Origin of the sequence: Anaerocolumna sp. AGMB13025, assembly GCF_029689925.1 — a bacterium.
GTDB lineage: Bacteria > Bacillota > Clostridia > Lachnospirales > Lachnospiraceae > Anaerocolumna.
The window spans coordinates 3368530-3426200 of sequence record NZ_CP121445.1 but is presented as its reverse complement, the minus strand read 5'-3'; the positions used below and the strand labels follow the sequence as shown (position 1 = coordinate 3426200).

General features: G+C 36.7%; 47 protein-coding genes and 2 pseudogenes (2 of these 49 only partly in view). 15 read left to right on the top strand and 34 right to left on the bottom strand.

What is annotated here, in order from left to right; genetic code table 11:
* The 4 genes from QA584_RS13955 to arsA form a co-directional block, all read left to right on the top strand.
* Positions 1–592, top strand: the 3' end of a protein-coding gene (locus QA584_RS13955; protein ID WP_278269629.1) for an FAD-dependent oxidoreductase. Its footprint begins 1061 nt before the window's first position; the window shows 592 of its 1653 coding nt (coding positions 1062–1653); the start codon falls outside the window, past its left edge; it ends in the stop codon at positions 590–592.
* A gap of 327 nt (positions 593–919) precedes the next feature.
* On the top strand, positions 920–1993 hold the full coding sequence (arsB, locus tag QA584_RS13950) for an ACR3 family arsenite efflux transporter (protein WP_278269628.1): 1074 nt from the start codon (positions 920–922) through the stop codon (positions 1991–1993).
* Positions 1994–2108: 115 nt separating this feature from the next.
* On the top strand, positions 2109–2555 hold the full coding sequence (gene arsD, locus QA584_RS13945) for an arsenite efflux transporter metallochaperone ArsD (protein WP_278269627.1): 447 nt from the start codon (positions 2109–2111) through the stop codon (positions 2553–2555).
* Positions 2556–2576: 21 nt separating this feature from the next.
* Entirely contained in the window at positions 2577–4316 is a 1740-nt protein-coding gene (gene arsA, locus QA584_RS13940) for an arsenical pump-driving ATPase (protein WP_278269626.1), read from the top strand.
* A 180-nt stretch (positions 4317–4496) separates the two neighbouring features.
* Here the strand turns inward: arsA and QA584_RS13935 are convergent, their stop codons facing one another.
* From QA584_RS13935 to QA584_RS13915, 5 genes are all read right to left on the bottom strand, one after another.
* Positions 4497–5231 (bottom strand): hypothetical protein, encoded by a 735-nt coding sequence (locus tag QA584_RS13935; protein WP_278269625.1) that lies wholly within the window; start codon positions 5229–5231, stop codon positions 4497–4499.
* The gene (locus tag QA584_RS13930; RefSeq protein WP_278269624.1) at positions 5224–7395 is read right to left on the bottom strand and encodes a M1 family aminopeptidase; all 2172 of its coding nucleotides are present in this window, start codon (positions 7393–7395) and stop codon (positions 5224–5226) included. Before QA584_RS13930 ends, QA584_RS13935 begins: the two co-directional genes overlap by 8 nt.
* The gene (locus QA584_RS13925) at positions 7392–8255 is read right to left on the bottom strand and encodes an ATP-binding cassette domain-containing protein (RefSeq protein WP_278269623.1); all 864 of its coding nucleotides are present in this window, start codon (positions 8253–8255) and stop codon (positions 7392–7394) included. Before QA584_RS13925 ends, QA584_RS13930 begins: the two co-directional genes overlap by 4 nt.
* 128 nt (positions 8256–8383) lie before the next feature.
* Positions 8384–9895, bottom strand: coding sequence for a HAMP domain-containing sensor histidine kinase (locus QA584_RS13920; protein ID WP_278269622.1), 1512 nt, complete (start codon positions 9893–9895; stop codon positions 8384–8386).
* Complete coding sequence (locus tag QA584_RS13915) at positions 9837–10502, bottom strand: response regulator transcription factor (protein WP_278269621.1); 666 nt, start codon at positions 10500–10502, stop codon at positions 9837–9839. Before QA584_RS13915 ends, QA584_RS13920 begins: the two co-directional genes overlap by 59 nt.
* A 282-nt stretch (positions 10503–10784) precedes the next feature.
* Between QA584_RS13915 and QA584_RS13910 the strand changes: the two genes are divergently transcribed.
* From QA584_RS13910 to QA584_RS13890, 5 genes are all read left to right on the top strand, one after another.
* The gene (locus QA584_RS13910; RefSeq protein WP_278269620.1) at positions 10785–11270 is read left to right on the top strand and encodes a GNAT family N-acetyltransferase; all 486 of its coding nucleotides are present in this window, start codon (positions 10785–10787) and stop codon (positions 11268–11270) included.
* Positions 11271–11406: 136 nt separating this feature from the next.
* Positions 11407–12729, top strand: coding sequence for an esterase/lipase family protein (locus QA584_RS13905; RefSeq protein ID WP_278269619.1), 1323 nt, complete (start codon positions 11407–11409; stop codon positions 12727–12729).
* Between the two features lie 95 nt (positions 12730–12824).
* Entirely contained in the window at positions 12825–13859 is a 1035-nt protein-coding gene (locus QA584_RS13900) for a serine hydrolase domain-containing protein (RefSeq protein ID WP_278269618.1), read from the top strand.
* Positions 13860–14045: 186 nt separating this feature from the next.
* Positions 14046–14963, top strand: coding sequence for a glycoside hydrolase family 43 protein (locus QA584_RS13895; RefSeq protein ID WP_278269617.1), 918 nt, complete (start codon positions 14046–14048; stop codon positions 14961–14963).
* A 177-nt stretch (positions 14964–15140) separates the two neighbouring features.
* Positions 15141–15461 (top strand): low molecular weight protein tyrosine phosphatase family protein, encoded by a 321-nt coding sequence (locus QA584_RS13890; protein WP_278269616.1) that lies wholly within the window; start codon positions 15141–15143, stop codon positions 15459–15461.
* Between the two features lie 353 nt (positions 15462–15814).
* Here the strand turns inward: QA584_RS13890 and QA584_RS13885 are convergent, their stop codons facing one another.
* From QA584_RS13885 to hydF, 4 genes are read right to left on the bottom strand one after another with little or no spacing between them, the layout of a single operon-like run.
* Positions 15815–16372 carry a permease gene (locus QA584_RS13885; RefSeq protein ID WP_278269615.1) on the bottom strand — a complete coding sequence of 186 codons (558 nt, stop codon included), beginning with the start codon at positions 16370–16372 and terminating at the stop codon, positions 15815–15817.
* On the bottom strand, positions 16369–16857 hold the full coding sequence (locus QA584_RS13880) for a permease (RefSeq protein WP_278269614.1): 489 nt from the start codon (positions 16855–16857) through the stop codon (positions 16369–16371). The genes QA584_RS13885 and QA584_RS13880 overlap by 4 nt, the downstream gene beginning before the upstream one ends.
* Positions 16858–16869: 12 nt before the next feature.
* Entirely contained in the window at positions 16870–17406 is a 537-nt protein-coding gene (locus tag QA584_RS13875; RefSeq protein WP_278275086.1) for an ECF transporter S component, read from the bottom strand.
* Between the two features lie 26 nt (positions 17407–17432).
* Entirely contained in the window at positions 17433–18662 is a 1230-nt protein-coding gene (hydF, locus tag QA584_RS13870) for a [FeFe] hydrogenase H-cluster maturation GTPase HydF (protein ID WP_278275085.1), read from the bottom strand.
* Between the two features lie 1604 nt (positions 18663–20266).
* On the opposite strand from hydF, the gene QA584_RS13860 reads away from it, so the two are divergent.
* Both QA584_RS13860 and QA584_RS13855 read left to right on the top strand, forming a co-directional pair.
* Positions 20267–20587, top strand: a complete 321-nt coding sequence (locus tag QA584_RS13860; RefSeq protein ID WP_278275084.1) for a hypothetical protein — start codon at positions 20267–20269, stop codon at positions 20585–20587.
* 274 nt (positions 20588–20861) lie between these two features.
* Positions 20862–21047 carry a hypothetical protein gene (locus QA584_RS13855; RefSeq protein ID WP_278275083.1) on the top strand — a complete coding sequence of 62 codons (186 nt, stop codon included), beginning with the start codon at positions 20862–20864 and terminating at the stop codon, positions 21045–21047.
* Positions 21048–21162: 115 nt separating this feature from the next.
* On the opposite strand, the pseudogene QA584_RS13850 reads toward QA584_RS13855, so the two are convergent.
* The 9 genes and pseudogenes from QA584_RS13850 to QA584_RS13810 all read right to left on the bottom strand — a co-directional run.
* A pseudogene (locus QA584_RS13850) lies at positions 21163–21879 on the bottom strand (IS256 family transposase); the annotation flags it as partial.
* A gap of 163 nt (positions 21880–22042) precedes the next feature.
* Positions 22043–25072 (bottom strand): carbohydrate-binding protein, encoded by a 3030-nt coding sequence (locus QA584_RS13845; protein WP_278275082.1) that lies wholly within the window; start codon positions 25070–25072, stop codon positions 22043–22045.
* Between the two features lie 162 nt (positions 25073–25234).
* Positions 25235–28111 carry a carbohydrate-binding protein gene (locus QA584_RS13840; RefSeq protein ID WP_278275081.1) on the bottom strand — a complete coding sequence of 959 codons (2877 nt, stop codon included), beginning with the start codon at positions 28109–28111 and terminating at the stop codon, positions 25235–25237.
* Entirely contained in the window at positions 28105–28278 is a 174-nt protein-coding gene (locus tag QA584_RS13835; RefSeq protein ID WP_278275080.1) for a hypothetical protein, read from the bottom strand. The genes QA584_RS13840 and QA584_RS13835 overlap by 7 nt, the downstream gene beginning before the upstream one ends.
* A gap of 778 nt (positions 28279–29056) precedes the next feature.
* A complete protein-coding gene (locus tag QA584_RS13830) occupies positions 29057–30394 on the bottom strand; it encodes an MATE family efflux transporter (protein WP_278275079.1) in 1338 nt (445 codons plus the stop codon).
* Between the two features lie 82 nt (positions 30395–30476).
* Positions 30477–31319, bottom strand: a complete 843-nt coding sequence (locus QA584_RS13825; RefSeq protein ID WP_278275078.1) for a formylglycine-generating enzyme family protein — start codon at positions 31317–31319, stop codon at positions 30477–30479.
* 263 nt (positions 31320–31582) lie between these two features.
* Positions 31583–32221 (bottom strand): glycoside hydrolase family 11 protein, encoded by a 639-nt coding sequence (locus QA584_RS13820; protein WP_278275077.1) that lies wholly within the window; start codon positions 32219–32221, stop codon positions 31583–31585.
* A gap of 1581 nt (positions 32222–33802) precedes the next feature.
* Positions 33803–36178, bottom strand: a complete 2376-nt coding sequence (locus QA584_RS13815; RefSeq protein ID WP_278275076.1) for a glycoside hydrolase family 10 protein — start codon at positions 36176–36178, stop codon at positions 33803–33805.
* Between the two features lie 259 nt (positions 36179–36437).
* Positions 36438–39047, bottom strand: a complete 2610-nt coding sequence (locus tag QA584_RS13810) for an N-acetylmuramoyl-L-alanine amidase (RefSeq protein WP_278275075.1) — start codon at positions 39045–39047, stop codon at positions 36438–36440.
* Positions 39048–39564: 517 nt separating this feature from the next.
* Between QA584_RS13810 and QA584_RS13805 the strand changes: the two genes are divergently transcribed.
* Both QA584_RS13805 and QA584_RS13800 read left to right on the top strand, forming a co-directional pair.
* Positions 39565–40614 (top strand): tyrosine-type recombinase/integrase, encoded by a 1050-nt coding sequence (locus tag QA584_RS13805; RefSeq protein ID WP_278275074.1) that lies wholly within the window; start codon positions 39565–39567, stop codon positions 40612–40614.
* A gap of 216 nt (positions 40615–40830) precedes the next feature.
* Positions 40831–41187 carry a hypothetical protein gene (locus QA584_RS13800; RefSeq protein ID WP_278275073.1) on the top strand — a complete coding sequence of 119 codons (357 nt, stop codon included), beginning with the start codon at positions 40831–40833 and terminating at the stop codon, positions 41185–41187.
* Positions 41188–41627: 440 nt separating this feature from the next.
* Here the strand turns inward: QA584_RS13800 and QA584_RS13795 are convergent, their stop codons facing one another.
* On the bottom strand, positions 41628–42506 hold the full coding sequence (locus QA584_RS13795) for an aminoglycoside 6-adenylyltransferase (protein WP_278275072.1): 879 nt from the start codon (positions 42504–42506) through the stop codon (positions 41628–41630).
* A 483-nt stretch (positions 42507–42989) separates the two neighbouring features.
* On the opposite strand from QA584_RS13795, the gene QA584_RS13790 reads away from it, so the two are divergent.
* Positions 42990–43934 carry a S8 family peptidase gene (locus QA584_RS13790; protein ID WP_278275071.1) on the top strand — a complete coding sequence of 315 codons (945 nt, stop codon included), beginning with the start codon at positions 42990–42992 and terminating at the stop codon, positions 43932–43934.
* Positions 43935–44203: 269 nt separating this feature from the next.
* On the opposite strand, the gene QA584_RS13785 is transcribed toward QA584_RS13790, so the two are convergent.
* The 4 genes from QA584_RS13785 to QA584_RS13770 all read right to left on the bottom strand — a co-directional run bounded on the left by QA584_RS13785 (position 44204) and on the right by QA584_RS13770 (position 48488).
* Positions 44204–45637 carry a hypothetical protein gene (locus QA584_RS13785; RefSeq protein WP_278275070.1) on the bottom strand — a complete coding sequence of 478 codons (1434 nt, stop codon included), beginning with the start codon at positions 45635–45637 and terminating at the stop codon, positions 44204–44206.
* Positions 45638–45752: 115 nt separating this feature from the next.
* Positions 45753–46451: a PIG-L deacetylase family protein gene (locus QA584_RS13780; protein ID WP_278275069.1), complete on the bottom strand. Its 699-nt coding sequence runs from the start codon at positions 46449–46451 to the stop codon at positions 45753–45755.
* A gap of 257 nt (positions 46452–46708) precedes the next feature.
* Positions 46709–47497: a GNAT family N-acetyltransferase gene (locus QA584_RS13775; RefSeq protein ID WP_278275068.1), complete on the bottom strand. Its 789-nt coding sequence runs from the start codon at positions 47495–47497 to the stop codon at positions 46709–46711.
* 622 nt (positions 47498–48119) lie between these two features.
* Positions 48120–48488, bottom strand: a complete 369-nt coding sequence (locus tag QA584_RS13770) for a LysM peptidoglycan-binding domain-containing protein (RefSeq protein WP_278275067.1) — start codon at positions 48486–48488, stop codon at positions 48120–48122.
* A 304-nt stretch (positions 48489–48792) separates the two neighbouring features.
* Between QA584_RS13770 and lexA the strand changes: the two genes are divergently transcribed.
* Positions 48793–49410 (top strand): transcriptional repressor LexA, encoded by a 618-nt coding sequence (gene lexA / locus QA584_RS13765; protein WP_278275066.1) that lies wholly within the window; start codon positions 48793–48795, stop codon positions 49408–49410.
* 366 nt (positions 49411–49776) lie between these two features.
* On the opposite strand, the gene rsfS is transcribed toward lexA, so the two are convergent.
* From rsfS to QA584_RS13710, 11 genes and pseudogenes are all read right to left on the bottom strand, one after another.
* Positions 49777–50136 carry a ribosome silencing factor gene (gene rsfS, locus QA584_RS13760; RefSeq protein ID WP_278275065.1) on the bottom strand — a complete coding sequence of 120 codons (360 nt, stop codon included), beginning with the start codon at positions 50134–50136 and terminating at the stop codon, positions 49777–49779.
* Between the two features lie 51 nt (positions 50137–50187).
* A complete protein-coding gene (yqeK, locus tag QA584_RS13755) occupies positions 50188–50763 on the bottom strand; it encodes a bis(5'-nucleosyl)-tetraphosphatase (symmetrical) YqeK (protein ID WP_278275064.1) in 576 nt (191 codons plus the stop codon).
* A gap of 78 nt (positions 50764–50841) precedes the next feature.
* A complete protein-coding gene (gene nadD / locus QA584_RS13750; RefSeq protein WP_278275063.1) occupies positions 50842–51477 on the bottom strand; it encodes a nicotinate-nucleotide adenylyltransferase in 636 nt (211 codons plus the stop codon).
* Positions 51478–51805: 328 nt separating this feature from the next.
* Positions 51806–52090 (bottom strand): annotated as a pseudogene (gene yhbY, locus QA584_RS28715) (ribosome assembly RNA-binding protein YhbY); the annotation flags it as partial.
* A 20-nt stretch (positions 52091–52110) separates the two neighbouring features.
* Positions 52111–53397, bottom strand: a complete 1287-nt coding sequence (gene obgE, locus QA584_RS13740; RefSeq protein ID WP_278275062.1) for a GTPase ObgE — start codon at positions 53395–53397, stop codon at positions 52111–52113.
* 191 nt (positions 53398–53588) lie between these two features.
* A complete protein-coding gene (gene rpmA, locus QA584_RS13735) occupies positions 53589–53876 on the bottom strand; it encodes a 50S ribosomal protein L27 (RefSeq protein ID WP_161839164.1) in 288 nt (95 codons plus the stop codon).
* Between the two features lie 48 nt (positions 53877–53924).
* Positions 53925–54242: a ribosomal-processing cysteine protease Prp gene (locus tag QA584_RS13730; protein ID WP_278275061.1), complete on the bottom strand. Its 318-nt coding sequence runs from the start codon at positions 54240–54242 to the stop codon at positions 53925–53927.
* Positions 54243–54265: 23 nt separating this feature from the next.
* The gene (rplU, locus tag QA584_RS13725; RefSeq protein WP_161839166.1) at positions 54266–54574 is read right to left on the bottom strand and encodes a 50S ribosomal protein L21; all 309 of its coding nucleotides are present in this window, start codon (positions 54572–54574) and stop codon (positions 54266–54268) included.
* A gap of 207 nt (positions 54575–54781) precedes the next feature.
* Positions 54782–55312: a GNAT family N-acetyltransferase gene (locus QA584_RS13720; RefSeq protein ID WP_278275060.1), complete on the bottom strand. Its 531-nt coding sequence runs from the start codon at positions 55310–55312 to the stop codon at positions 54782–54784.
* Positions 55313–55565: 253 nt separating this feature from the next.
* Complete coding sequence (locus QA584_RS13715) at positions 55566–57035, bottom strand: sensor histidine kinase (protein WP_278275059.1); 1470 nt, start codon at positions 57033–57035, stop codon at positions 55566–55568.
* On the bottom strand, positions 57026–57671 hold the 3' portion of the coding sequence (locus QA584_RS13710; protein WP_278275058.1) for a response regulator transcription factor. 14 nt of this gene lie beyond the right edge of the window; 646 of the gene's 660 nt are visible here — the last part of the coding sequence; the start codon falls outside the window, past its right edge — the gene reads right to left on this strand; it ends in the stop codon at positions 57026–57028. The genes QA584_RS13715 and QA584_RS13710 overlap by 10 nt, the downstream gene beginning before the upstream one ends.

The following is a 57671-nucleotide window of genomic DNA, read 5'->3' as shown; positions in this document are numbered from 1 at the left end:
TCATAATATAAAGCCTAATAAGCCTGAGTATATGGGCGGAAAAGAAATGATAATAAAAGGTGTTGCTGATAATGTAACTGGCAGGCTTTTGGGAGTACAGATTATTGGTGATGAAGGAGTCGACAAACGAATTGATGTTTTTGCCACAGCAATTACGTTTAAAGCAGGGGTAGATGATTTATTTCATCTCGATTTGGCTTATGCTCCTCCTTTTTCTACCACTAAGGACCCGGTTATGTATACCGGTATGATTTTAGACAATGCAATTCATGGAGACAGAAAACTTGTTACGGCAGAAGAACTGAAGGATTTAATGGAATCCGGAAAGGATTATAATATGATTGATGCAAGGGTTTTAGCACAATATGAAAAAGATCACATCGAAACGGCAAGTAATTTTCCCCATGAAACCTTAAGGCAATCCCTTAAAAGTTTTGATAAGAATACTATCACTGTGACCTACTGTAATAAAGGAGTAACCGGTAACGCAGCACAGAATATACTTTTAAATCATGGTTTTAAGGAAGTTTACAATTTATCCGGAGGTCATAAACACTTTCGGAAGATTTTCAAAAGAATAAACACTGATTAAGGAATGGAAACAATAAAGATTGAGGGATAAAGAATACAGATTAAAGATTAAAGAACACAGATTAAAGATTTAAAGAATACAGACTAAAGATTTAAGAATACAAAATAAAGATTTAAAGAATACAGACTAAAGACTAAAGGATACAGATTAAAGATTTAAGAACACAGATTAAAGATTTAAAGAATACAGACTAAAGATTAAAGAATACAGACTAAAGATTAAAGAATACAGATTAAAGATTAAAGAATACAGATTAAAGATAAATGTATACAACTTAAAGATTTAAGAATATAGCTTAAGAATTAACAAGGATATATGGAGGAATAGATGGAAACTGAAAGAAAAAGAAGATTGTCGTTTTTGGACCGATTTTTAACAATCTGGATTTTTATTGCAATGGCAGCTGGAATACTCTTAGGTTTTGTGTTTCCGGGGCTTGGTAAAACACTGGAAGGGATGAGCACGGGTACCATATCCTGGCCTATCGCAATTGGTCTGATCGTTATGATGTATCCGCCTCTGGCAAAAATTAAATATGAAAAGATTAACCGTGTGCTGGAGAATAAGAAAGTACTTGTTCTTTCCCTGATACAGAACTGGATTGTGGGACCGGTATTAATGTTTATACTAGCGGTTTTATTCTTACCTGATATGCCAAACTATGGGGTTGGGTTAATTATTATAGGTCTTGCCCGCTGTATAGCAATGGTTATTGTCTGGAATACCCTGGCTAAGGGGGATAATGAATACTGTGCCGCACTGGTTGCCCTGAATTCGATATTCCAGATATTCTTATATTCAGTATATATATACCTGTTTGTAACCGTATTACCAAAATGGCTGGGTTTATCCTGGGGCGGTCAGGTAATTAATATTTCAATTCTGGATGTGGCAAAAAGTGTCCTTATCTATCTTGGTGTTCCATTTGCTGCCGGATTTTTAACCAGATTTATTTTGTTACGTATAAAGAACCGGGAGTGGTATGAAACGGTATTTATCCCTAAACTATCGCCCCTTGCACTGATTGCCCTGCTTTATACAATTGTAGTCATGTTTGTTTTAAAAGGTCAGTTTATTGTAGAATTACCCGTGCATGTTGTACGGATTGCCATACCTTTGCTGATTTATTTTGCAATTATGTTCCTGGTGAGTTTTTATATGTCTTATAAGCAGGGAGTTAATTATGAGCAAACCGTTACGCTATCCTTTACCGCTGCCAGTAATAATTTTGAATTAGCTATAGCTGTTGCCGTTGCAGTATTTGGAATTGCTTCGGATCAGGCTTTTGCGGCGGTAATCGGTCCATTGATTGAAGTACCGGTTATGATTAGTCTTGTAAACCTGGCACTTTATTTTAAAAAGAAATATTATGACGGTAAAACAGCAGTAAGCAGTCATTAAAGCAGCAGAATAGAGGAAGGTTGAAATAAAAAGCGTTTTTCAACCGGCAAAAGCACAAAGGGTGCTTTTCGTTTAAAATGAGATAGCTGCTTTAAGCAGCAAATTGGAGGTTGCTATGAAAAAAATGGAGATTTTTGAACCTGCTATGTGTTGTCCGACAGGTCTTTGTGGTGTTGGAGTCGATAAGGAGCTTTTAAGAATATCAACGGTACTGAATTCCCTTAAGAAATATGGAATTGAAATTGAAAGATATAATTTAACAAGTGCTCCCCAGGAATTTATTAATAATAAAGGAGTAAATGATTACATTATGGAGAAAGGGGGCGATGATTTACCAATAATCCTGCATAATGATGAAATCATTATTACCGGTAGATACCCAACCAACGAAGAATTTATTAAGCTGTTAGAAATACCGGAAACTTATCTTACTTCGAAACAAAATAGAATTAATGTTAAAATTAATACCTCAGGAAGGAAGAGAAGTTTAAACGCAAAAATAACCAAATCACAGGGCTGCGGATGTTCCGGAGGAGATTGTTGTAATACAAGTACGGATTAAGACCGGAAAGGAATGAAAGCAATGGAACAATTAGAGTTAAATAAATTAGAATTAACAAAATATCTCTTCTTTACCGGAAAAGGCGGGGTTGGCAAGACCTCTGTTGCCTGTGGGGCAGCAGTATCCCTGGCTGATCTGGGTTATCAAGTTCTATTAATCAGTACCGATCCGGCATCTAATTTGCAGGATGTATTTGAAACAGAACTTACGAATAAAGGAGTTGTAATAGATGCGGTTAAAAACCTTACGGTAGCAAACCTGGACCCAGTAAAAGCGGCAGCAGAATACAGAGAAAGCGTGACAGCTCCGTACCGGGGAAAACTTCCGGATAGTGTAATAAAAAACATGGAGGAACAGCTTTCCGGATCCTGTACGGTTGAAATCGCAGCTTTTAATGAATTTTCCAGGTTTATTACCGATGAAAAGCTTCAAAGGGAGTATCACTATATTATTTTTGATACTGCCCCTACCGGGCATACCCTGAGATTACTGAAACTACCTTCTGCCTGGAGTGATTTTATCAGTGAGAATACCCATGGAGCCTCCTGCCTCGGACAATTATCCGGTCTGGAAGATCAAAAAGATATCTATAAAAAAGCAGTAGCGACCTTAGCCGACAAAAATCAGACCACATTGATTTTGGTAGCCAGACCGGAGCGAACTCCGCTGGCAGAAGCAGCAAGGGCAGCTAATGAACTTGCAGACATAGGTGTAACTAACCAGATTATGGTAATCAACGGAATCTTGCCTTATTGGGATGATAAGGTGTCTGAAAGTATTTATATAAAGCAGCAAAAGGCATTAGCCAATATACCTGACGGTATCAGAAATTTAAAAACATATACCATTCCCTTAAGAGCTTATAACATTACCGGTATTGAGAAGGTAAGAGCTTTTTTAACCAGGGATGATATTAATACAGTGAACACGAAAATAAATACCCCTATAATTCCGAAATTAAAAGATATTATAGATGATTTATATAATTCCGATAAAAAAGTGATATTTACCATGGGAAAAGGCGGTGTCGGAAAAACCTCAATTGCTGCTTCTATTGCATTAGGGCTGGCAGGGAAAGGCAAGAAAGTTCATCTGACCACAACTGACCCGGCTGCTCATTTAAAATTTGTACTTGAGGAAACTGATGGGATTACCATGAGTCATATTGACGAAAAAGAAGTATTGAGAAAGTACCAGGAAGAGGTCTTAAGGAAAGCCAGAGAAACTATGTCAGAGGAAGATATGGCTTATGTAGAAGAAGATTTAAGATCACCTTGCACCCAGGAAATAGCTGTATTTCGGGCATTTGCAGACATAGTAGAAAAAGCGGAGGATCAGATTGTAGTAATTGATACCGCCCCTACCGGTCATACTTTATTATTGCTGGATTCCACTCAAAACTACAATCAGGAGATAAAACGTTCTCAAGGTGATATACCAGAGTCTGCTAAGAAATTACTGCCGAGACTTAGAAATTCAAAAGAAACAGAAGTTATCATAATTACCCTTGCGGAAACGACACCGGTATATGAGGCAATGCGCCTGGAAGAAGATTTAAAACGGGCTGAAATTGCAGCAAAATGGTGGGTAATAAATGCCTCCCTTTATAAAAGCGGAACTACGAATAACTTGTTATCCGCCAAAGCCGGTAATGAAGTAACATGGATTAATACAGTGGCGGAACACTCAAATGGGAAATTCGTCGTGATTGGCTGGAATACAGAGGAAGTAAGAGGAGATAAATTATTATCTGCAGTTTAATTCATCTCTCTTGTACTGGGATAATTATGTTATTGGTAATACTCACGAAAAGATTTATCTATCGCTTTATCACTGAGTGAAAAGTGAAAGCTCTTTCGTCTAAAAAGCAGTTCTTACCATGCGGGTAACTTTTATCACATTGGAAGAACTGCTTTTATCTTGAGTTATTCAGTAGATAAGCTATGCCTTTTTCGCTTTTTTTTGCTGCGAACATATCCCTATTGTCAGCAATAAGCTTCCAGTTACAAGGTATATTAAACGTGCCAGTAAAAACCCGAAACTTACCATAAAGGCGGGTTCGCCATCTCCTCCAACAGGCAATGATATGGGATAACTGCTAAAATACCAGTGACCAAAAAAATCAAAATTCCCACCTAAACCAGCAAATCCAACAACCAACACAATAGCCATAAGTCCGTACAAAAGCCATTGATGTACCCTTCCGGCAAGAAATCCTATGCCCATGGAAAATACGAAGCAGGGCAGCACTATCATTCCAGAAGGAAGAAAGAAGGATAGAATTTCCTGGTATCCAAAGACCGATCTATAAAAATAGATGCCAAGACCAAATATCACAGCGCAGATAATCAAAAAGCAGACAGTCACTGCGGCACTTTTTACCAAGGCATAATGTACTTTATTCACAGGCGTTGCTGTTGTCAGGATCTCTACCTGTTTTTCCTTTTTGGAAGAGTATACCGAAAGCAAAAATAACACGGTCATTATGGAAAGAGGCAGACTCAAAGAAAAATAAGCGCCAAAACTCCAAAGTGAAAAGGGTGCTGTATAGGCTACACCTGCAATAGTCTCTGAGGTAAGGACATACCAGGCATAAATACTATTAATAATCAGCAGTCCGATAAAAAATTTGTTCCAAATAAGCCTTCTAAGCTCATACATAAATATTTTATTCAAGGTCTAAATCCCTCTCTTTCAAACCACAGGCAAATAAAAAGTCACGATAAGTGATTGGTTGGGCGTGTGCGTATTTTTTCTGGATAGATTGCAAAATTTCGTCCATCTTTTCCTCACCTCCAACTAACTGTTCCGCCTTTAGAATCATTAAGGGCATACGGCAGTATTTATTGGTTGTCTGTTCCTGGCTTTTTAAATCTGCTTGATATTTTAAGGGCAGCTTACTTAACATCTCAGGATGTCGGTAATAGTAGCCGCGGTTTTGGGCATCTACGTTAGAGTGCCAGATGTCAATATAATTTTTCTTCGCATAAAGTTCTCCGTATTTTTCTTTCATCATACGATATGTGGTATAGACATCCAGACCTTCATCCGACCAGAGACCGTCATCTTCACTATAAACTCCAAGTCCGCCCCACCATTCATGGATAATTTCATGGGCAAACACTTCTGCGGCACCGGCTCCTTTCAGAGGATCACTTAAGTTTTTCTCCGTGAATAAAAATTCGCCCCATTCTACCCAGCCATTCCCTGCATTGCCACCATCACCACTGATGGAAGAAGCGCGTTGTACCATCATCAGCGAATCATTCTCAACAAAGGACAGGGGTCCTAGGTGTTTTGTACAATACTCCATCACTTCTGCAATTGATTTTGGAATGTCGTATTTTTTTATATTCTTATCATATTTTTTACTGTATAAAAGGTTTATTTTAGTTCCGGCAGCCTGAAATTCTATATTTTTATAATCGCAGGCCGTAATCCATCCTAAATGACCCGGTGCGTCTGTTGTCTTCCATGTTCTTGAGCCATCCTTGTTATTGGTATAGTCAGAGAGTATTTGATGCTCAACAATAGGTGTAAGTTTTTTGGGAACCGTCAGCTCCAGATCATATTTTCCTGGCAGAGAAAAACTGGTAAAGTCAGGCACCGTAGCAGCATTACTAAGGGAGACATAATCAGCCGAGCTGCTGTTATCCCAGGAGAAAGGTAAAAAACTACGCAGTAGCTTAGGAAATCCTTGATAATGAATCGTTAACTTCTTATTGATGCCTTTTGGAATTGTAAAAGTAGTTCCCCGATATTCATTAATATCAATATTATTAGTATGAAAGTCTATATTTTTACCATCGTAACGGATAGTAGTGATTTTAAATCCTGGATCCAGCCAGATCAGGGCTTCTGAATTGTCCGATTTATCAAGTACATACTCAGCAGTACCGATTATGGTTCCTGACTTTTTAGCAGTCAGCTTGTAAGCCGCATGTGTGGCTCTGGGGGGATAATTATCCGAGCGGGAATATATATTGTTGTTCCACTCATAGGGTGCATGGTTTATTAAAGGCTGCCATACCCATAGCATAACCCCTGTGAAAAGCAGTGCTAAAGAGATAAATGGAAGATATATCTTCCTAAGACCGCATACAAAGGAGCCCAGCAACCTTTTCTGATATCTGCGGATGCAAAGCAGGGAGAAGACCCAGGTGCCAGCTGTTAGTAACAGCCAGAGAACTCTGGTATAAAGGGTTATCCGCAGAATAAGCGCATTAGAAAAACCGTCCGAAAAACTGACAATAATAGGGTTAATCCAATGAGCAAAGTAATTATTCCACATATAATGGCTAAAACTGAAATAGACGCCGCCTATGTATAACAGTACAGCAAACTCGATCCGACGGGTAATCTGATACAGTGTTAAAGCTAATAGGATGGAAATCCACCATGTTGGCAGTAACAATATGAGGAAGCTGTTGGCATATAATTTGAAATTAAAAAGATAATTAATCTTAACCATGGTAATTGGTAAATAGGCAATACCGCAGATTAGTGCTGTTACCGTCGAAAGAGTTATAAGAGTAAACATCCGTGAGAGTATGATACGTATCGGAGAAATCATAGAGTCTATCAGCACATCTGTTTTTGCACGGTAGAAGCGGTCAGATTCCAGTATAGCAAGTAACGCCCAGAGTATTGCACCAATTACAGTACCGGCCATAATTGGATTAGCAATATATTGGTTTGTCATAGTGCTATTACTAAGAGTCTGTAAAAAAATAGAATAGCCAAACAAGGGTGATAATAGACTGAGGGCAGCAATCACCCATACAAATTTCGATAGGGCAAGCCGTCTTAGTTCTACACGATAGAGAGAAAAGAACTTCATGGATTGACCGCCCCTTTCTCAATGCGATAAAGATAAGCATCCTCCAGTGTGGGTTCGACACTTTCTGCAAAAACCGGAAGACTTTCAGAAACAATCCTGCACAAGATACCACTGGCAATATTAATTTTGGAAACCACTTGACAACCTTCCGGGGCAGTATCACCTAATTTTGATAAATAAACCCCCACATGACCTTTTGTATTCTCAATTAATTCAGAAGGGTCTCCGTCAAATAAGATCAGTCCGTCGTTAATTACAAGAACTCGGTTACAGATAGACTGTACATCCTCTACGATATGTGTGGATAGTAAAACAATTTTATCCTGTGCCATATCAGAGAAGATATTGCGGAATTTCACACGTTCCTCCGGATCAAGCCCTACGGTAGGTTCATCCAGAATCATGAATCGGGGATCCCCTAAAAGAGCCTGGGCGATACCCAACCGTTGCCGTTGACCGCCGGAGAGATTCCGAATACGGACTTTTCTGCTTTCCGTTAAACTGGTGCGGTTTATTACATTGTCAATTTCTTCTCGGTTTTTAATGCCTTTAAGCGCTGCCATGTAGTCTAAAAACTGCCATACGGTCAGTTCCTCGAATAGTCCAAAACTTTGGGGCAGATAACCCAGCATTGCTTTTAAGCGTGTTTCCTGTGAAAGAAGATCTTTCCCGTCCAGAAGAATTTCACCTTTTGTTGGAATTAAACCTGCAATCAAGAGTTTCATAAGAGTGGTTTTTCCCGAACCATTTGGCCCTAGTATCCCTATCAGGTTGGGGCTGTCCATATGTACCGTTATATTCTGCAAAGCCTTTTTCCCGGAAGGGTAAATCATCGTTATGTTGTTAACATCAATTTGCATCGTTATACCTATTGCATATCGCAAGTTCCTGGCGATATGGCCACAGAATAAAATGTAATCGTATTGTGGCATCCTTTCTATACTTATATTTTCTTTAAACTTAGATAGAATCGCATTTAGCGTCCGAGCTAATGGAGAAAGGACGCCGAATCAGGGTTCCTACCATCTATTTTATCAGATACTTTCTGGAGACAGGATGAAGTATTGTGTTTTTTGTGTGGAGTTTTCGCTGCTTGGAATAGTGCAGTGAACTGTACACCATCATCCTGATTCTTAATACTATGAATTACCTGATGGCTTTCTAATATTATACGGGTTATATAAAGCCCAAGTCCGCTTCCTTGCGGATATCCGCCGGTATGTCTGTCTCCCCGGTAAAAAGCATCAAACAGATGGGGAAGGTGTTCTTTTGCGATATGGGCACCACCATTGGCTATTGTCAGTTCTGCTTTATCCTCTTTACTCATAAGCCAAACGGAAACCGGACTTCCCATTGGAGAATGGAGCACTGCGTTATCAATTACATTCTTAAGTGCTTTTTTTAGTAAAACTGCATCGCCCAGGATAATAATTGCCGGTTCAATTTCAATATGCAATTGGATGGTGCGGGCATCCATGAGAGTGTTGCTATCACCAAGAACAGTTTCTAATAAGTCGGATAAGTCAACCGGTGTTTGTACCTTTTTTTCTGAAATATCAATATAAGAAACCGAAATAATCTCCTTTATAAATCCATCCAGAGATCTGAGTATATCCGCTGATCGGGCAATATATTTAGATCTGTCTTTGTATACACCAATCCCTGCCTGCATACCTTCAAGCTGGCCAATTACAATTGCGATTGGTGTTTTGAGTTCATGGGACACTGCGGAAAAGAAGAGCATCCGCTTGCGCTCCCGTTCCTTTTCCAGGGCTATTTCATTCTCAAGAGAGGAGTTTTGGCGGCGCAGGGACGAAAGTGCGGTGTTTAACTTATCAGATAGTTCATTAATGCTTTTAGCCAACACGCCAATTTCATCTTCGCGCAAATCAGGGCAATACCAGCTAAAATCCAGATCAGCAATATTTGCGGCGGTCTTACTCATACGGACAATTGGACGGGTTGCATATCGGGAAATAAAAAATGCACCAAACAATGATATCAAAAGTATCAAGCCTCCAATCCAGGGTAAACTTCTCCGTAAAGCATGATTGATTTCCTCGGAACGTGCTGTACTTAAGTGTACGACCAGTATATATTCCTTTTCCGAACCGATAAAGCGAAACGGGTATTCAAGCCCCGGTTCAATTGTTTTATGTGTTATTGTGAAGGTGAATAGATCTACGGGTTTATATTTCTCGTCCAGTAAATATAAATCAGCACCCGTAACCTGCATAAAACCGGCAAACAATTTCCCGCTTTCATAAGTGTGGCAGCGTCTAAGCTGTTCTACCAAAGCCTTTGACTGTGTATTAAGTTCACTTCGGGACTGACCTTCATTCATAAATGGCAAAAACAGGCTGATTAACATATATGTGATTGAGCAGATAACAAGGAGCAGTGCCAGAAGAACCAGGTATGTTTTTATAGTTAAGCTACCGTTAAGTTTCTTTTTGTAATTTGTAACCCAAGCCGCGAATCGTTTCAATGCAGTCTTCATCCCCTAACTTTCTGCGTATATTTTTTATATGGGTATCAATGATACGCTCATCACCATAAAAATCATAACTCCATATAGTTGCAAGAAGCTTTTTGCGGGTAACTACTTCTCCGGGGGAACGAAGCAGTTCCTGCAGGATTTCGAATTCACGAAGGGTAAAATCGATAAGGTTTCCTGAAATACTGACCGTATGGCTGTTAATATCCAGGCTGATAGTTCGGTAAACAAGCATCTTAGCATCCATAGGCGATGACCTGCGCAGCACTGCGGCTACTTTATGCAGTAGGATTGTCATGGATACTGGCTTTGTAATATAATCATCAATGCTTAAATCAAATCCCCGGACCTGATGAGCCTCATCTTCCAGTGCGGTCAGCATGATAATAGGGATATTGGATTCTTTACGGATTACTTCACATACACCATAACCATCAATTTTGGGCAGCATGATATCTAAGAGTACTAAATCAAAGGGTTGTTTCTTTGCTTCAACCAGTGCCTCAACACCATCTTGGGCAGTAGTAACTGTATACCCTGCATTTTCTAAAAAGTTTTGAAGGAGCTCCAGATAATCCGGATTATCCTCTACAACAAGAATCTGTGCCATATTTCCTCCAAGTTTAATTTAAAGATAGTAAATCACTCATTATTTTACATTATTTACTATTTTACGATATCACTTTACATAAGTTTAATCAATATTAATTTTATATAAAAAAAGCATTCTGATTTATGTATGAGGAAATTGTTTGAGAAATCATTTATATATACCTTGCAGCAATTTTGGACCAATTATTTACGGAATTGATTTAAAGTTAATATGTGTTATAATTGCATTAGATTATTACATACATACGGAAAGCAAAATACACGGAGGGGGAAAATACTTGTGGACATCAAATTTAGAAAATTCAGTGAGTTTCATAGAGGTATGATATATGATTTACTAAAAGATGGATATTCCTTTGAAAGCAGATATGAAAGAGATTGGGCGGTAAAATGGAAGGAAGCAGATGACTTTTTCTATGATAATTTACAGATAGCAGATGAATGTGGATTTGTTACAGCCTTTAAGGATACCCCCATTGGTTTTATATGCTGGGATCCAAGAAACCTTCCGGAATATATTGAACTAGGTCATAATTGCATTGCCACAAAGTATAAGGGGAACCAATATGGTAAAATGCAATTACTGGAAGCGGTGAAACGTATGAGCAATAAAAAGGCAAAAAAACTTTTAGTTACTACCGATGAATTATTAGTGCCTGCGCAAAAGAATTATGAGAGCGTTGGATTTACTTTTGTTCAAAAGCGTAATAATGAATGGAATCAGGAGTATGCCGGAAAATTATTGGATTATGAAATGAAACTGTAAAATTAGTAACTCATTTAAAACTATTTTAACCTCTTCATTTACATAATTTGAATTATTGTTAATTTATGGAATTAAACAGAAGCTGATTAACAACATAACTTTTATAGTTAAACATTATAACTTTAGGTGATTACATATGAGAATATTGATAAGAATAATTTATTCTGTTATTGTTTTTTTTACTGTGAATATCTTTCATTTTGATATAATAAAAGATCATTGGTATTATGCGGCAGTTCTTTTAACCGGATTTGTACTCATCAATCTGTTTCCTTCCTTTCATAACAGGCAATGCCCGGCTTTACGGCTAAGGATATGCGGTGACGGATGCGAATTGCTGCTTATTTTTCTCATTTCCTCCATTTTATCAGCAACTTATTTTATAGCCAATTGGTATCAAAAATTTTCGGGCTTTGGATTTCTGCCGCTTTATCTTTTAACAGTAATTCTTGTTGAAGCAATTGTATTTTGGAATGGAATCCTAAGGGTTTATTGTACTTCCCTGCAATTAGGTATAAAATGGCGTATCATAGGAATTATCTGCGGCTGGATTCCTTTGGTGAATCTATTTGTTTTAATGAAGATTATCCGTATTGCTTCGAGAGAAGCTGTTTTTGAAAGTGAAAAAATAACAAGAAACAGAAACAGGTTACATAGTCAATGCTGCCATACTAAATATCCAATTCTCTTAGTGCACGGTGTTTTCTTCCGTGATTACAAGTATCTTAATTATTGGGGCAGAATACCGAAAGAACTAAAAATGAATGGTGCAGTGATTTATTATGGAAATCACCAATCCGCTGCATCTGTGATAGAAAGCGGGAAAGAACTGGCTGAAAGAATTCGCCAGATTGTTGAAGAAACCGGCTGTGGTAAGGTAAATATTATAGCACATTCAAAGGGCGGGTTAGATAGCAGATATGCAATCAGTATGCTGGGGATAGAGGATTCTATTGCATCGCTTATAACAATCAACACACCCCATTATGGGTGTTTGTTCGCAGATTATCTGCTTTCAAAGGTTCCTGAGAGCACCCGTAATTTTATTGCTCAAAAATATAACGCCGCTCTTAAAAAATTAGGTGATAGTAATCCTGATTTTTTAGCAGCAGTGAAGGATTTAACTGCTTTTGCCTGTAAAAAACTCAATGATACAGTTCTTGATATCCCAGGCATATACTATCAGAGTGTCGGCTCAAAATTAAATGTCGCTTCCGGCGGAAGATTTCCCCTTAATTTCTCATATCCACTGGTAAAACATTTTGACGGGGAAAATGACGGTTTGGTTTCGGTTAGTTCCTTTGGCTGGGGCGAAAATCGGATACATTTAACGGCGAAAGGCCGACGGGGAATTTCTCATGGGGACTTAATAGATTTAAACCGGGAAAATATTGAAGGATTTGATGTGAGAGAGTTTTATGTTGGTCTGGTAAAGGGTCTAAAAGAACGGGGATATTAAGATAAGACTATAATTTAAGAGTATAGCTTTTAAGCGTAGGGAAATAAGGGCTATGCGGCCATGATCATGAATTTAATGGGAAAGGAGTTTTTATTATGTTAAGAAAAGAACGTATTAATAGCTTAAAGGAAAATATAGAAAAGTATCTTAGTGGCTTTGCTGTGCCGGACCATTGGTTTAGTGGTTCAATTCTTGTGTCAATTGACGGCAATATTATAATTAATAACGGATATGGAATGGCTAATTATGAGTTAAATGTACCAAATAGCGCTGAAACAAAATTTTGTATTGGCTCTATAACAAAGCAATTTACCGCTATATTAGTTTTACAGCTCGTAGAGAAAGGCTTATTGAGTTTAGGTGATACACTGAATATGTTTATTTCTGATTATCCATCCGGAAATAAAGTGACAATACATCATTTATTAACTCATTCTTCAGGAATCTATAATTACACCGAAGATGAAGACCTAGACCTATACATGCGAAATTACATTTCACCAATGGGCTTAATTGAGAAGTTTAAAAATAAACCTCTTAACTTTGAACCTGGATCCAGATATTCCTACTCAAATTCTGGTTATATTTTATTAGGCTATATTATTGAGAAGCTTACCAATAAAACTTATGAAGAATGTGTAAATGAAAACATTTTTCATAAGCTTTCAATGATAAATAGTGGATACAATAATCATATTAAATTAATAAAAAACAGAGCATCCGGTTACGATATGGTGGATGGCGAGATTGAAAACAGCGATTTTATAGATTTCAGCATACCTTATGCTGGTGGTTCACTATATTCAACAATAGAAGATCTTCATAAATGGAACTCTGTTTTATTTAATGAAGCTCTTTTAAGTGAGAAATTTCTCAAAAAGATGCTGTATAAGCATGTTAAAATGGCTGAAGACCAGTATTATGGTTATGGTATAATGTTATGGCAAAGAGAATATGGTAAACGGATGCGGACAGGAATATCACATGATGGCGGGCAGCCTGGTTTTGTTTCTTCTAATAATATATTTCCAGAAGATAATGTTGAAGTTATTATTTTAAGCAACATGACCAACTGTTGTAAAGATGAAATTGCACTAAAACTAAGAGAAATAATATTTGATAGTATTTGATGAACTATGAAACTGCAATATCTATGAAAGTGATAAAGACAAAGCAGTATATTCTATTGCTCATACTGATTATGCTTTTTCGTGATGGAACCATGTATTGTAGCAACGAAGCAGATGAATTCGTGACTTATTAACCAAGTAGCCTTTATTGGCTACACCAATATATAATACCAGGAGAAAAAAGTTATGAAGGCTAAGAGAACAAATCCTATTATTGAATCAATTTACACAGCAGATCCTGCACCTATGGTGGTGGGCGATACACTTTATCTTTATACCACTCATGATGAGGATGAACTCATCAATAATTTTTACACAATGGTAGACTGGCGTTGTTTTTCCACCAAGGATATGGTGAACTGGACCGACCATGGTGTAATTTTCTCTCTGGATGATATCGAATGGGCTGATGACAGAGCATGGGCACCTCAGGCCGTAGAACGCAATGGTAAATTTTACCTTTATTGTCCGGTACATAAAAAAGACGGTGGAATGGCAATTGCAGTAGGTGTATCTGAGAACCCTGCAGGACCTTTTAAGGATTTGGGTGAACCCCTTGTAGATGAAGGAGATTGGAATGATATCGATCCCACCGTATTTATTGATGATGATGGTCAGGCATATCTGTATTTTGGAAATCCTGAACTTCGTTATGTTCTTCTGAATGAAGATATGATTTCCTATGACAAAACTGTTGGCGTAGTGAAAATCCCTATGACTGAGGAATCTTTCGGAAAAGGAAGTCATGATACCGGTACAACCTATGGAGAAGGCCCCTGGTTCTATAAAAGAAATAACCTTTATTATATGGTATATGCGGCTTTTGCATTGAATCAGCAAAATGAACAACTGGCTTATTCAACATCAATTTCGCCAACTGGACCATGGGTGTATGGCGGTGTTTTAATGGAAGCAGGAGATTGCTTTACAAACCACCCCGGTATTGCAGATTTTAAGGAACATTCTTATCTGTTTTACCATACTTCTGAGTTGCCAGGCGGAAGCCTGTTCCACAGATCAGTTTGTGTAGCTGAGTTTAAGTATAATGAGGAGGGCTCTATTGATACTGTGAAAAAGTGTGACAGTCTGGAAGGAATAGAATAATTGATGCTTAGCTTGCAATTTATGCATAATCACATGACATTGCTTAAAATCAATGAAACAAAGAAAGAGTATGTATCTTTTGCTTTTCTTGCTATGTATATTTCCATTTAATAGAGATTAGTATAAATTTCATTTTGCATGACTGAGTGTTGAATATTAAGATGAAGGGTTAATAAGATGAAGTTACTTTTTTTGTGTAGTCAAAATAAACGACGCAGTTTAACAGCCGAAAAAATATTCGATGGGTATAATGGACACGAAGCACGTTCAGCAGGAACAGAATCGAATGCTCGGATTAAAGTTACAGCAGGTCTTCTTGGGTGGGCTGATATCATATTTTGTATGGAAAAAAAGCATTTTAGAAGAATAAAGGAAAAATATCCTGATATGATTGTAGATAAAAAGGTGGTTTGTCTGTATATCAACGATAACTATGATTTTATGGACAGAGAATTAATTGAGCTACTCAGGAGTTATATAAATGAGCAAGGTTTATAGAAACGTCCTGATGGAAGAAATATGTATAGAGAAAATTCTACATTCAATACTTGCGGTATTTCCTGTACCGAATATCGAAGAAACAGCCAAGTATTATTTATGTCTGTATTATTGTTAAAGAGAGTACCGTTTAGAATGAAATATGTCCTTGATATAGAAACATTTATGACCCTCGACGATTTTGTCCGTTGAAGTAAATCTTAGGGAATTAAAAATTAGTTATTGAGCAAGAAAGCCTTGATTTTAAAGGCTTTTTTATTTTGCTACTTTTTATTCCCTAACATTTACTTCAAAGTTTTTTGAAATAAAAGCTAGGGAATACCGGTTCTTTCTTTGCAGGAGTTAAGAACCATTCATTTAAGCTCCGGTGTATGCCCAAGTAAATTTTCAGCATTTTCAAATATTGATATTTTATCCTTTTCACTCAGAACAAAATCTATCAAAAAAGCTATGCTAAGAACAACAACTATATTTACGGCAAATCGCACAAAGGTAAATTTAAGACCCAAGGAGGATATTTCAAAAAGTAACAACGGAATTCGAATACTTGCACTTGAGCATATAAAGATAAGAACATTTGTTATTTTACTTCCCTTTTTCAGCATCATTGCTGCAACCGGTAGTAGCGCATACAGAGGTACCGCTGTAGAAACCCCTAAAAGGAAAGCTATAAGCACACCTTTTATGCCAGACTTTTCACCCATGATTTTTATTATTGTTTCTTTCTCAACCCATACGTCCAAAAGCCCAATACATATAAAAACCGGTGTAAGCATGAACAGAAAGTTAAAGAGGTTTTTCGTTGTGAAGAGAAAGGATTGTTTTCCTATCTGCGGTGAGCCTGCTAAAGTTATAATATTTATTCCTAAAACGATCAGAAGAAAACTATACTTTTTTAATATCTTTTTCATGTCAGTACCACCCCCATAATCAATGCCACAACAAAAGCAAACAGAAAAAACAAGGCGTTGCGCAATATGGCTACTTTTTTACCTAAATATTTCGCTTCAAGAGGAAGTGTGACAAATCCAACGGTAGTAAGGGTAGAGATAAAAACAGCAATTTGTATGATTCCGGCACCATTTTTTAATAATTCGGCTGCTACAGGAAAAGCTACCAATACGGGAACCAGGGCAATAGCTCCCACCAGTGAGGATATAACCATTCCAAGTACCCCTGATTCTGCACCGATGACTTGCTGTATCGTTGATGAATCGAAAACAGTAAGTAAAAGACCCATAAGAAAAAGTATAGCAAGAAATTGCGGTAAAACGGATAGAAACATTTTACATGCTTTTTTTAATGCAAGTTTTGTTTTTACTTTATCTCTTAGGAATGATAATATCAGTAGTATAACTGCTAACAGATAAAGGCAATATGTAAAAACTGAATTCATTCCCGATCCTCCTTATTGGTAAGCCTTGACTGAGCGTTTCAAGAAAGGAAGCGCGATAATGGCAAGGATGCCGCCTAACAATGCTGTAAAAAGCTGTGGAATAGAAAACATATTGGATATAATTGTTGCCTGTGGCTTGGGTAGGTTCAACAGAATAGGAATTGCAATTTGGACAATACCCAAGTATAATATTAAAAATTTAGATAGGGCTGCTATCACCAAAGCAATAATATAAGAGAAGTTTTTTTTCCAGATTTTACTGTTTCCGATAAAATACCAAATAATTACCAAAATTATATTTCCTGCAATAATAAATGGGATTAATGACCAAAGGGGACCGATTCCTAATAATTTTGCACACATCGGGGAAACTACCGCCACTGTTAAGCCTGTACTCAATCCACAGGTCATAACTGAAATAATCAGAATAAGATTGACAATAGAACCTGTAACTAATGTGTTACCAAAGGCAGAAGTTACTGTTTGCATAACGATAAGTAATGCTGTAAGAACTGCCGTTCTTGTAATCCATAAAATATTGTTTTTCATAATAAATCCTCCTTTTTTTCTGGTATTTATGTTTCACTCTGATAAATACTATGTATGTTAGGAAATGGCTCTAATACACGCTCAATAATTCCTTGTGCACAAGTAATTAGCATACCATAATTGGTAATTGGAACATTATTCTCTTTTGCTATTCTTATTCTTGAATTCATTTCCTGCCGGTTTATCGTGCATCCTCCACAATGTATAACACCGTCATACTTACTGAGGTCTCTTGGAAAATATGTTCCGGAAGTCCAATCAAAGGACATCTCTTTTCCAGTTAAATCCTGTACATATTGAGGTATTTGTACCTTTGCAAGGTCACGTTCCTGCCGGTAGTGGGTACATGTTTCAGCTATAAGTATCCGGCTTCCGGCTTGCAGTTTTATGATTCTTTTTAGACCTTTTATATATTCCTCAAGATTGCCTTTTTGTCTGCCAATTAAAATGGAAAAACTCGTGAATGGAATTTTAGCGTTTATAAGTGGTTCTACAATATTTGAAACTAAGGAATCAGTTACTACAAGTTTTGGCGGTTCTTTCAGTTTTTCCAGTGTTTGCACCAATATTTTTTCCTGAGTTACTATCGCTGTAGCTCCAGCCTCTATTACATCTCTGATTGTCTGTTGCTGAGGTAATATTATTCTGCCCTTTGGTGCTGCACAGTCTATGTGGGTAATCAGTAATACAGTATCATTGGGAGAGATAAAATCTCTTAAGATGTTCAGCTGCGTATCATCATAAACAGCATGATCAGCAATGAAGCCTTTTAATTCCTCTATCCCGTAACCAGTCTTTGAGCTCACTTTAGTCACAGGTATTCCCAAAGTATCTTCATATTCATGTACTAAGTCTGTTGTGACACTAATTAAATCGCATTTATTTATCACGCCAATGGAGGGTATTTCCCTTTTCTTTATTTCAGCTGCCAGCTCTTTTTCAAAGGCAGTTATTCCATCTTCAGCATCCAGTACTATAATTGCGAAATCAGTTTTGTCCATTACTTCATATGTTTTTTCTTTTCTTAATGCCCCCAATTCCCCATTATCATCCAAACCAGCTGTATCAATCAGAACAACAGGACCTAAGGGCAATAACTCCATTGTTTTAAAAACGGGGTCCGTAGTAGTTCCTGCAACCTCAGAAACTATGGCTATTTGTTGATTTGTTATAGCATTAATCAATGTGGATTTTCCTACATTCCGTCTGCCTAAAATGGCAATATGAAGCCTAAAGCCCATGGGTGTAGTATTCATGTTATTCTCCTTTAAAGATTTATTTATTTCCATATTTTATCACATTTGTAACAAATTGTAAATATATAATACAGCCTTTTGTCGGTAATTGATTTGTCCGTTACTATTCACAGCCGTTATAACGCGAGGTGTTTTCGTGTGCATTTTGCACGAAAATCCCTAGTTACATGGCGCGAAACGGTGGTTTTTACCGTTTCTGTGCATCACGAAGCGTGTTACATTCACAGTTCTGCCACTTTTTGGCAGGGCTGTGAATCAATGTCATTTAGTTAAGACTGTAGAACAATGAATTTGTGTTCCTTATTAATATGATAATTTGATTTTACATGAATAGCAGCTTTTGAATTTCTACTAAGACAAAATTTTGCAACGACAAAAAGACAGATTTATATCTGCCTAAAAAAAGATATACTTATATTAGCCATTCACGTCCATGTGGAAACGGTTTGTTTGCTGTCGTGGAAAGGCTAGGAAAATCAAGGTTGCGGAGTTTTGAAGAGAAGATTAGGTGTGTTTTAGAAAAAGATTGAGGTGTGATTCCTTACTTTCCGAGATGGGGGGTAAGGAATTTTGTACGTTTTGGCGGAAGTGGATACTATTTGGCAAAAGGAATTCCTGTGGATATTTTCCGCTTCTTCCGGGCTGATATTCAAACAGTCTTACCGGCTGCTCACGGAAGCATTGCAATAAATTGAGGATAGAAGAGGTTTTAAGATTATTCTGCTATATTTAATGCTTCCGGTAACAATATTTGCTGCTGACGACAATATTGATTCCGGTGGGAGGTATGCGAAATGGTAAATCCGGATCATCGAGCAGCATTTCTGTTTAGAATACCTAATCAAGTTGATAGCAAAACAAAAAGGCATGGATTTTGAGGTGCTGACAGGGGAGATTATTAATTACCCCTTGAACCAATGGCATTCTACAAATTTGAGGACATCATGATTGCTACAACAGCCACAGAAGCTGCAATGTATGATAAAAAACTAGACGGACTGCTGCGCGCAGTAAGATGGTATATCTGACTCAAAAAAATCTACCGCTTTCCATGTTCCTAGAGGTGGGTAGACTGGGATATCTAGCCAGGGGTGGAAGCTATTGTTCTAATGGCAGTTGTATTATTCGGGGGTCAAAGAGGATGAATATAAATCAGGAAGTACTAAATTTTATTTCTCGAAAAGAAAGCAATGGAGCGCTCCTGGGCATTGCAAAGATTACAGAAAACCTAAAATTCATTTCTTTAAATTTTCTATATAATATATCAAAAGGATTTTAAATTCTCGACTTAGTCACATTTTAAAATCCTTTTTTGTTTAAATGACTGGACTAATTAGAAAACGATAAAATATTAATAATATTTTATTTTGGTTTTAACGATGATAGCAGTAAAAACGACCAAGCTAGTATAAAAAAATTTTTGGTTATTATGTGTCTCATTCACTATCCAACTATTCGCAAAACACAAGTTTAACGAATAGTTGAATTTTTTTGCCCAATTAGCCCCAAAATTGGCATTGAAAATAAATTGTACCTCTCAAACAAAAATTAATAATTATGAAAGGAAATAAAAAAATATGAAATTATAAGGTACTTTTATTTATTTGGGGGTTGATACTTTCCACTCAAATAAAAATAATAAGGATTATAAATCCGCTTGTTTTTTGCAAGGAACTGATGTACAAAAAATTTTTATTAATACAGAATCAGAAAAGTTATTGCAAGGTGTTACTGTAAATGACCTAGTTACTGTCGAATTAGATATTCGGACGGGTCAAAATACTTTTGTATCTCTAGTATCTGTAATCCCTGTTAATTCGGTTTCTAATGATTCAGCACCTATAGGTTCAACCGATTCAGAAAAATCCGGTGATCCTACGGATTCTGCAAGTTCTGCTTTAACCGATAAGAAAAAAGCTTCGTAATCAGCCTTTATCTTAATTATTGAGCCACAGGCTCTTGTATCAGGCAAAATAAATCAAGTCCGATTGTTCAATCGCTTGCGATTGGGCGATTGGCGGTATCCGTAAGTGGTATGATCTATGCCGTCCGATGCCATGACAGAAAATTTACTATGGTACTCTCATTTAAGTTTCATAGATTTTAATTTAATGCGTATCTACTTAATTTTAAACAAGTAGACTATATTCAATAAATATGGTACAATAAAAATAGTTAAATAGATAGGGAGGTCATAATATGGATAATGAATTAAAAGATTTTTTAATGAGTTTAAAAGAGGATATTCAAATAATTAATTATAAGTTGGATATAAATAGTAAAAAAATAGATGATTTAGATTTAAGGGTGCGTATATCTGAATCTAATATCAGAAAAGATATACAACGATTGTCTGATGAAAATGAAACAATAATAGAGGTTTAAAGCAGAATGAATTATTGCCAAGGTAATGTTTTTACTGCACTGAAAAAAGATATATTAACAATAAGAAAGGCTAGGCTTAACGCTTAGTCTTTTTCTATTTTCCCCCTTGTCACTTATCTTTTACACCGCGGTTTTTTAGACCATTCATGATGGAAAGCCAGAACTTCGCACTTTCATTTTCTCCAACATACATGCCTAAAACATCTTTACGGCTGCTCATATCTATACCGATTGCGATATAAACAGCTTTTTTAGCAATACGCCCTTCGCTTTTGACATGAAAATGTATGGCATCCATAAATACCACAGCATAGATCTCTTCAAGAGTTCTTTCTTGCCATTCTTTCACGATAGGGAGTATTTTATCTGTAATTCGGCTGATTGTACTGTCTGATATGTCTACACCATAAAGTTCCTGCATATGGCTTTCGATATCTCCGGTAGTCATCCCTTTCGCATACATCGAGATAATTTTTTCTTCCATGTCCTGGCTGATGGTATTCTGATATTTCTTTACAATCTTAGGCTCGAAACCACCATTCCGATCCCGGGGAATGTCTAAGTCCATATAACCATAACTGGTATGCATTGTTTTTGTGTTGTAACCGTTTCTGCTGTTATCGGTTTCTTTATTCCGATAATCATACTTAGTATAACCAAGTTCCTCATCCATTTCACCATCCAAGCTGCCTTCCAGGATAATAGACATCATTTCTCTCATAAGAGAATTAACATCCGTTCCATTCTTAACTGGATTTTCTTTCAGGTATCCGCTCATCATTTCACGTAGAGCTTGTCTTTCGGGAGACTCATCCCTTCTTCTTTTAGCCATAAAATAAAACTTCCAAACTGAGTAATTTTATTTTACATCAATTTGAACTTTGGGATGCTCCCATTCCCCTTATTTTTACAAGATATACCAAGTTATGAGGCTGTGATACAGCCTCATAACTTGGTCCCAAGGGCTCGTCTAAACGAATTTACACGAGTTATTATTATGCCTCGGCAGGGAATTTCGTTATAATTCCTAGCAGGTATTGCTTCATAAGCTCAAGATCCATATTATCTATAACACCATCCCCATTTAAATCAGCCAATTTTGTATTATGGATTATTTCTGTACCTAAAATATGCTTTTTTATCAGCAGCAAATCGATTGCATCTATTTGCCCATTAGAATTTATATCACCTAACTTCCAGGAATCATCTCCTTTACTGAAGGTAAACCAGTTTAAATTGAACAGGTATCCGCTTCCTCCAGTAAATTTTAGATATAAGTCATGTATTCCGCTTACCCCGCTAACACTGCAAGCTGCATCGACCCAAGCCTGCCACCCCTCTGTTCCGGTGACTGGACAGGTCCCTACTAAAGTACCTGTAATGCTGTCAAGCCGAATCTCAATATTACCTCCACTGGTTGCGCTGGCTACTCTGGCCTGGAAGTTTGCTGCACCGCTGTCAAAATCAATATTGTTAAAGATAAGATAATCTCCATTCTCAATAAAACCTACATTCTGACCACCTTCGGTACAACTTTCAGTTTGGATTCCTGACTGATTATCGAACTCTTCTGCTTCTATTGGTGTAAAGGCAGATCGCTGGCTGCCTGTGGGAGTTGTGGTAGTAATGCTTACACTTTCAGACGACAGTCCGTTGGAACTGGCAGTTACTACTATTGTGCCACTTGTTTTTGTAGTCTGGATAATCACAAGACACTTTCCGCTAAAGGCCTTACGGCTGTTTGCCTTATACGGCTCCGTACTAGGTGAGTTTCCATTATCAACACCGACAATCGTTCCGGGTCCTGATATCGTGAAATTTACTAAATTGTCTGCTGTTGTAACAATCACATTGTTAGCATCGGCGATATCCGTTTCAATATAAACCAAATCTTTGCCGTCAGCAGTAACAGATGTTCTATCCGGTTTTAATAGGATTTTTGAAGATGCACCTGCAGTGGTGACCTCATCATATACTACCGTTCCGCCTTTGGTTGCTTTGGCTCGCAAGGTTCCAGCGGTCCAGGGGACATTCCATGAGAGGTGCTGGGAATTACCAACATTCTTAGAGCCAAGTGAAGTCCCATTGAGGAACAACTCAACTGTGTCGCAGTTGCTATATGCCCATACCTCAACATTACTTCCCTTCGACCAGTTCCGATGAGGCAGTAGATGTACCATTGGTTTCGTAGTCCACTTGCTCTGGTAGTAATAATAGATATCTTTTGGAAAACCGCAGGTGTCGACTATTCCGAAATATGAATTCTTGGACGGCCACCCGTAAGGTGTCGGTTCACCGATATAGTCAAATCCAGTCCAGATGAATTCGCCGGCAATATAATTGTTGCCGTTGACTGATGAATATGAGGATTCTGCGCTGTTACCCCAACTTGGCCAACTGTTATCATAAGAAGAACATTGGTTGTCACTGCTGGTCAAAATATTTTGGTTGGTAGGGGTTTTATAGACACCTCTGCTTCTTAAGGCGGAACTGGTCTCACTTCCAAATATTTTCCAATTCGGATGGTTGCTGTGCCCTTTCGCATAAGTATAGGGGAAATAGTTATATCCTACTAAATCAAGAACATTTGCGACATTTGCATTATCCTCCATATTCACAGCAAATGTGCCGGCGGTTACTGGGCGGGTGTTATCAATGGCTTTTACCCAGTCTTTTAGTTTGGCGGCGGTTGCAGCGGTTGCGTTAGGGATTTCATTCCCGATGCTCCACATAATAATCGATGGATGGTTACGATCCCGCATAACCATCGCTTGAAGATCGGTCTGGGCCCAACTGTTAAAATAGAGATGATAATCATTGGTAGTCTTACCCGTCTCCCAGCAGTCAAAGGCTTCATCCATTACCATTAAACCCAATCGGTCGCAAATTTCAAGCAGTGCAGGATCAGGAGGATTATGTGATGTACGGATAGCGTTACACCCCATCTCTTTCATAATCTGAAGCTCTCTTTCAATAGCCCGGTAATTGACTGCCGCCCCCAGGGCACCAAGGTCATGATGGAGGCAGACACCATTTAATTTCATGTGTATTCCGTTAAGAGAAAACCCATTATTGGAATCGAAATTAAAATAACGGAATCCCAGGGTTGACTGATAGGTATCAACCACAGCTCCATCCGCAATAACTTGGGTTTGAACAGTATAAAGATACGGATTAGAAGGAGACCATAAATTGGGATTCAAAACAGTAAGGTTCTGACTGAATTTATTGCTGCCATTAGCTGCTATATTAGCTGCCGATGATGTATTTGATACTAACACATTATTAGAGGCATCCAATATCGTAGTTACTAAGGAAACCGATTTTGCAGAACTTCCCTGGTTTAATACCTGCATGCTGACATTGGCTGTTGCTGAACTGCTGTTTACAGTCGGCGTGGTGACAAACATTCCGCAATAGGCCGCATGTACCGGCTCCACTACTGTCAGCCATACATTACGGTAAATGCCGCTACCAGAATACCAACGGCTGTTCGGTTGGTTGTTGTCGCACTTGACTGCAATAATATTATTAGCACCTATATTTAGGTATGGAGTCAGGTCATATTCAAAGGAACTGTAACCATATGGACGTTTACCCAATAATGTGCCATTTATCCATACCTGGCTGTTCATATAAACTCCATCAAATTCGATAAAAACTTTCTTTCCGGCATAATTTGAAGGTATGGTAAAGGTTTTCCTATACCATCCGATTCCTCCATCCAGATAGCCTCCTCCGCCACCGGAGGGAGACTTCTGGTTAAAGGTATTAAAAATACTCCAATCGTGTGGTAAAGTGACATTTGACCAACTGCTGTCATTATAGCTTATACTCTGTCCATTGCTAACATCACCTTTGTAAAACTTCCAACCTTCATCAAAATTTTGTCCTCTTAATCCGTTGTAAATGTCTGTGCCGCTAAGGTCTCCGGTAGCAGCCATTACAAACTGTCCAAATGTGAGAATACTGGATAATAGGACTGTTAACGTTAGTAATACCCCTAGAATTAACTTTTTTCGCATACTATAACCTCCCTCTAATCTTAATTGCTTTACATGGAAATAAATTGATATGAATTGGGACTACAATAGAGCAAATTTGCAGCCTCCAATTCAATATCTACACTACGTTTTCTTTCGTGCTTTCTCGGGAACTACCTTTTCCATAATCAATACCAAAACCCTTTATTTACCAGAAGGGAATTCTGTTATTTGTCCAATCAGGTATTGCTTTAAAAGTGCGATATCAATTGAATCTATTACGCCATCTGCATTTAAATCTGCCAATTCTTTATTTTGAATTATTTCCAGACCCAAAAGATGGTTTTTTATCAGTAGTAAATCTAAGGTGTCTATATGCCCATCAGAATTTATATCACCCAATTTACTAGAAACACTACCTTTATTGAAGGTAAACCAGTTAAGGTTGAATAAGTAACCGCTTCCGCCTGTAAATTTTATGTAGAGATTATGAACACCGCTTGCCCCGCTGACATTACAGGTTGCATCAAACCAGGTCTGCCAGCCTCCCGTACTAGTAACCGGACAAATACCTACTAAAGGGCCGGTAATACTGTTAAGCCTGATTTCAATATTACCTCCGCTATTGGAGCTGGCTACTCTAGCTTTAAAAACTGCCGCACCACTGCCGAAGTCTATATTATTGAAGACAACATAATCCCCATTCTCGATATAACCTACATTCTTCCCGCCTTCACTGCAGGTCTCAGTCTGGATTCCCGACTGGGTGTCATAGTTCTCCGCTTCGATTTGTACAAAGGCTGTTTGAGGACCACTTACTTTCAACTGAGCAGTCGATTCGCCTACCTTAAGTCCTTGTGAATTTACTATAAACAGCTTGTAGATACCGCCAGAAGCTGGAACAGCAAGATGCGTTGCATCTCCTGCACCTTTCGTTATAGTTGGTCCCTCAACAAATTTAGTTGTTCCAGAAGGGGCAAACCATACTGTGTTTAAAGAATTTCCGCTGCTTCTTATATTTATATTGGTACCGGCTGATACCGAGCAGCTTGCAGGAAATACATAATCCTGAGTCTGGAGTATGCTACCCGGTATAATACTCCTATACTCTTCTTGAATTCCCGAATTCAAGCAGGTATTGTACTGTTCCAGAGGCCATATATTGTCTGGAACCGCAACTGGCGGGTCAATTGTGCTGTTTGGAGGGTTAACCCCCATTTTGTTTACGGTTGCATATGTTCTAAGAATTGTTAAATCGTGTTTTGCTCCAAAATCCTCACAATTAATGGTGTACTTTACCCCTGGATCAATATCAAGTACATTATCATTTTCCGTTATATAGGCACTCCCTTCATCGTTGTGTAAACCATAGGTAGGTCCGGAGGTTGCTGGAGGAATTCCCCTTACATAGTTCTGGTTAATATTTGTACCTGGATTTTGGCCTATTGTATATATTGCTCCGCTGTCATGAAGCCTTGTTAAGGTGTTAATAATCCTGTTATAATTCACCGTATTATTTTTACAGGTTGTCGAGTCGGTGAAATTACGCCATCCCCAGCCAAGATTTATGCCATTGTATGCCGTTGATTGAATTTGATTATGCTCTATTTTTAGACTGTCGACAAAGTATGCCGTTATGGCGGCACATCCCCCGAAACCAGGAGCAGTGCTTATGTCATACAATAAATTATTATTGATTGTGTTATTCTTACAAATACCTTCTATACCCGGAGCGTATTTTGCATGAGTCCCACCGTCTCCCAAATAAACATGCTGGGGATGTCCAACTGTTACGCCGCTTGATGTTATGTCAGTTATGTAATTGCCAATGACCTTGGAGTTAACGACATCGTTTACCATTGTAATACCATCACAACCGCTGTGCTTTACTATATTGCCTATAAAATCAATTGAATCACAGTTATTTAAGTTTATCATTCCCGGTAATGTATCAACAAGCTCATACTTGGTATTGTGCCAATTGTCGTTATAAAAAGCGATAAAGGCATTTGCACCCTGGCATGTTGATTTGCCGTGTGAACCTGCAACATTAACAAGGTTATAATCTGTATTTGCAAAGGTTAATCCCTGTAAAGTTATATTCTTGACTCTATTTGCAGTTGATGTTCCTGCTATATCGATGAGCTTCTCTAAATAAGGAGCTTCAACGTCGGCAGTATCCATATTTTCACCCGGTCGGATATAATAGTAAAGCGTTTTGGAAGTCTTGTCAAAATAGAATTGTCCCGGAGAATTCAAAAACTCGTACGCATTATAAATCGTATGAGTACCGTTAACGGCAAAGCCTGCACCCCAGCCTGGGGTCTGTGCTATTGCACCATAGGGCTCCTGTAAAAGAAGTGCTCTGTAATTATCGGAGGTAGAAATGACATCCCTGACGCAAACAATATTCTCGTTCCAGGTAGTGCCATTTACTATCTCCAGGTCGTCCTTGTTATTCGTAATGGCCGGCACTTCTGACAAATCATACTTAACCCCGTCGCTCTTACTGCCACTTGTCCAAGCCCAGGCTGCTTGTCCGGCAGTTACGGAATAATTCCCGTAACCCCCTCTTGCTGTGACTTTTTTACTGGTCATTAAAGCCCTTACATCATTTACATAAAGGTTCCTCAACTTGGTTGAACGGTTTAACTTAGCCTTGTATATATTGCCGCTGTGCTGAGTCCAGTTAGTGACTTTTGTAGCACCGCTCAGTATGGATATTTCACCCGGATATGCCTGATAATATATTCTGTATCCGTTTGTACCGGAATCCTGTGCTCCGAAGGTAATTGTATTGTTAATAGTATAGGTTCCGCTCCTTAAATACACATAAATATCGCCTGTCATGTTAGTATTTATAGTACGAATAACATCCCTGGCCTTCGTAATTGTCTGGAAGGGAGCCGAAAGGGTTCCTGGATTGCTGTCACTACCTGTTGGGGATACATAATAGGTCGCCTGGGTCCCTGCAAAGACTGTCCTCGGAAGAAAGAACGTAATAGTGAATATGCATCCCATCAGAATTGAGAGAGAGTAAATGAATGGAATACACCTTTTTAAAACTTTCTTTTTTAGCATATTTTATCTCCTTTTATTAACCTCTTTTTATTTCTGATGAATATTATTGCATCACTACTCCTCCTTTTAACGCTAAAGGTTGTTGCAGTACCCTGTTTCCAGAAGCCCTCAACAAAGCCTGTACCGGAATAACCGGTATGATTGGTGTTGATAGTCCCTCTTTTCATAATATATAACCTCCTTATTTTTATTTATATGAAAAACCGTGTTTATTATATGTTTTCTGCATAATTTGATTACGATAAGATATACTGATCGGAACAAATTAAGTACAGCTTTTCATTATTCATCTCCCTCCTCACAAAATATTAATAATAAACGGTTTTTCATAAAAAACTTAGATATTAGAGTTATTATTTAAAAGTTAAAAGTTTATTCCATGAATATGCAGTGAAAAATGTCGGGATTACAGGTCTTCATTCAATTTTCACTACTTAACCAACGTCCATCTTTGATATTTACGCCATCAGCGAACAAAGCGCTGCTCTTTATAGGTTCGGTCTCTGCATACATACTGCCGGGGTCTACTATGAAGGAACTTGTCCAACATCTCCTGCCTGTTTATTCTATTCATTAAGAAATGTATGGCATTTCATGAGGAAACTACCTATTAATGTTGTTAATGGCATATAAGAACTGTACGCTTAACATAGGCATCCTTGTTCCTCTTATATTGACCATACAGTGCTGAGTGTTATATAACTAAACCTGAATAGAACAAAACCCTGTTGCAATAACAGGGCTCTGAGGAATAAATAATTATACTGACTAAAAAGAAGTGGTTATTCTTCTCATGGTATATAAGCTTTATATTTATTTTTTATATAATAAGTATATGAATGTCGGACAAGATATATGACAATAATCAAACAAAACCGCTGCGAATATATTTTAAAAGAAAAAATACACCTTAAATTGCTTCCTATCGTTCATATGCAATGTTTCCTAGATATCTGAAAAACTATGAATCCAATCCGCCTTTTTATAATAAATTATGAATATAACCGAACTTAAAAACCAGGTTAACGGATATGCCCAGAAAACCACTTGGATATATGGCAGCAATTTTATTATTATAGATATGTAGGTAATACGGATCGCGCACCAACAAATCAACATTACTATCATAGGTATCGATGTTTTCCCTGCGCCTCTTAATATACCTGCCAGACAGTGTGATAAAGCAAGCAGACAATAAAAAATAGCTTCTGTTCTGGTCTGCATAACGCCAAATGCTATAACATCAGGTTGATTATTGAAGAAACGAATTAATATCGGTGCTAAAAGCCATAAAATTATACCAACTGATTCTGCTAAGAGAACACCGGTCAGAATTCCAAAACGGGCTCCTTTTTTTGCCCGTTCATACTGCTTTGCTCCAAGGTTCTGACCAATAAACGTAGTTAAGGAAACACTGAAGCTAGTAATCGGTAAAAAGGCAAAACCCTCTAATTTTGAATAACTGCCGCATCCGGCCATTGCTACGGAACCAAACGCATTAATATTAGTCTGCACAATAACATTGGCAAAAGCGATTACTGAATTCTGAATGCCGGTCGGTATACCCATTTTTAATAAATTAATAAGCATCTCTTTGTTAATTTGTATTTCTTTAATATGTACCCTATGTCTTCCCTCCACTCTTAACAGTTTGGCAAATCCAAGAATAGCACTTACAAACTGAGCTATGACGGTTGCAATAGCTGATCCGCCAATTCCAAGCCCAAGAACTGCTACAAATAAAAGTTCCAGGATTACATTTAGAATTGAGGATATGATTAAGTAATAAAGCGGGTGTCTGCTATCTCCTACGGCCTGAAAAATACCCATACACGTATTGTACATTACAATTCCAAGCCCACCTGCAAAATATAGCCGGAAGTATAAAATGGAATTTGGAAGCACATCTGCCGGTGTACCCATCATCTTTAACATCCAAGGTGTGAAACACATGCCCGCTGCTGTTACGATTATTCCGGCAATGATTCCAAAAGCAATTGTCGTATGGACGGCAATGGATAAGTCCTTCCAGTTTTTAGCTCCATAGTAACGGGCAATTATAACACCTGCGCCAACAAATATTCCATTAATAAAGCCGGTAATTAAAAAAATCAAACTTCCAGAGGAACTTACTGCCGCCAGGGCATCTTTGCCTAGAACATTTCCAACTACCAAAGAATCAACGATACTGTATAATTGCTGGAATAAATTACCCAAAAAAATTGGTATAGCAAATAAAATAATATTTTTAGAAATTTTACCTTCTGTCAATGTTTTATCCATCCTGTCTTATTATATACTCCAAAACATTATGATAGCTGATATAAAATATTTTTTCAAGTCAAAAGGTAAAATAAATGCTTACTTATTTGCTGCGGCAAACCCTTAAGCCTTGGTCCGGACCAAAGCCATTTGCTTCAAATTTTCCTCTGTAAACTGGTTCACAGCAGCTTACATCTCCTATCCATCCTCCGCCTTTCCAGACTCTTTGTGAGCCGCTTGTTACATTTTCTATGTAATCTTCTCCATACCAGTCCCAGCACCACTCTCTGACATTTCCCGACATATCATATATTCCAAGTTCATTCGGCTTCTTTATACCAACCGGCTGCGTTTTGTCTTTATTATTTTCGATTGCGGACCAGTTCCAATCAACTGTCAGATAATCATTACCCGCATTCCTCCAATACCAGGCTGTTTCATCGGCTTTGTTATCTCCGCTGTAGGTATAGCTTTTACTTAACTGACCTCCTCCTGCGGCATACTCCCACTCTGCTTCAGTCGGCAGCCGATAGCCATTGGCTTCTTTTTTTATTGTTATCGTCCACTTTACATTATCATATTCACTCTTATTATCAGAATCCTTCTTATCCTTGTCTATTAGATAATAGGGCTCTAATCCTTCTTTTATACTTCGTTTATTACAATATTCGACACAGTCATACCAGCTCACAGATTCTACCGGTAATTCCGGATCTTTGAACTGGGATGGATTGTTTCCCATTATATCAGTCCATTCTTTCTGAGTTATTTCGTATTTGCCAATATAAAAATCACGAATCTGGATATCAGTTTCAAAAAAGTTGGATTTAGTGTTAACAAAAGTCCCTCCTTTTACTAATACCAGTTTGTCAGGCTCTTTATGTGAACATGAGCCAACCGTTAGCAGAATAAGTTGTAATAATACCATAAGAAATATTTTTTTCATAGTGTCCTCACTTTCCGGAATAAGAATTTTGTCAACGTACAACAAGTTGATATATATTGTCCCTATTGCACATGAGTTAATTTCATTCAATTACAGAAAGGCCGTTTACTCATTACTTGAAACGGCCTATATCAAAGGAGTTTACTAAAGTATTTACTAAATCAAAAATATGAATAATAGTATGCAGGTAAGTATTTTTATTGTTCTGCCGGTTATATAACCGGACAGTTTAGACGTAGATATTCAAATGAACTGTTTTTAAATTACCATACTGTTACATTTGCATAACCGCTGCTTTGATATCCTTCTACGCACATTGCCTGATAAGACCAGCTGCTTCCAAGATTCATTCCCTTACTTCTCCATGCATTAGCGTGGTTGGCAAAATTGATTTGAACGTTGCTGCCAGTAGACCTCTTAGCTTGTCTTACACTCCAAAACTGCTGGAAAGTCTGCGTACCGTCAATGGATGGTGCGTTATATCTCATCGTTGTATAGATATCGTATGTACCACCATCACTTGAAACCGAACCTTTATAGGTTCCGGTTGGTCTGTATGATCCCCAGCTGTCAACAACATAATATTCAATAAGGGAATTTCTGGTCCATCCATAAAACGTCAGATAGCCATTGCCGGACGGTGAAAAAGCACCTGCATTGTAATTACAAACTCTGGATGCATTACCGGTATTCCAGCCTTTACCAACTACGAAATTACCGCAATTAGTCCAACTAACACTAAAATTACCATTTGAACCATTGGTGACATTGACACTACCGCCTCCATCCGTCCAATTCTGCCAATAATCGGTAGCTGCAGATGCTGTACCAGTAAATAATCCGGTAAAACCAATTGCAAGTGTACATAATAACGCCAAAACCTTCTTTTTTAAGTTTTTCATACTTAACCCCTCCAATATATAGTTTATAGGTAACTTACCTACATACCATCACAGTAATTTATTGAAATAGCGCAGATATTATAAAAATGCATGTATAGAGTAAAAATGCATGTATAGTAAAAATGCATGTATAGTAAAAACGCATGTATAGTAAAAACGCATGTATAATTAAATGTGTATATATAGTAAAAATACATAAATAGTAAAATATTAAAGTGTTATAAACTATTCAAAGTGAAGTAAAAAATACATGTATAATAAAAATGTAAAATGTAGTAAAAATTGTAAGTGTAGTGAAAATGTGTGTAGTAAATAAATTTAGTTTTTACCCATCTTATTAAGAAGGTTTGATGCGAGAAATTATAAAATGGTTTTTGGCGGTTGAAATTTAGTCAATGGGTTTATGATTTGAATTACACTCAATATTAAGTTTTAATGTTTTGATTTTTGCATAAAAGAGTTATTTGTGATTTGAATTTTAGCCCAATATATAAATTTTGCGATAATAACCAGAACTAGAAAATAGTTAAACTGCGTCGATTAACTAGTAAGAATATTAGTCAAAAAGCAATGACTAGTAAGAATATGGGTCTTGAAATTTTTTTTTAGTTTCCTGTTTCTAAAACAATTATTAGTTAAAATATATTTATCATTTTATAAATAACAAGAACTACATATATGATAAATACTGCATGAATAAATAAATAAAGCCTCAGTTTAAATGCATTAAATATATTTGTATGTTATAAATTCACCAAAAGGATAAATATTTTTTTGTGTTAAATATTGTTTTTAAAAATAACTAGTGAATATCTTTCGGCTTATTTTCATCTTTATTATATATCATAGTTGCAATTCTGACTTTCCATAAATTGCTATTATATTATCATATTTTGCTATTTTATCTTTGAAAAATTCTGACAGCAATACAATGATTACCTGTATTTAGTTTTAATAATCATATAAAGAAAGACCTTAGGGTTTATTTCTCTGACCTTACTTAGATTTTTTTAAAAAGAGATTTAATAATAATGGTTATACTGCTTCGCAATCCTTGACTTTTTAAAAACTCTTGTCTGCTTCAACATTAGCTACAGGCAGATCCAAGTTGTTCCATTGATTGCAGTGACTACTATACGATAGGATTTTAATTAGTTAACACCTGTACGGTAGGATTTAATTGTTAACAACCCTTGTGCGTCTCCTTTCCTAAAATTTCGTACTGTTTACTGTTCCTTAAATTCAACAGAGTTAGAAGAATTTTATTAAGAAATGGTTCAATTAAAAAAATAAATACATGATACTACAATTACATAAATTATAAGTTTACAATGAAATCATATGTAATAGTTATAATTTATCATAGTACCATGTATTTATGTGATATTATACAAATTGATGTTTACATAATATTATTATGTTGCCTTGATAATTGCGAACTCTTCCAGTAATGATACAAGTCCAATGCATCTATTCTGGCTATCACCTCAATAGATCCAATCTCTTTACGAATTAATAGTAATCAGTATATTAATTGTCTTAATTCAATCAATCACATACCAGAATTTGTATTTCATACTATTATTTCAAAATTGCCAATAATTTATCTACGCCTGGTTTCGTGGTTTTATTATTAAAGAAATCATAACGGAAAAAGATAAATCCATCAACCTTACCGGTATTTCTTCCGTATTCCACCTGTTCCTTTAACTCATTGACGTTATTTTTCCAATCAGGTTCCAAGGTCGAACCTGCTCTATAAGTTGCAATACCCACATATACTTTTACCGTTGGACTGGTTCTAAAAGATAACCATTTATCCAAAGTTTTATCATAAGGGTAACTTTTGTTGGAAAATGTCCAGTAAATCTGAGGGCAGATATAATCAATATAATTACTAGAAGATAACCAAGTCTTATAATCAACATAATAACCCAGGTTGCTGGTTAAGGAGTCATAAAAACCACCCGGACTTATACCAAACTGAACGGAGGAATCAATTCCTTTGATCGAAGCGTATATATTCTTAACCAAGGTATTTACATTGTTCCTTCTCCAGTCAGCAATGGATAAAGCTGACTTTTTAGCGGTTTTACATTCTGCCGCGTAAGTTTTGTACTCCACAGAATCAAAATTATTGGCATAATTACTTCCCAGGGAGGGATAAAAATAATCATCAAAATGGATGCCATCTACATCATAATTCTCAACAATTTCTTTTACCCCGTTAGTAATCATTGTCTGTACTTCTTTGACCGCTGGGTTATAATACAGATTTCCGCCATAAGACAATACATTGCGGTCATTGGTTTTATCCTTATCTTCATACCATACTCTGGCAGGGTTATCTTTTGAAAGCTTGGAATAATCCGTACTAGCTGTTGTTACACGGTATGGATTCAGCCAGGCATGAAATTGAAGGCCTCTTTTATGGGCTGCATCAACCATATAAGTCAAGGGATCAAAGCCCGGGTCCTTACCTTGGGTACCGGAAATATATTTTGACCAAGGAAAATATTGTGAATCATACATAGCATCGCCAAATGGTCTTATCTGTACAACAACGGCATTCATATTCATTTTAACTACGTTATCAAACATAGTATCTATAGTAGTTTGAAAACTCTTTTCCGTAAATCCGTTCTTGCCATAATTCATAAATTCCAGATAAGAAATCCATACCGCCTTGAATTCCAGTTGTATATTGATTACCTGAGCGGTAACATTACCGGCTGTATCAGTTGCCAGTACACTATAATCACCGGAGGCAGTGACACTGATTTTTCCATCCTTGGTGACATCTTTTGCAGTACTCCACTTTTCAGAGGCAGTATCCGTTATTTTTCCTTTTATATATTTAATGCTTGCAATACCGGAAGCAGTATCTGCTGCTTTGTATGTAATAGTAGCTTTCTGATTCATGACAGAGTAATTTAAGGATAATGTTGGTTTTGTAGTATCTATGTTAGATACTTCAATTAGAAACAGCGCCTGATTTCCAACTTTATCTGTGGCTAAAACAGTATAGGTATTATTTTTGCTGACGGTTAAACCTCCTCTGCCTTTGCTGTCCAGGGTTACCGGTATGGGCTGCTGGCTGTTATCCGCATTAGCAAAATCCTCTGCAGTATTCACACCAGCAAGATAAGATACTTCTTTTACCCCTGCCAAAGCATCTGAAATGGATAAACTAATCGTAACCGGATCCTTTGTAGGTTGGGTGGTACTAAGAGCATAAGCGGTTACTGGAGGGGTCTTATCAATATTAGCTACAGTAATTGTTTTTAACACGGTATTGCTTGCTATATCTTCCAATAAGAAGGTAAAGGTATTGTTGGCTTTAACCGTTAACTTGCCGCTGTACATGTAATTATAAATATCGTTGGTAACAGCAGTTTTTGTTAAGGGAATACTTTTGGCAGCTTCGGTAAAATCTGATGCTGTTTTAGTACCAGTCAGATATCTTAAACTTTTTACCCCCAAACCCTTGTCACCGATAGTAAAGGATAAACTTAGGTTACCGGCGGTTACTGCCTGAAGGTTCTTTGTTATCTTTAAAGCAGGTTTTGCAGTATCAATATTGGATATGGTAAATTTCTTTACTGCTACATTCCCAGCGTTATCTGCCGCATAAAAGGAATAGGTGCCGCTTCCTGATATCGTTACACTATATGTATTTTTGGAGTTCAACTTAATGACTTTACCGGATTTTTTAAAATAATCAGCCTTTTGACTGCCTAAATCCCATTTCAGACTTTTAATTCCTGAGGCATCCGTTACTTTTACGTCCAGTTTTACCGCTTTATTGGTGGCGTTCTGGTTATCTGCTTTTATTGTGATAACCGGAGCTGTTTTATCTTGCGCTGCCTGTGCTTTCATTGATCCGGCAAAGAATACACTCACCAATAAGAGGGTCAGAAAGCCGGATACCCAATGCAATTTACTTTTATTTATCATTTGTTTTATATCCTTTCTGAGGCTTTTATAACTTACCCTTATAGCTCCTCTCATCCTATCAATCCGCTCCTTAAAATTATGATATTGATAAAACATTCATAAAATAAACCTAAAAAATATTATTTAAAAGCGTTGATTTAAGTAGTAACATGATTTAGGAAATGTCATGTTCTTACAATTGCTTATTGAAAAGCCTGCCGTACCAAACCTTAAAGCTGCTAGTAATTGCTTTAAAGTTAGCGACAGGCTTTACCTATACTTATCTTCCGGTTGGATAAGCACTGAACACATCACATAATGTGTCATAAATTGCTTGTGCTGATCGTTCCTGAAAATCAGGATTTGCCATTAAGGCAAGATCACTTTGATTAGACATAAATCCAAGTTCGATTAAAACTGCAGGCACTGTATTTGCACGGCATACTGCGAGACTTTGATCACTAATATATCTCTTATCTGTTCCAACCATATAAGGCAGTGAATTAAGGAACATATTCGCAAGGATTTTACTGTTTAGTCCATTTGCAGTAGTGGCTTTATTGGAGCCTGTGTAATAAATCTCTGTACCTTTTGGAGAAGAACTGTTATTCGCATTCATATGCAGGCTTACAAAGATATCTGCTCCGACTTTTTTAGCAAAAGCCGCTCTTTCATATAAATCAACTTTCGTATCATCATATCTAGAATAATAAGCTTTTATTTCAGAACCTTCTGCATTAAAGTATTTCTGTGTCAGCTGGTACATAATCTTGAAGTTAACATCTTTTTCATTGATGGTAACGCCGTTTAGTTTACGCATAGCACCAGGATCGGTTCCGCCATGTCCGGCATCCAGAACAACAATATTCTTGTAGATATCTCTTGGATTACCAAGCACTACTCCAATTACACCGTTTAGGTCATTTAATTTATATCCTTGAAGTTTCGTCGTACTTAATGTTATTTCTGTCATTGAATTTTTATAACCAAGAGAAATGTCTTTTACGACACTATTGGATGTCGTGATTGGATTGCTGTTATAGAAATCTCTGTAATCACCAGGTATTCTGATAATAATCTGATTCTTATAATAACGGTCTTCATTGGTTACTTCAGAATAAAATACCTCAGTCGGCAATTTAATCTTTAACGAATAGTCGGAGACAGTTTCCGAATTATTATTAAAAGTAATGAGATAAGTATTGCCTGTCTGGGTAACGGTATACTCAGCCAAATTGGCTCTTTCTATGATAATATTGGTATTACCTGTTAGAGAAGTGCTCTGTACAGATACCAGGGAATTTAGTGCGGTATTTAAGTAATTTTCTCCTACACTATTAACTGTATTAGGCATCTGAAGTGTTATGAAATTCCCGCTTTCGGACAGTTCAATTTTTAGTGGTTTCAGACCGGTTATTTTAACATATTCACTGCCTGACTGGATACCTGCTTCAACGTTCGTTATATAATTATTATATAAAGTAACATATAAGGTGCATTTATCATCGGACAGGGACAAATCATAGGCGGTATCCGTACCTAATAAAGCAAAGGAGATATCGGTAGCCAGATTTGTATAATCGGCAGAAGCTGTTATCGTACCTGTTAATTTACTGTTATAATTATAGGTATCCGTATTGCCGTAGGAATTATTGATGTGTAAATTCAACAGCTGATTCTGTAACGTTAGTGTTGATTTACTAAATGGTGAGGTGGAATGTATGGAATATACCTCGTAAGTATTTGTATCTGAGGAGTCCTTCTGAATGGAGTAGATGTTAGCAGCTGTGGCATTATCTTCCGAAACTTCCGTCTTGCCAGTCAGACTGCTTACTTTGTTAAAATCATCCGTAAAGGATGAGCTGACACCCCAGTTTAAGGAAACATTATCAGGAATCGGATCTCCGCCTAATTCAGGACCATCTTCATCGTCATTATTATTCTCATTATCCGGTGGTCTTGTGGTTATTACTGAGGTCTTTGTAGCGGAATTCCAGGAATAATCATAACCTAAAAAGGAAGCAACAAAACTACCCGGTACCATGACGTAAGCTTTTTTTGCAGCTTTATTCATTACGTATAAGGGAGCTGTATCCATTGTTCTGGATTTACCGTTAACGATTGCTGTCTTACTACCCATGGTCAGCTTAACAGAGGTACTATTAAGACTTAAGCTAAGAACTTTTGTACTGCTGTTATAACTATAACCAGCACCAATAGAGGAGTCAGAGAATACTTTCCAGGCCTGAAGCAAAGCAGTATTATCTACAATAATGCTAGGCATAGTTCCTAAACTGATCGAATCACCATCAACTGTTACTTTACCCAAAGTCCCGTTATAGGCAACGTCTTTGTTATTATAATTCAGATACATTGGTGATGTTATGGCGGCCGTTGAAGCCGAACTGTTCCAGTCATATTTATAACCAAAGGTTTCGGCAACATATCTTGCCGGTACTAAAAATTTAGTGACATTTTGATCCTTAAATTTTACTTTCATGGGAGCTAAGGTTAAGTTAACAGTTTTACCGTTTAAGATAGCCTTTTTACTGTTTGCAGTTAAGGTTAAAGTAGTACCGTTTTGGGATAACGTCAGTACACCTTTAGCTTCATTATACTTATAGCTCAATTTTATGGCTGACTTTACAAATACATCATTAAAAGGCGCCAGTGAAGTTCCATCTACGATAATACCGGGAGTGTTTCCCATCTTGATAGCAGTTCCATTATAGGTATATTTAACCTGCTGGCCGGTATAGGCTACAGTTTGCTTCGTCCCATAATAATATAAATTAAGCTTGGCTGCAGCAAAAGCACTTGTAGCAGGCAGCATTACCAGTATAATTGCTAAAAACAGCAAATATTTAATATTGTTGCATTTCCTAAACATATAAAAATCATCCTTTTGTATTTTATCATTACGTTGTAATAGCATAAAATCAGACTGATTGGTATACCAACATAAGGTTTACCATAAATAATGTATATAATATCATGCTATCCGCTTCATGAATTAATAAGTTACGGGATAATACACTGTTAATAAAATAACAGGTATTACATCTTGATATTTCCAATTTTTGCTCATAAAATTACACAGCTGCTGATAGCAGATGTGGTTTTTTTTATGCATTCAATTACCAGTTTCTTCTTTCGTATTTACTAAATAATTATTTTTCTTCTCTTTTGTATCCAATATTGCGCGTTCACACCTCCCATCAGTAATTCCATAAATTGTACATCGTTTTTTTGTTCATAATTACTATTACACCTAATACAAACCTTATATTACTGTTAAATAGTGTTAAAACTATGTCATTTTATTGTTATTTTTCAATTATCTGGTCAGTTTTATTAATTTATGTTATAATTGTCATAATTATGAAACCAGAGAAAGGATGATCGCAATGGCTGAACATAACTATCATGACAAAAAGAATATAGAGAATACCAAACGGCTGAGGGATATTATAGCGGAACTTCCCCGTTTCTGCGGTGATTTTTTCCGTGGGATTGAGCCTACTACTTCTTCACTTACCAGAATCGCTTATGCATATGACTTACGGGTCTTCTTTCAATTTTTAAGAAATACGAATCCTTCTTTTAAGAATACACCGATAAGAGATTTAAAAGTCGATATACTGGATCAGATAAAGCCAATTGATATTGAAGAATACCTTGAATACCTCTCCTATTATAAAAAGGATGATATGGAACACATAAATCAGGAAAATGGAAAAAAGCGAAAACTGATTTCTTTGCGAAGTTTTTATAATTATTATTTTAAAAAGGAAATGATTCAGTTTAATCCTGCTGCCCTCGTTGATATCCCAAAGCTCCATCAAAAAGAAATAATACGGCTTGAAATCGACGAAGTCGCCAGAATGTTAGATCAGGTGGAAACCGGTGAAAATATGACCAAATCCCAGCAAAAATATCATGATATAACAAAGGTTAGGGATCTGGCTATCATTACTCTCTTACTGGGAACTGGAATCCGTGTCAGTGAATGCGTGGGGCTGGATCTGAATGATGTTGATTTTAATAATGACGGGATTAAGATAAGACGCAAAGGCGGGTATGAATCCATTATCTATTTCGGCGAAGAAGTCAGGGAGGCGGTAGAGAACTATCTAATGGAGCGGGAAGATATAATTCCTGCCACCGATAGCGAGGAAGCTTTATTTTTATCCATGCAAAAGAAACGAATCAGTGTAAAAGCAGTCGAAAATCTGGTTAAAAAGTACGCCGGTCTGGTTACAAGACTCAAAAAAATCACCCCTCATAAGCTAAGGAGTACCTATGGTACTAGTCTTTACCGGGAAACCGGCGACATCTACCTGGTGACCGATGTTCTGGGTCACAAGGATGTTAATACAACGAAGAAACACTATGCTGCCATTGAGGATTCCAGACGGAGGAGTGCTGCTAATAAGGTGAAATTAAGGGAAAAGTAATACCCCCACTTTAAATTAACCCCTCCCCAGTGCCCCCTGAGTAAAAAAAGTAAATAATGTACATAATTCATTTAAAACTGGTGTTGAATAAATTTATATTAAATAAAAAAATGTACAAAATACAAATTGGAAGTAAGGCTCTGCACAGATATAATATGAAGAAAAACATTCAGATGAATAATAAAAGAAACTGGGATGTGAAAGGAAACTATTCATATGCAATTAATTCAATTGAAATTAAAAAAAGATGCAAAAATAGCAAAATATATATCGCTGATAAGAAAGTTTGACCCAACCATTTCAGTTGCCCAAATAAAAAATAATATAGAAAATAATTCATATGCCATAAGTTTTGATTTACATTATTATGATGTTCTTGAAGATTTACAGGGGATAGATCGAAAATTAGTGTTTCGTCACCTCATATCTCAATTAATAGCTGAAGGGGCACAACTTAATATATATGATATTTATGGGAAATTATGGACTTTGGAATTTCTAGATAATTGGTTAAATACAATGCAGGAAATTAGTGAACAAACAGAACGGGATATAGATTTGGAAGAAGAATAATTTTTTAATTTGTTCCATCTTTATATAATGAAGTATTTAGTGCATCTATAAAATATTAAACAAAATAAGAACTGTTGTAGTTGATTATATTTGAAGTCAATGAAGAAAGTAATTCGCTTTCCGAATATGTTTTCGTTTTCTTAAGATGTATGATAATGGTGGAAAAGGTGATTATACAGCTGTATTTTGATAAAGATGATATTTACAAAACAGATGTTCCGCTTCATGTATAAAATAGAACTTAAAATAGCCTATTCATTCCCTGCTTATTATGTACAAAATATGTACTTAATAATGTACATGTAATGATAATGTACATTTATATATTTATGTACATTATCATTTTGTTAGTGTTTACAAGGCATTCATGGTCACTGTTGTATTCGTGCAATTATGTACACCCTACAAAGGTTTTTCCAACACAGGGTTTGTCCCACAAATTATAAAATGGGGTACATAACTGATACATTGGTACAATGCTTCCTAACGTTGTTTAAGTATTTCCTCATATTATCCTCTTCCGTCGAATTATATCTGTAACCAAAGTGTTCGGCTACTTTGTCTGCCAGTATACGAAAAAGTTCACAGGCTGTGAAAACTGAATTCCAAAGATTATTATAATCGCTGTCTGAGTATGTTTTAACATACATATCATAGAGAAAATGAGGCAGGTATTTTTTATAATACTTGCCCTTCTTACCCGAAGAGACAGAAAAATCTGTGTTTATGCCAATCCACCATTCCACCATTTGATTGAGCATATCCCTTACAGGATGGTTAAACATGTCCATGGCATAGGGAAGTTCATCTCGGGCAATTCCTTTTGCTACATTGTTTAAGCACCACCAAAATTCGTTACAGGCATCTATGTAAAAACTTTCAACTGGCGGTTTGATATGCCAATACTTATAATCTGGTATGATTATGGGTAAGAATCCTCCTTTATCAAGCAGTACAGCTACAGGCTCACCATCATCAATATAAGGTGCCGATACTATGCTCAAATCAATTCGATTACCATCTTCAAATAGCATTAAATAGGTAAAATGCCCATCTCCGTCTGGAGGAAGCAAGGGATGTGTCATCAATTCAGGTAATTGCAAATTTGCAGGTTTCCCGAATTTTTCTTCGATCCAGACTGTATTATTATAAAATGGCATGGTATCGGTAACAAAATAAGTAATATCATAATCCTGAAAGATATCTTTGGGGGCTTCCGGATTAGCACGGGAGCCAGACAGAAGTACTGCTTTAATCCGCTCATCAGATTTGGCGGTACTTAATATTAATTTCATCATTTCATTTTCTGAACGCATCATTTACCTCACTTAAATTTTAAAATTTTATTTCTAACCATTTGACATATTTCTATGACTCTTTTTAGGCATTCGTAATCATGTTCATACTTGTAATTCAATCTTATATCAATCTTATATCTGTATTATACTCCATATATCACCATTATTATATACGATTCAAATAAAAACATTGCCCTATAGTTCATAACCTTTAATTTATAACCTATTATTTATAGCCTATATACCCATGGTCTATAAATCAATGGTCTATAAATCAATAGACTACGTTTTGATTTCTGATAATAAAAATTATAATCTGCCCTTAATCCACAAATATTTTCATTTTCCGGTAAAATATTATTATAAAATGAAACCTTTTTCGACAGCTATTAATATACTATAGTAAGTGATTTCTTATCACTAAGAATTTCATTTTAGAATTATGAAAAGGACAGGGAACAAAAAAGGCAGTCCGGACAGAATAATTCGGGAAGGAAAGTTGATATGCGCAAATCAAGTCAAAAAAAAAGAATTCATTTAGTTCCTTTTACAATAAAAGAAATTATACAGAATATTAATGAAATCCCTCAGGGGGTACAGATGATTCAGGCACCACTTATTTGGGATAAAAGTAATAAGGGTGATGGCGTCGTTATTGCCGTAATCGATACAGGCTGTCAGGTAGATCATCCTGATCTAAAAGATCAGATTATCGGCGGAAGGAATTTTACCAAAGATTATAATGGTGATCCGAATAATTTTAACGATAATAATGGACATGGGACACATGTATCCGGTATTATTGCTGCCGCTCAAAACAACTCGGGAGTAATGGGGGTTGCACCCCTTGCCAAACTCCTTGTATTAAAAGTTCTTGGTAAATCGGGAGATGGTAATTATCAAAGTATTATTGATGCAATTAATTATGCTGTAAAATGGAGAGGTCCAAAAGGTGAAAAGGTCAGGATCATATCCATGTCGCTTGGAGGAACCACGGATATACCCAAACTACATGACGCTGTTAACCGTGCAGTTGCCAATAATATTCTTGTAGTTTGTGCCTCCGGTAATAACGGAGATAACAACTATAAAACAGACGAACTCAATTACCCGGCGGCTTATAATGAAGCCGTATCGGTAGGTGCTATAGATTTTCTAAAGAGGATTACAAAATACAGTAACTCCAATAATAATGTCGATTTAGTTGCCCCTGGCAATGAAATTGTATCGACCTATCTAGATGGTAAATATGCAAAACTCAGCGGTACTTCTATGGCAACACCTCATGTTTCCGGTGCAGCAGCATTAATTATTAATATGTGTGAAGCTGAATTCGGCAGAACTTTGACAGAAGCAGAAATTTATGCACAGTTAATTAAACGGACTACAACTCTTGGTCTTGATAAACGGAGTGAAGGCAATGGAATGCTTGACTTAAGCAAGATGTAAACTTAATAGATTTTCAAACTAAAAATAAATTAGTTTATATAAATCAAGTTAAAAATTTGATTGTAATTAATTTGATATTCATTCTTAAATCAGATTTAAGAACAGACTTTAAATCGTTTCAATTTTTAAAATATCTATTCTATATTTGTTTCGTTATATTAGAAAAAGAAAATATTTTTATGCTACTTCATCCGGAATATTTAATAACAATCCCATAATTTAAAAAGAACTGATTGATATTTCCTAGAATCAATCAGTTCTTTTTAAGATTATTCTTTATCCGAAGCACCTACTATAATATTGGCAAAATCCTGATATATTTTTTGCTGTACTATTGACTTGTCGTGATTCGTAATACCACAGTCCCAGGCTTTTTTCTGATATTCATATAATTTTTCATGATGAAGGAATAATTGTTTTAGGGCGGAATAGATTTTCCGTGGATCACTTACACAAATAGCAGCATCCTGTTCTTTCATATACTCAAAGCCGGCATTTTCCTTTGGAGACAGGAGTAAGATACATGAGGAGCTGGCTAAACAGTCTATCATTTCAGCGGGATATGAATATTTTGCTGCAGCCTTGTTCTTTCCTTCGAGGGACTCCATAAAAAGTGCAATATCTGCTTTTTTATACACTTCTTTTAACTCTTGAGGGAGTATTTTTGATTTGACAAAAGTTTGGACACCATCCTCTAACTGGTTTTTCTGATGTTTAGTAATCTTATTTACAGGATAAATTTCCAAAGTCATTCTCAACCGCCTTATATTAATCTTTTCCAGTGCCTTTTTTAATCTTTGCAAAGTATTATTAAGATCAGGGGTTAGCAATCCGGCATATACTATTCTGACCGGGTAGTGCACTTCTTTTAGTTTAAAATAATCGCTAAACTCTCCGCATTTTGTCAGTACATCCGTATCCAGTCTACATTGGTTTTTATACAATTCCGCTTGTTTCGGCGAGAGGGTATAATATTTATGGTAAATGGGCAGATTGCTTTTAAACTTCTTATTTAATTTTATATACCTTAACCAGTAAGCAGGCGACACTTTCGCTTGTTTTGTTATAAATTCATCCTCATCGGAAAATACAGCCAGTGGTTTGTTTGTGAACTTCACCAGTACTTTTTCAAAACGAAGCATTTTTGCAGATGCTGGTCTTATACTGAATATAATGTCCGGGTTAAATTCATCCAGAAACTTTTTTAATTCATCCATATTGATATTTCCGATAGACCATATAAAATCTTTTAATAACTCTATAGAATCAGCTGCAAGGGATTTAAAAAACTCATATAACTGTCCGGCATCTTCCGGTAATTTTAATTTAGGGAGTTCTGGCATACCTGGAATTGGCGGAACGTTAGGAATTTCTGGATCTCTTTCCGGATTTTCTGGAACAATTGGTTTTTCTGGACTTTCCGGATTTTCTGGAACGTCTGGACTTCCCGGGGCTTTTGGGGTTTCTGGTATTTCAGGATTCACATTAAAGTTTATACCGGCTTTTTTCCCGGTAATCAGACTTTTCGCCATCATTTTACCAGTTATCTGAAAGTATCGGCTGCAGCATTTATTGTCGGGAATACCAGGTGTCAGATAAAGATTGGCAAGCCCAACCTCAGAACCATCAAACCAGTTTGAGAGTATATGATCGGTATACTTTTTATCGTTCCAGACTTCGTCGGTTAATAATAATATTTTCATACAAACACCATGCCTTCCATTTTATAGATAGTTCTGTCTTTTCTGTATTTTTAACTATTACCGTTCTTTTTTAGGCTTAAGGACATTAGGACAGCTGAGGTGTTTTTGCTATTAATCAATTTGGTATGTCTTCAAATTCTCTTCGTCTGTAAGCACATTCAAATGCTTCAGCATAAACCATACCTGCCTGAGAGCCACGGTAGGTTGCAAGACCAATTATTGCTTTAGCACTTCTAGGATGTGGATAATCCTGGATTACACCCTGGTATTTTTCCAGCGCTTCAATCTTTTTATTAACACTTTCCTCACCTACTTCCATAAATGTATTGGGGTTAAATTGGTTTATAGCTCTATTCAGTCCCCAATCAGTAGATGCAGGAACTTCCATAAAGAGAACTTCCTTTATCGGTGTAACGTTATCTCTGTGCTGAACTAATCTCACAGCAGCCTGACAGGCAAGGGAGGTATGTAAGTGATCGATATCTAAGTCGGAAGGATGATGGGTGATTATTATTTCCGCCTGGGTAATGTTGATTATATTTTCGATCATCTGAACTAGTTTAATATGGGGCACCGTATTAAATTCGATATTTGGAAAATCCCCTATCATTACTTTTTTAATCCCTAGTATTTTAGAAGAACTAATTATATTATCTTTTAATTCTTTGATCTCTGGATTATTCTCTCTTGCTCTTACAATACCGGATAAGATACAGACATTTATCTTATGTCCTTCTTTTGCAAGTTTATATAGGGTTGCACCTGCCCCTAAAACTTCATCATCTGGATGTGCAACAACTACCAAATAGATCATTTCTTAATCCTCTCTTATTTAACTGCATCCATTTTCCTATATGTTTAGTTGAATTTTCATATTGGAATTTTCCCATTAAAATTCAATAATTATCATATGAGGGGACAAAGCAATAAGTTCCTGATTTCCTAAAAAAACTGCACAATACTACCGTAGGCTGGTTTAACCTACGGTAGTATTGTGCAGTAATAGCTATATTTTATCCCTGCTTGTAATAGTGATTTCCTTTTTCTTTACTTTGATTTGCTTGTAAAAACCTATTCTGTTGGTTTTCGTCTTATCATATATGCATCATAAGGTGCATCATATTCATAACCCAGCTTCTGTGCAATCTGGACCGAAATCATATTCGCAGCATCCCAGCTTGGGTACAGACCTCGTTCTCGGCAGGCAAGGATCAAGGCTGCCCCCACAATCTGCGCTAAACCTTGACGGCGGTATTCCTCCCTGGTAGCTATCTCAATTTCGATACCGGTATCGTATACACTGTAAGAAGAGGCTCCGCTGATAATTTTATCCTTATAGGTAATAACCCATCCGATACCTCTTTGAAGATAATCTTCCTTCGATGAAAAGTTGGACACGAAATCTTCGGACCAGGTTTCACCAAGTGCTTCTTCGTACCATTTTTCATTAATTGGTGATAAGGTATATTCAACCGGCAGACGGCTTACAATTGACTTAAGTTGATTAAGGTCAAACTCTTCCTGTTTCTTTTTAATCCGGTAGCGTATTATTTTTTTGCAGTCATCACCGTAATACTTCATTATCAGTTCACCATAATTATCCTGCCCTGTAATCACAAAGGTAAGATCTAGATCAGTTAGTGTTAGTATTTGAGAAATTATATCTGTATTAAGGGAATTCTTTTCACCTGCCAGAAAGCAAAAGGTTCCTTCCTGAATCAGTGCACAAGATGGGGTTTCTAGATTATCAGTCCATGCCCGGCCCATATGCCCCTGCAGGCAGGATAAAATCGTCATATCGTTCATGTTTTTAAAGAAATGTCCTATTTTATATCTGTCATTTTTTTTAACTTCTACCAAACCATATCCTCCGCATTACTTATTCTAACTACTTTCATATATAAATCTTAAGACTTAAATTACTTAAATAATCTTTTCATTGAGCTACACCAGTCTGAAAGAGCTCAAGTACAGACGGCAATCTCGGTCTAATGTGCAGATTATGTAATAATCAGGTAAGAAAGAAACAAGTGGTCTTTGATCCGTTGATTGACAGTACGATTACAATAACCACATTTTTCCTGATAATAGTATAACACAGGCATCCGGTTTTTGTACATGTGTTATTAGAAACTGATAGCTGAGAGTGTTAGAACTTTGGAATCATATTGTACCAATGCTATAAATAATCCAGATATAATGCTGTATATTAATGCTTTTATTTAAAACTAAAATAATGTGATTATGATACTTGAGTTTGTAGATAGAAAACTAATAGCTAAAGAAGTAACAATATAACTATTAATATAATAACTATAAAACAAATAAATACGATATACCACTCCTAAACGCAAATGATATACCGTATATGATTATACTGCTGTAACTGTTATATGTATAAAAATAAAAGACAGGCGTAAAATTTATTCTATAATCTGTCCAAGTTAATTTTGGTCACGTTATCAAATCGGGTATCTACAAATTAACGCTTCGCCGTATAATACGGAACAATTATATAACTGCCTTCATATAAGACATCGGAAGTTAATCCATTACTATCCATAATCTCTTTAATATAAGTATTCATATCCTTATACTCATCGGTAATATATAGATTTGCGATACTCCAAAGGGAATCCCCCTTCTCAATCTTAACACTAGTCACGGTCTTCTCTCTTGTAACAGATTTCTCTGCTGTAACGCTGGTTGTTATGATACTTAAGGAGAATATTATAGTAATTAATAAAAGTAAACCTATAATTATTGCATATCGTCTTTTTTCAAAAAAAGATATAAATTTCATTGTAATAACATTTGTTTTCCTTATGCTAAAATAAGTTCTGTGATACATATAAATACCTCCTTAAATTATCTCATATGGCAGACGGTGAATTCGTTAATACGAACACACGTTGCGAACACTTGTTTCCTTACCTGTAATTATACAGAGCAAACATTTGTTTGTCAATACCAAAATAACAGATAAAATTATATAAAATTATCTAATACGAAAAAAGTATTAAATTAACGAACATAAGTTTTGCATTCCATAAAAAACTGTGATATAATGGGTTAAATAAGTGAGGTCAATTAAGAAGCGCACTCAAAATTTATAATATTTCGATATCATATATAATATAATAGGAGGTTAAGATATGAGTTATGGAAAAATAAGCGCCAAACAGAAAGAAATCTTAGAATATTTAAAATCACAAATTATTAATAGAGGTTATCCACCGGCGGTTCGCGAAATATGCGAAGCTGTAAAATTAAAATCGACATCCTCCGTACATTCCCATCTCGAAACCCTTGAGAAAAACGGTTATATCAGAAGAGATCCATCCAAGCCCCGTGCTATTGAAATCATCGATGACGGCTTCAATTTATCCAGAAGAGAACTCGTTAATGTACCTATCGTTGGTACCATTACAGCCGGACAGCCCATACTTGCAGTGGAAAATCTGGATGGATATTTTCCTATTCCAACAGAATATATGCCGAATGAAGAAACTTTTATGCTTAAGGTAAAAGGGGAAAGTATGATTAATGCCGGTATTTTTGACGGAGATAAAATTCTTGTACAAAGACAGTCCACTGCCACCAACGGAGATATTGTTGTTGCACTGATTGATGATTCTGTTACAGTTAAGACCTTCTATAAAGAACATGGATATTATCGTTTACAGCCGGAGAATGACACAATGGATCCAATTATAGTACCGGAGCTTAATATATTAGGTAAAGTAATCGGGTTATTCCGTCTTTTCCAATAATCCAGTACGATACATAATATAATGTATAATTTTTAGATTTTAGCATATAATAAGAAACCACACCTATCATAGCCGCTATTCAGTAGGCCCCCTGCAGCTTTTTTGCAGAGGATTCTTACTGATAGCGGCTTTTCTAATGTACCGGTTCTTTCAAAGATAATAAACTGCTGTTACATAGTACTATTGTTACATAGTACATGAAAGATAAATTAACATTGTCGGAATAAGAGTCTGACCTGGTATGACTCTAGTACTAGAGCAGAACGTGTTTTGTTATGGCAGAACGTACTTTGTTATGCAACAAAAAAGCCCTGTACCAGATTATAAGAGGAAGACTCTTAAATCCGGAACAGGGCTAAATTGTATTTATGCTTCAAGCTGCTCTTTGCTGGTAACTTTACCGTCTCTCCAGATTCTTTCCAAATCATAGAATAAACGGTCTTCTTTTGAAAATATATGAACAACAACATCGCCATAATCCAACAGGACCCAGCTTGCAGAACGTACTCCTTCAATCCTTTTAGGTTCAAATCCATGTTTGGAAAGTACCTGTTGTACATTGTCAACCAATGCCTGAACTTGGGATGAGTTCGTACCGTTCGCTATAATAAAATAGTCTGCAATTATAGTGATATCCCCGATTTCAAGTACTTTTATATCTTCTGCTTTTTTTTCATCTAAAGCCTGGTAAGTAATTTTGGCTATTTCTTTGGAAATATTATTCATTCCAAATCTCCTTTCATCTCTCTGTCTAATCTACAAGAACGAACAATATTGCTATCTGTTCCTATAATAATCATATGCAACAACGGTTAAATTATCTATCTCCTGCCCTTGTTTTTCCAAATAGAGCAACGTATTTTTAAGTATTTCTGTTACAGCTTTATCTAAATCTGCAAAAGCAATAGCACGGATAGTATTTAACTCCGGTATTCTTTTAACGGAGCGGTTTGGTTCAATATAATCAGCTACAAATACAATTTTCTCAAGTAGCGTCATATCAGGTCTTCCTGTTGTGTGCCAGTAAATTGATGAAATAATTTCACTGTCGTCAACCCCATATTTATGCTGTGCATAATATGCTCCAAGTTTTCCATGGAGCAAGAAGCCGTTTCGGGTTTCCACTGGCGATACCGGAAGATTATACGTATTGCATTCCTTAATTAATTCTTCATCCTCCAAGTCTTTCGCACAATCATGAAGTAATCCTGCCAGATTAGCCTTATCCATATCATACCCATACCGTATTGCCAGAGCTAAACTCATCCCTTGGACTCCCAAAGAATGATATAATCTTTTAGCTGACATTATCTTAGATAATTTTTTCTGTAAATCTAAAACATCATAATCCATGATATCCTCCCAGTAGTTAAACACATGTCCGTCAATTCTGTCTGATAACCGTATCTGTCGATAATGACTGAAACCTTGTCATCCTTTTAAGTCTACACTTAGTGTTTCATGCTCTATATACAGGTTCTGCGTTCTGATGTATTGTTCTACTGAATCAGGAACATAGTACCGTATTGATTTGCCATTGCTTAAACACTGACGCAGCATTTTAGAGGAAATATCCATATTAGGTGTATTCAGTAAATGAATTCTAGCTCCAAACAGTTCTTTCAGATGGGCAGCCTGACGGGTTAATTCCTGGCTGGTTACATGATCCCTTCCAGCTGCAACAATGTTCGTTAAATTGAATATCTCCTTTGGCTTCCACCAGTCTTCAATCTGATAGAGGGAATCCGCGCCTAAGATGAAATAGAACTCATCTTCCGGATAATTATCATTTAACTCCCTTAAGGTATCTGCAGTATAAGTAATACCTTCCCGTTCCAGTTCCATACAGGATACCTCAAAATGCGGATTATCTTGTATGGCAAGCTGTAGCATACATACCCTATGGTCGTCACTGACAATATTTTCATTCAGTTTATGAGGTGGTTTCTTTGATGGCATAAATAAAACCTTGTCTAACTTCAATTCCTCATAAGAACTTTCAGCCAAAATTAAATGGGCGAAATGAATTGGATTAAAGGTTCCGCCCATAATACCTATTCTACTCATCAGCTTTTTCCTTTCGTCATGTTAACTCTTAGCTGAGGTCTTTTCAGGGATGTTTTTTAGCCCTGAAGGTATTCCTGTTTGTTGAGGTACTTCTATCTGAAAACATTTTTTTACTGCTTGACTGTCTTTTGTCTGCGGATGCTTTTTTATCGGCAAATCTTTTATCACTGGATGCTTTATTATCCGAATATGAATTTTTTGCAGATGTTTTTTTATCTGTAGATAGTTTCCTGTCTCCAGTTGATTTCCTATCTGTTGAAGTCCTGTTAGCTGATGTCTGTTTTCTGTCTCCACTTATTTTTTTATCCCCGGAGTTTCTTTTATCCGTAGGTAATTCGATTTTCTTTTTTTCCTTGGATTCACGGTATAAAACGATCTTTTTACCAATGACTTGAACTACTTCGGAATGGGTTCTTTCTGCGACAATTTGTGCAATTTCATTTGGATCGTCGAGGCAGTTTTTCAATACATTTATTTTAATCAATTCTCTTGCTTCCAGGGCTTCCTCCAGTCCCTTTGTTATTTCGGGGGTCAAACTGGATTTTCCCACCTGGTATATCGGGTCTATGGACATAGCCAGCCCTTTTAAATAAGCTCTTTGCTTACTTGTCATTGTTTGTCTCCTTAATATCCTTATTTATAATAATCAAAATGCAGCCCGTACATTCTTACCGTATCGCCTTCTTCAATGCCCATTGCTTCCAACTCATCCAGAATACCACTTTCCTTTAAGAAACGCTGGAAAAATTCAAATCCTTTTTCCGAATCCAGATTGGTGTAGCCAAGCATTCGCTCGATTCTAGGTCCTTCAACAGCAAACAGATGTTCTTCTTCCTGAACCACAGTATAGGGCTCATTGGAGAACGTAATGTCACTGGGGAAGAATTCCCGTTCAAATATAACCGGAGCAGTATCAATACTTTCCAGTAGTTCCTTAATATAATACAGAAGCTCTTTCACTCCTTTTCCGCTGACAGCAGAAATAGGAAAAACCTTAATCCCCTTTGGTTCAAACTCATTCTTTAACTTATTAACTGCTTCCGCTTCTGCCTCACCAAAGAGGACATCCAGTTTATTCGCGGCGATGACCTGGGGTCTGTGAGCCAGTTCTTCATTATAGGCAGCTAATTCAGAATTGATGGTATTAATGTCTTCAACCGGGTCCCTGCCTTCTGTAGATGCAGCATCCACCATATGGATAATGACTTTGGTTCGTTCAATGTGTTTTAGAAATTCATGTCCAAGTCCGATTCCTTCTGATGCTCCTTCGATTAATCCCGGAATATCAGCCATTACAAATCCACTACCGCCCTCTAAATCCACCACTCCCAAATTAGGATTTAAGGTGGTAAAATGATAGTTGGCTATTTTAGGTCTGGCATTCGTAACTCTGGATAAAAGCGTTGATTTTCCTACATTAGGGAAACCAACCAGACCGACATCTGCGATCACTTTTAATTCCAAGGTTACATTCAGTTCCCTGCCGGATTGTCCTGGTTGGGCATATTTTGGTACCTGCATGGTAGGGGTAGCATAGTGCTGATTGCCTTTTCCACCATTACCGCCTTTTAAAATTACTTCCCTCCGGTTATCATGGGACATATCGGCAATTACTTTACCGGTTTCAGTATCCTTTATTACGGTTCCTTCGGGAACTTTAATGATTAAATCGCTGCCGTCTTTACCATGGCAGCGTTTTTTTCCACCGCTCTCTCCGTCTTCCGCACAATATTTCTTGACATAACGAAAGTCTGATAAGGTATTTAATCCTTCATCTACTTCAAAGATTAAATCACCGCCTCTTCCTCCGTCACCACCGTCTGGTCCGCCGGCAGGTACGTAAATTTCTCTTCGGAAACTTACGTGTCCGTCACCGCCTTTTCCGGAACGTATATATATTTTAGCACTATCTGCAAACATTTTGTAACTCCAATCTGCGTGCAGAAGCACGCACTTTTTCAATGTTTTTATTATAATAGGAATTAGCAAAAATTACAAGAAAAAATACATTTCCTTATTTTTTGCAAGCTCCGTTATCTATTAATATCTCAATAAAATAAACCCCATATTCATGATTTAATCAAGAATTTGGGGTTCACAATCATCTCATATTATTTAGATTCTACTGGGTATACAGAAGCTTGTTTCTTGTCTCTGCCTTTTCTTTCGAATCTGACAACACCGTCTACTAATGCGAATAATGTGTCATCTCCGCCGCGTCCAACGTTATTGCCTGGATGAATTTTAGTTCCGCGTTGTCTGTAAAGTATATTACCAGCTAAAACAAATTGTCCGTCAGCTCTTTTTGCGCCCAATCTTTTGGATTCGGAATCTCTACCGTTCTTAGTAGAACCAACACCCTTTTTATGAGCGAAAAATTGAAGGTTCATCTTTAACATAACCTACACCTCCTTGAATTAATGGCTGCAGAATTGAATCCAATCCTGCTAAATCAATTTAATATATTCCTGACCATAATCCTCTTTGATTCCTTTTAAACCAAGGAATAAAGAGTTCAACAGTAAACTTGACTCATTACTAAGTTTTGAAACAATCCTGAAATCTATCTCACCTTTTTCTTCATCTTCCTTAATGTGAAAGGTATCTGATGTAAAATGCTCTATAGAATTCACGGTATTGATTATCAGTACCGATACGGCAGCACATACAATATCCTGTCCGCTCTGCGCATACCCTGCATGTCCAAAGGACCGGAAACCGATAATGTTACCCTCTGCATTCTTATAACTTGATATTTTAATCATATCACTTACCTGTGTGGTACTAATTATGCATTGATTTTTTCAATCTTAACTTTAGTATATGGCTGTCTGTGACCGTTCTTCTTGTGGTATCCGGTTTTTCTCTTGTATCTGTAAACGATAACCTTTTTGTTCTTACCTTCTTCTACAACAGTTGCTGTAACGGTTGCATTAGCTACGGTTGGGTTTCCTACTACTAATTCACCCTTGTTTACTACAAGAACTTGATCAAATGAAACAGTTGAACCAGCTTCTACACCAAGTTTTTCTACTTTAATGATATCGCCTTCGGCTACTTTGTACTGTTTACCACCTGTTGCTATAATTGCGTACATATGGCACCTCCTATTATCATTACTCGCCAGCTGTGGTATTCTGGTATTCATAAAAATACAGAATTTTAGAACCTCGCTGTGCGGCACACTAAAGTAGTTTAGCATATCCGGCATAATTTGTCAACGCATGAATGAAAAAATATATTAAATTTATGAATGAAAAAATATATTAAATTTAGAAAACTACTTAATATAATGTTACTTTAGTTAAACCTCTGAATCGGTAAGCAGTTTTTCAAAGCAGACAGCTTCTGGTCTTCCAACGTATCTGCCGTAATTTGGGATTCTTTTGTAACCGGCAGACTCATAAAAGGAGACGGCTTTTACATTAATAAGTCTGGTTTCAAGTCGGAGGGCTGAATAACCAAATACCTTTGCATTCGCTTCAAGATAAGATAAAATAGTCTTTCCAATACCGATACCTTTCGCTCTGGCATACATTCTTTTAAGCTCAGCAGTTCCGTCCTCCATCGGTCGTATGGCACCGCACCCTACGGCTTCCCCCTTCGGACTATATGCAATTACAAATAAACTTCCGGGAACCTTAACATCCGCTGTATCAAAGGAACCTCTTCCACTGTTGCCGGTTATGGCTTCAAGCGTTTGAGAGAGTTCCTCCAACAGCACCAAAGCTTCTGCCGAATCGACATCAACTTCATTAATTTTCATGACATATTTTCCGCCTTCCGGGAGTTTCTGGCTATTCCTATTTTCTTTTTCGGTAGTGTCAGGTATCATCTCATTATCTCCTTCTATGTAATTAGCTAATTTCGCTAGTATCTATAGTTGTTATAAGCAGAATTTTATTATCAATATTTGTTGTTATTATCTGTATTTGATATTATGTTTATTTGTTATTACATCTATATTTGTTATTTTATTCATATTTGTTATTTTATCCATATTTGTTATTATATCTATATTTGTTATTTTATCCATATTTGCTATTATTTTATCTATATTTGTTATTATCTATATTTGTTATTATTATCTATCTTTCTTTGATTAAGGGTATCTGTATGGTCACCCTGGCACCACCAGTGTCCGGTGAGTTTTCTAATTCCAGGCTTCCTTTGTGTAAAGCTGCGAAAGAGTTAGATATGTAGAGTCCCATTCCATAATGATTACTCATTCGTCTGCTTTTATCTCCTTTGTAAAACTGTTCCTGTGCAAAGAGCAGATCTTCATTTGTAAAACCCTTGCCATAATCTGTAATAATAAACTGTAACCAGTCCTCATTTTCACAAAAACGAATTATTAGTTCAGAATCTGATTTCGAATAATCAATGGCATTGATTACAACATTCATTATAGCTCTCGTTAGAAGTTCTTCATCCGCAAAAAATGTTGTTGTAATCATTTCTGACAAGAAAGTTATATTAAGGTTCTTAAGGGAAGCATGATTGGTAATCCGGTTTTGAAGCTTTTCTATAAAATCACCGGTTTGGATAAAGGACGGATGAAAAAAACAGGAGTCTTCTGTCTTTAGCATATCAATTAAAAGTTTCAGGTAGCGCTCTATTTCTTCTGTATTGGTAATAATATAACCATTATATTTGGTTATCTCCTGCATATCCTCTCCTAACAGGATTCCTCTCGAATCCTTACTCTTCCCCTTAAGTGTTTCTGTTGCTGATCTACTGTCATTGGCGGTTTCGCTTCTGTCAAGATTAATCTCCTTAATCAGTTCTGCATTGCCTTTAATAATCGTAAGAGGGGTCTTAATATCATGTGCCAGGGCTGAAATCTGGGTTTTTCTTGCTTGTTCCAAGTTCCACTGGGTTTCAAGAGAGGATTTTAAAGCCGATTGCATTTGGTTTAAAGAGTCTATAACATCATTCACTTCTTTTATTCCAGAAGACCTGGTTTTAAAATTTAGGTTTTGACTTTTTATCTCATTGGCTGTTTCTGTAAGTTTATCCATTTCGCCGGATATGAGCCGTCCAAAAGCTGTGGATAGAAGCAAGACTTCCAATATCATTAAAATAATAAAAATAATTACAAGAAGTAGTTCCGGACTAAAACCAGATTTTCTTAATTCAGGAAGTCCGAATTGGATCATAATTGGATATTTAACGATGCAAATTTCATTCTTTCGCTGGATTATTTTATAGTACTGTGAACCGCCGGCAGCGTTCTGACCATCTTTTAAAGCCTTCCAGGCACTGTCAGCTTCTGTCAAATTAAAGCTTCCCGATGTCATACTTCCATCTTTATTAAAGATACCATATTTACAGACCTTCGGTATCATATCCTCAGTTACTGCGGCAGACTCGGCAATCGTTACACGGTTGTCCTTTAACATCTGTTCATAATAGTTAGCCGGCAGCAAAAATTGATAAGCAAAAAGAAGCGATATGAGAAACCAGTACAATACTGCCAGAGCTGCTGTCCCTAGCATAAAAAACAGGATATATCGGATAAAGATGCTTCTTAGGCTATTATTTTGTTTCAGCTCCATTTGTAACCAATCCCCCAAACCGTTGTTATTGGTGTACAATCTTCTTTTAAGAATTTAGCTCGTATATTCTTAATATGCTCTGCAATACAGGAGCTGTCGCTTTCTTTATCAAAACCAAATACCGCTTCCAGTATTTTTTCCTTGGAAAATACCTGACCGTGGTTGAGAGCTAGAAATTCACAGATTTCATATTCACTTTTAGTAAAGGGAATTACCTTCTTCCCAGTTTGAACTTCTTTCGCAGATAAGTTAAACTTAAGACCGGATAATACAAAGCAGTTATGCTTTTCTCTTTGCTCTCTTCGTAAGTGAGCCAGTACCCGGGCCCTTAGCTCTCCAAGCCCAAATGGTTTTGTAATATAATCATCACCACCGATAGAAAGACCTTTCATAATATCGCTTTCTAAAGACTTTGCGGTCAGAAAAAGTATAGGGCAATCAACAAAATCCCTAATTTTCTTGCATAGGTAAAAACCATCAACCTCAGGCATCATAACATCCAATAGGATTAGATCATAATTCATATACTGTTCAAGTGGGAATTCCATGGGACTTGATAAGGCCGTAACCTGGTGGCCTTCTCTTGCCAGAGCTGTTTTAATTAGTTCAAGAATTCCCGGCTCATCATCAATTGCT

Coding starts and splice junctions, on each gene's coding strand:
- arsB (WP_278269628.1), top strand. CDS start 920: ATGGAAACTGAAAGAAAAAGAAGATTGTCGTTTTTGGACCGATTTTTA.
- arsD (WP_278269627.1), top strand. CDS start 2,109: ATGAAAAAAATGGAGATTTTTGAACCTGCTATGTGTTGTCCGACAGGT.
- arsA (WP_278269626.1), top strand. CDS start 2,577: ATGGAACAATTAGAGTTAAATAAATTAGAATTAACAAAATATCTCTTC.
- QA584_RS13930 (WP_278269624.1), bottom strand. CDS start 7,395: ATGAAGTTCTTTTCTCTCTATCGTGTAGAACTAAGACGGCTTGCCCTA.
- QA584_RS13925 (WP_278269623.1), bottom strand. CDS start 8,255: ATGCAAATTGATGTTAACAACATAACGATGATTTACCCTTCCGGGAAA.
- QA584_RS13920 (WP_278269622.1), bottom strand. CDS start 9,895: ATGAAGACTGCATTGAAACGATTCGCGGCTTGGGTTACAAATTACAAA.
- QA584_RS13915 (WP_278269621.1), bottom strand. CDS start 10,502: ATGGCACAGATTCTTGTTGTAGAGGATAATCCGGATTATCTGGAGCTC.
- QA584_RS13905 (WP_278269619.1), top strand. CDS start 11,407: ATGAGAATATTGATAAGAATAATTTATTCTGTTATTGTTTTTTTTACT.
- QA584_RS13900 (WP_278269618.1), top strand. CDS start 12,825: ATGTTAAGAAAAGAACGTATTAATAGCTTAAAGGAAAATATAGAAAAG.
- QA584_RS13895 (WP_278269617.1), top strand. CDS start 14,046: ATGAAGGCTAAGAGAACAAATCCTATTATTGAATCAATTTACACAGCA.
- QA584_RS13890 (WP_278269616.1), top strand. CDS start 15,141: ATGAAGTTACTTTTTTTGTGTAGTCAAAATAAACGACGCAGTTTAACA.
- QA584_RS13885 (WP_278269615.1), bottom strand. CDS start 16,372: ATGAAAAAGATATTAAAAAAGTATAGTTTTCTTCTGATCGTTTTAGGA.
- QA584_RS13880 (WP_278269614.1), bottom strand. CDS start 16,857: ATGAATTCAGTTTTTACATATTGCCTTTATCTGTTAGCAGTTATACTA.
- QA584_RS13875 (WP_278275086.1), bottom strand. CDS start 17,406: ATGAAAAACAATATTTTATGGATTACAAGAACGGCAGTTCTTACAGCA.
- hydF (WP_278275085.1), bottom strand. CDS start 18,662: ATGAATACTACACCCATGGGCTTTAGGCTTCATATTGCCATTTTAGGC.
- QA584_RS13855 (WP_278275083.1), top strand. CDS start 20,862: ATGGATAATGAATTAAAAGATTTTTTAATGAGTTTAAAAGAGGATATT.
- QA584_RS13845 (WP_278275082.1), bottom strand. CDS start 25,072: ATGCGAAAAAAGTTAATTCTAGGGGTATTACTAACGTTAACAGTCCTA.
- QA584_RS13840 (WP_278275081.1), bottom strand. CDS start 28,111: ATGCTAAAAAAGAAAGTTTTAAAAAGGTGTATTCCATTCATTTACTCT.
- QA584_RS13835 (WP_278275080.1), bottom strand. CDS start 28,278: ATGAAAAGAGGGACTATCAACACCAATCATACCGGTTATTCCGGTACA.
- QA584_RS13830 (WP_278275079.1), bottom strand. CDS start 30,394: ATGGATAAAACATTGACAGAAGGTAAAATTTCTAAAAATATTATTTTA.
- QA584_RS13825 (WP_278275078.1), bottom strand. CDS start 31,319: ATGAAAAAAATATTTCTTATGGTATTATTACAACTTATTCTGCTAACG.
- QA584_RS13820 (WP_278275077.1), bottom strand. CDS start 32,221: ATGAAAAACTTAAAAAAGAAGGTTTTGGCGTTATTATGTACACTTGCA.
- QA584_RS13815 (WP_278275076.1), bottom strand. CDS start 36,178: ATGATAAATAAAAGTAAATTGCATTGGGTATCCGGCTTTCTGACCCTC.
- QA584_RS13810 (WP_278275075.1), bottom strand. CDS start 39,047: ATGTTTAGGAAATGCAACAATATTAAATATTTGCTGTTTTTAGCAATT.
- QA584_RS13805 (WP_278275074.1), top strand. CDS start 39,565: ATGGCTGAACATAACTATCATGACAAAAAGAATATAGAGAATACCAAA.
- QA584_RS13800 (WP_278275073.1), top strand. CDS start 40,831: ATGCAATTAATTCAATTGAAATTAAAAAAAGATGCAAAAATAGCAAAA.
- QA584_RS13795 (WP_278275072.1), bottom strand. CDS start 42,506: ATGATGCGTTCAGAAAATGAAATGATGAAATTAATATTAAGTACCGCC.
- QA584_RS13790 (WP_278275071.1), top strand. CDS start 42,990: ATGCGCAAATCAAGTCAAAAAAAAAGAATTCATTTAGTTCCTTTTACA.
- QA584_RS13785 (WP_278275070.1), bottom strand. CDS start 45,637: ATGAAAATATTATTATTAACCGACGAAGTCTGGAACGATAAAAAGTAT.
- QA584_RS13780 (WP_278275069.1), bottom strand. CDS start 46,451: ATGATCTATTTGGTAGTTGTTGCACATCCAGATGATGAAGTTTTAGGG.
- QA584_RS13770 (WP_278275067.1), bottom strand. CDS start 48,488: ATGTATCACAGAACTTATTTTAGCATAAGGAAAACAAATGTTATTACA.
- lexA (WP_278275066.1), top strand. CDS start 48,793: ATGAGTTATGGAAAAATAAGCGCCAAACAGAAAGAAATCTTAGAATAT.
- rsfS (WP_278275065.1), bottom strand. CDS start 50,136: ATGAATAATATTTCCAAAGAAATAGCCAAAATTACTTACCAGGCTTTA.
- yqeK (WP_278275064.1), bottom strand. CDS start 50,763: ATGGATTATGATGTTTTAGATTTACAGAAAAAATTATCTAAGATAATG.
- nadD (WP_278275063.1), bottom strand. CDS start 51,477: ATGAGTAGAATAGGTATTATGGGCGGAACCTTTAATCCAATTCATTTC.
- obgE (WP_278275062.1), bottom strand. CDS start 53,397: ATGTTTGCAGATAGTGCTAAAATATATATACGTTCCGGAAAAGGCGGT.
- rpmA (WP_161839164.1), bottom strand. CDS start 53,876: ATGTTAAAGATGAACCTTCAATTTTTCGCTCATAAAAAGGGTGTTGGT.
- QA584_RS13730 (WP_278275061.1), bottom strand. CDS start 54,242: ATGATTAAAATATCAAGTTATAAGAATGCAGAGGGTAACATTATCGGT.
- rplU (WP_161839166.1), bottom strand. CDS start 54,574: ATGTACGCAATTATAGCAACAGGTGGTAAACAGTACAAAGTAGCCGAA.
- QA584_RS13720 (WP_278275060.1), bottom strand. CDS start 55,312: ATGATACCTGACACTACCGAAAAAGAAAATAGGAATAGCCAGAAACTC.
- QA584_RS13715 (WP_278275059.1), bottom strand. CDS start 57,035: ATGGAGCTGAAACAAAATAATAGCCTAAGAAGCATCTTTATCCGATAT.